Annotated in this window: 48 protein-coding genes and 8 pseudogenes (1 of these 56 running past the window's edge); 40 read left to right on the top strand and 16 right to left on the bottom strand. The window is 58.5% G+C overall.

Annotated features, from left to right (window positions below; translation table 11 throughout):
• The first annotated feature begins 123 nt into the window (after positions 1 to 123).
• From AYM40_RS30235 to AYM40_RS43885, 7 genes are all read left to right on the top strand, one after another.
• Positions 124 to 1,113: an LLM class oxidoreductase gene (locus AYM40_RS30235; protein WP_063499710.1), complete on the top strand. Its 990-nt coding sequence runs from the start codon at positions 124 to 126 to the stop codon at positions 1,111 to 1,113.
• A 142-nt stretch (positions 1,114 to 1,255) separates the two neighbouring features.
• Positions 1,256 to 2,167 (top strand): LysR family transcriptional regulator, encoded by a 912-nt coding sequence (locus tag AYM40_RS30230; RefSeq protein ID WP_063499709.1) that lies wholly within the window; start codon positions 1,256 to 1,258, stop codon positions 2,165 to 2,167.
• 265 nt (positions 2,168 to 2,432) lie between these two features.
• Entirely contained in the window at positions 2,433 to 4,358 is a 1,926-nt protein-coding gene (rpoD, locus tag AYM40_RS30225; RefSeq protein ID WP_236720997.1) for an RNA polymerase sigma factor RpoD, read from the top strand.
• 287 nt (positions 4,359 to 4,645) lie between these two features.
• Positions 4,646 to 4,924: a hypothetical protein gene (locus tag AYM40_RS30220; protein ID WP_063499708.1), complete on the top strand. Its 279-nt coding sequence runs from the start codon at positions 4,646 to 4,648 to the stop codon at positions 4,922 to 4,924.
• A 356-nt stretch (positions 4,925 to 5,280) separates the two neighbouring features.
• Positions 5,281 to 5,643, top strand: a complete 363-nt coding sequence (locus AYM40_RS39310; protein WP_236720996.1) for a BON domain-containing protein — start codon at positions 5,281 to 5,283, stop codon at positions 5,641 to 5,643.
• Positions 5,644 to 6,189: 546 nt separating this feature from the next.
• The gene (locus tag AYM40_RS30215; RefSeq protein WP_063499707.1) at positions 6,190 to 6,468 is read left to right on the top strand and encodes a hypothetical protein; all 279 of its coding nucleotides are present in this window, start codon (positions 6,190 to 6,192) and stop codon (positions 6,466 to 6,468) included.
• Positions 6,469 to 6,539: 71 nt separating this feature from the next.
• The gene (locus tag AYM40_RS43885; RefSeq protein WP_082855394.1) at positions 6,540 to 6,773 is read left to right on the top strand and encodes a superinfection immunity protein; all 234 of its coding nucleotides are present in this window, start codon (positions 6,540 to 6,542) and stop codon (positions 6,771 to 6,773) included.
• A 107-nt stretch (positions 6,774 to 6,880) separates the two neighbouring features.
• Here AYM40_RS43885 and AYM40_RS42135 read toward each other — a convergent pair.
• Positions 6,881 to 7,115 (bottom strand): annotated as a pseudogene (locus AYM40_RS42135) (catalase-peroxidase); the annotation flags it as partial.
• A 126-nt stretch (positions 7,116 to 7,241) separates the two neighbouring features.
• On the opposite strand from AYM40_RS42135, the gene AYM40_RS30205 reads away from it, so the two are divergent.
• Positions 7,242 to 7,529: a DUF1330 domain-containing protein gene (locus AYM40_RS30205; protein WP_063499705.1), complete on the top strand. Its 288-nt coding sequence runs from the start codon at positions 7,242 to 7,244 to the stop codon at positions 7,527 to 7,529.
• Positions 7,530 to 7,603: 74 nt separating this feature from the next.
• On the opposite strand, the gene AYM40_RS43530 is transcribed toward AYM40_RS30205, so the two are convergent.
• A complete protein-coding gene (locus AYM40_RS43530; RefSeq protein WP_335341241.1) occupies positions 7,604 to 8,245 on the bottom strand; it encodes an ureidoglycolate lyase in 642 nt (213 codons plus the stop codon).
• 19 nt (positions 8,246 to 8,264) lie between these two features.
• Here AYM40_RS43530 and AYM40_RS30195 point away from each other — a divergent pair, with 19 nt between their 5' ends.
• The 3 genes and pseudogenes from AYM40_RS30195 to tnpC form a co-directional block, all read left to right on the top strand.
• Positions 8,265 to 8,816: a transposase gene (locus AYM40_RS30195; RefSeq protein WP_063499703.1), complete on the top strand. Its 552-nt coding sequence runs from the start codon at positions 8,265 to 8,267 to the stop codon at positions 8,814 to 8,816.
• Positions 8,792 to 9,145, top strand: coding sequence for an IS66 family insertion sequence element accessory protein TnpB (gene tnpB, locus AYM40_RS30190; protein WP_063499702.1), 354 nt, complete (start codon positions 8,792 to 8,794; stop codon positions 9,143 to 9,145). Before AYM40_RS30195 ends, tnpB begins: the two co-directional genes overlap by 25 nt.
• Positions 9,146 to 9,175: 30 nt before the next feature.
• A pseudogene (tnpC, locus tag AYM40_RS30185) lies at positions 9,176 to 10,555 on the top strand (IS66 family transposase); the annotation flags it as partial.
• Here tnpC and AYM40_RS43880 read toward each other — a convergent pair.
• Positions 10,556 to 12,634: a recombinase family protein gene (locus tag AYM40_RS43880; RefSeq protein WP_063499701.1), complete on the bottom strand. Its 2,079-nt coding sequence runs from the start codon at positions 12,632 to 12,634 to the stop codon at positions 10,556 to 10,558.
• Positions 12,635 to 13,014: 380 nt separating this feature from the next.
• Between AYM40_RS43880 and AYM40_RS43310 the strand changes: the two genes are divergently transcribed.
• The 5 genes and pseudogenes from AYM40_RS43310 (at position 13,015) to AYM40_RS30160 (ending at position 19,289) form a co-directional block, all read left to right on the top strand.
• Positions 13,015 to 13,140, top strand: coding sequence for a hypothetical protein (locus tag AYM40_RS43310; protein ID WP_256390506.1), 126 nt, complete (start codon positions 13,015 to 13,017; stop codon positions 13,138 to 13,140).
• Positions 13,131 to 13,349, top strand: a pseudogene (locus AYM40_RS30175) (transposase domain-containing protein); the annotation flags it as partial. The gene AYM40_RS43310 and the pseudogene AYM40_RS30175, both read left to right, overlap by 10 nt.
• 996 nt (positions 13,350 to 14,345) lie before the next feature.
• The gene (locus AYM40_RS30170; RefSeq protein WP_063499700.1) at positions 14,346 to 15,572 is read left to right on the top strand and encodes a porin; all 1,227 of its coding nucleotides are present in this window, start codon (positions 14,346 to 14,348) and stop codon (positions 15,570 to 15,572) included.
• Between the two features lie 99 nt (positions 15,573 to 15,671).
• Positions 15,672 to 16,613 (top strand): DUF3892 domain-containing protein, encoded by a 942-nt coding sequence (locus AYM40_RS40830; protein ID WP_148662354.1) that lies wholly within the window; start codon positions 15,672 to 15,674, stop codon positions 16,611 to 16,613.
• An 846-nt stretch (positions 16,614 to 17,459) separates the two neighbouring features.
• Positions 17,460 to 19,289, top strand: coding sequence for an ATP-binding protein (locus tag AYM40_RS30160; protein WP_063499699.1), 1,830 nt, complete (start codon positions 17,460 to 17,462; stop codon positions 19,287 to 19,289).
• Between the two features lie 10 nt (positions 19,290 to 19,299).
• Here the strand turns inward: AYM40_RS30160 and AYM40_RS30155 are convergent, their stop codons facing one another.
• Positions 19,300 to 19,737 (bottom strand): MFS transporter, encoded by a 438-nt coding sequence (locus AYM40_RS30155; RefSeq protein ID WP_063499698.1) that lies wholly within the window; start codon positions 19,735 to 19,737, stop codon positions 19,300 to 19,302.
• Positions 19,738 to 20,103: 366 nt separating this feature from the next.
• Here AYM40_RS30155 and AYM40_RS30150 point away from each other — a divergent pair, with 366 nt between their 5' ends.
• A complete protein-coding gene (locus tag AYM40_RS30150; protein ID WP_158515356.1) occupies positions 20,104 to 20,601 on the top strand; it encodes a hypothetical protein in 498 nt (165 codons plus the stop codon).
• A gap of 121 nt (positions 20,602 to 20,722) precedes the next feature.
• On the opposite strand, the gene AYM40_RS30145 is transcribed toward AYM40_RS30150, so the two are convergent.
• From AYM40_RS30145 to AYM40_RS41590, 4 genes are all read right to left on the bottom strand, one after another.
• Positions 20,723 to 21,382, bottom strand: a complete 660-nt coding sequence (locus tag AYM40_RS30145) for a formate dehydrogenase subunit gamma (protein WP_063499696.1) — start codon at positions 21,380 to 21,382, stop codon at positions 20,723 to 20,725.
• Positions 21,369 to 22,292, bottom strand: a complete 924-nt coding sequence (gene fdxH / locus AYM40_RS30140) for a formate dehydrogenase subunit beta (RefSeq protein ID WP_063499695.1) — start codon at positions 22,290 to 22,292, stop codon at positions 21,369 to 21,371. Before fdxH ends, AYM40_RS30145 begins: the two co-directional genes overlap by 14 nt.
• 217 nt (positions 22,293 to 22,509) lie before the next feature.
• Positions 22,510 to 25,578, bottom strand: a complete 3,069-nt coding sequence (gene fdnG / locus AYM40_RS30135; RefSeq protein ID WP_148662351.1) for a formate dehydrogenase-N subunit alpha — start codon at positions 25,576 to 25,578, stop codon at positions 22,510 to 22,512.
• Between the two features lie 548 nt (positions 25,579 to 26,126).
• The gene (locus AYM40_RS41590) at positions 26,127 to 26,297 is read right to left on the bottom strand and encodes a hypothetical protein (RefSeq protein ID WP_158515355.1); all 171 of its coding nucleotides are present in this window, start codon (positions 26,295 to 26,297) and stop codon (positions 26,127 to 26,129) included.
• Between the two features lie 30 nt (positions 26,298 to 26,327).
• On the opposite strand from AYM40_RS41590, the pseudogene AYM40_RS42850 reads away from it, so the two are divergent.
• A pseudogene (locus AYM40_RS42850) lies at positions 26,328 to 26,453 on the top strand (IS110 family transposase); the annotation flags it as partial.
• 851 nt (positions 26,454 to 27,304) lie between these two features.
• On the opposite strand, the gene AYM40_RS30120 reads toward AYM40_RS42850, so the two are convergent.
• Positions 27,305 to 28,243 carry a LysR family transcriptional regulator gene (locus AYM40_RS30120; RefSeq protein WP_063499691.1) on the bottom strand — a complete coding sequence of 313 codons (939 nt, stop codon included), beginning with the start codon at positions 28,241 to 28,243 and terminating at the stop codon, positions 27,305 to 27,307.
• 196 nt (positions 28,244 to 28,439) lie between these two features.
• On the opposite strand from AYM40_RS30120, the gene AYM40_RS30115 reads away from it, so the two are divergent.
• The 9 genes and pseudogenes from AYM40_RS30115 to AYM40_RS42840 all read left to right on the top strand — a co-directional run.
• Positions 28,440 to 28,625: a hypothetical protein gene (locus AYM40_RS30115; protein ID WP_063499690.1), complete on the top strand. Its 186-nt coding sequence runs from the start codon at positions 28,440 to 28,442 to the stop codon at positions 28,623 to 28,625.
• Between the two features lie 12 nt (positions 28,626 to 28,637).
• Complete coding sequence (locus AYM40_RS30110) at positions 28,638 to 29,579, top strand: nuclear transport factor 2 family protein (RefSeq protein WP_063499689.1); 942 nt, start codon at positions 28,638 to 28,640, stop codon at positions 29,577 to 29,579.
• 227 nt (positions 29,580 to 29,806) lie between these two features.
• A complete protein-coding gene (locus AYM40_RS30105; protein ID WP_063499688.1) occupies positions 29,807 to 30,913 on the top strand; it encodes an alkene reductase in 1,107 nt (368 codons plus the stop codon).
• A gap of 414 nt (positions 30,914 to 31,327) precedes the next feature.
• On the top strand, positions 31,328 to 32,503 hold the full coding sequence (locus AYM40_RS30100; RefSeq protein WP_063499687.1) for a porin: 1,176 nt from the start codon (positions 31,328 to 31,330) through the stop codon (positions 32,501 to 32,503).
• A gap of 313 nt (positions 32,504 to 32,816) precedes the next feature.
• Positions 32,817 to 33,335: pseudogene (locus tag AYM40_RS30095) on the top strand (transposase); the annotation flags it as partial.
• A 1,103-nt stretch (positions 33,336 to 34,438) separates the two neighbouring features.
• Entirely contained in the window at positions 34,439 to 34,723 is a 285-nt protein-coding gene (locus AYM40_RS42845; protein ID WP_236720994.1) for a hypothetical protein, read from the top strand.
• 190 nt (positions 34,724 to 34,913) lie between these two features.
• Positions 34,914 to 35,135 (top strand): annotated as a pseudogene (locus AYM40_RS40820) (P-loop NTPase); the annotation flags it as partial.
• A gap of 82 nt (positions 35,136 to 35,217) precedes the next feature.
• Positions 35,218 to 36,173 (top strand): IS5 family transposase gene (locus AYM40_RS30085; protein ID WP_063494433.1). Its coding sequence is split into 2 segments (ribosomal slippage): positions 35,218 to 35,802 and positions 35,805 to 36,173, totalling 954 coding nucleotides; the frame shifts between segments, so codons are not numbered across the junction.
• 148 nt (positions 36,174 to 36,321) lie between these two features.
• Positions 36,322 to 36,772 (top strand): annotated as a pseudogene (locus AYM40_RS42840) (protein mobD); the annotation flags it as partial.
• Between the two features lie 124 nt (positions 36,773 to 36,896).
• Here the strand turns inward: AYM40_RS42840 and AYM40_RS30075 are convergent.
• The 4 genes from AYM40_RS30075 to AYM40_RS30060 all read right to left on the bottom strand — a co-directional run bounded on the left by AYM40_RS30075 (position 36,897) and on the right by AYM40_RS30060 (position 40,039).
• Positions 36,897 to 37,259, bottom strand: a complete 363-nt coding sequence (locus AYM40_RS30075; RefSeq protein ID WP_063499685.1) for a DUF485 domain-containing protein — start codon at positions 37,257 to 37,259, stop codon at positions 36,897 to 36,899.
• 79 nt (positions 37,260 to 37,338) lie between these two features.
• Positions 37,339 to 38,559, bottom strand: coding sequence for an FAD binding domain-containing protein (locus tag AYM40_RS30070; RefSeq protein WP_181448441.1), 1,221 nt, complete (start codon positions 38,557 to 38,559; stop codon positions 37,339 to 37,341).
• Positions 38,560 to 38,561: 2 nt separating this feature from the next.
• Positions 38,562 to 39,047, bottom strand: coding sequence for a VOC family protein (locus AYM40_RS30065; protein ID WP_063499683.1), 486 nt, complete (start codon positions 39,045 to 39,047; stop codon positions 38,562 to 38,564).
• Positions 39,048 to 39,400: 353 nt separating this feature from the next.
• Positions 39,401 to 40,039 carry a TetR/AcrR family transcriptional regulator gene (locus AYM40_RS30060; RefSeq protein ID WP_236721119.1) on the bottom strand — a complete coding sequence of 213 codons (639 nt, stop codon included), beginning with the start codon at positions 40,037 to 40,039 and terminating at the stop codon, positions 39,401 to 39,403.
• Positions 40,040 to 40,434: 395 nt separating this feature from the next.
• Here AYM40_RS30060 and AYM40_RS30055 point away from each other — a divergent pair, with 395 nt between their 5' ends.
• From AYM40_RS30055 to AYM40_RS30010, 10 genes and pseudogenes are all read left to right on the top strand, one after another.
• Positions 40,435 to 41,313, top strand: a complete 879-nt coding sequence (locus AYM40_RS30055; protein WP_063499681.1) for a tyrosine-type recombinase/integrase — start codon at positions 40,435 to 40,437, stop codon at positions 41,311 to 41,313.
• An 8-nt stretch (positions 41,314 to 41,321) separates the two neighbouring features.
• Positions 41,322 to 42,527 (top strand): IS91 family transposase, encoded by a 1,206-nt coding sequence (locus tag AYM40_RS30050; protein WP_063499680.1) that lies wholly within the window; start codon positions 41,322 to 41,324, stop codon positions 42,525 to 42,527.
• 531 nt (positions 42,528 to 43,058) lie between these two features.
• Entirely contained in the window at positions 43,059 to 44,018 is a 960-nt protein-coding gene (locus AYM40_RS30045) for a tyrosine-type recombinase/integrase (protein ID WP_063499679.1), read from the top strand.
• Entirely contained in the window at positions 44,015 to 44,989 is a 975-nt protein-coding gene (locus tag AYM40_RS30040; RefSeq protein ID WP_063499678.1) for a tyrosine-type recombinase/integrase, read from the top strand. Before AYM40_RS30045 ends, AYM40_RS30040 begins: the two co-directional genes overlap by 4 nt.
• On the top strand, positions 44,949 to 45,860 hold the full coding sequence (locus AYM40_RS30035) for a tyrosine-type recombinase/integrase (protein WP_236720993.1): 912 nt from the start codon (positions 44,949 to 44,951) through the stop codon (positions 45,858 to 45,860). Before AYM40_RS30040 ends, AYM40_RS30035 begins: the two co-directional genes overlap by 41 nt.
• 52 nt (positions 45,861 to 45,912) lie before the next feature.
• Positions 45,913 to 47,151 (top strand): site-specific integrase, encoded by a 1,239-nt coding sequence (locus tag AYM40_RS30030; RefSeq protein WP_063500806.1) that lies wholly within the window; start codon positions 45,913 to 45,915, stop codon positions 47,149 to 47,151.
• A complete protein-coding gene (locus AYM40_RS30025; RefSeq protein WP_063499596.1) occupies positions 47,148 to 48,092 on the top strand; it encodes a tyrosine-type recombinase/integrase in 945 nt (314 codons plus the stop codon). Before AYM40_RS30030 ends, AYM40_RS30025 begins: the two co-directional genes overlap by 4 nt.
• Positions 48,089 to 49,087: a site-specific integrase gene (locus AYM40_RS30020; protein WP_063499677.1), complete on the top strand. Its 999-nt coding sequence runs from the start codon at positions 48,089 to 48,091 to the stop codon at positions 49,085 to 49,087. The genes AYM40_RS30025 and AYM40_RS30020 overlap by 4 nt, the downstream gene beginning before the upstream one ends.
• 151 nt (positions 49,088 to 49,238) lie before the next feature.
• Positions 49,239 to 49,454 (top strand): annotated as a pseudogene (locus tag AYM40_RS30015) (tyrosine-type recombinase/integrase); the annotation flags it as partial.
• Between the two features lie 145 nt (positions 49,455 to 49,599).
• On the top strand, positions 49,600 to 50,670 hold the full coding sequence (locus tag AYM40_RS30010) for an IS30 family transposase (RefSeq protein WP_063499675.1): 1,071 nt from the start codon (positions 49,600 to 49,602) through the stop codon (positions 50,668 to 50,670).
• Positions 50,671 to 50,845: 175 nt separating this feature from the next.
• Here AYM40_RS30010 and AYM40_RS30005 read toward each other — a convergent pair whose 3' ends face one another.
• Together AYM40_RS30005 and AYM40_RS30000 are read right to left on the bottom strand one after the other, a co-directional pair.
• Positions 50,846 to 51,958 (bottom strand): alkene reductase, encoded by a 1,113-nt coding sequence (locus AYM40_RS30005; RefSeq protein WP_063499674.1) that lies wholly within the window; start codon positions 51,956 to 51,958, stop codon positions 50,846 to 50,848.
• A gap of 347 nt (positions 51,959 to 52,305) precedes the next feature.
• Complete coding sequence (locus AYM40_RS30000; RefSeq protein WP_063500805.1) at positions 52,306 to 53,211, bottom strand: LysR family transcriptional regulator; 906 nt, start codon at positions 53,209 to 53,211, stop codon at positions 52,306 to 52,308.
• Positions 53,212 to 53,271: 60 nt separating this feature from the next.
• On the opposite strand from AYM40_RS30000, the gene AYM40_RS29995 reads away from it, so the two are divergent.
• Positions 53,272 to 54,072, top strand: a complete 801-nt coding sequence (locus tag AYM40_RS29995) for a porin (RefSeq protein WP_063499673.1) — start codon at positions 53,272 to 53,274, stop codon at positions 54,070 to 54,072.
• A gap of 86 nt (positions 54,073 to 54,158) precedes the next feature.
• On the opposite strand, the gene AYM40_RS29990 is transcribed toward AYM40_RS29995, so the two are convergent.
• The gene (locus AYM40_RS29990) at positions 54,159 to 55,187 is read right to left on the bottom strand and encodes an FAD binding domain-containing protein (RefSeq protein WP_335341240.1); all 1,029 of its coding nucleotides are present in this window, start codon (positions 55,185 to 55,187) and stop codon (positions 54,159 to 54,161) included.
• Between the two features lie 90 nt (positions 55,188 to 55,277).
• On the opposite strand from AYM40_RS29990, the gene AYM40_RS29985 reads away from it, so the two are divergent.
• A complete protein-coding gene (locus AYM40_RS29985) occupies positions 55,278 to 56,387 on the top strand; it encodes an IS110 family transposase (RefSeq protein ID WP_063499671.1) in 1,110 nt (369 codons plus the stop codon).
• Positions 56,388 to 56,879: 492 nt separating this feature from the next.
• Positions 56,880 to 57,671: the 5' portion of an IS630 family transposase gene (locus AYM40_RS29980; RefSeq protein WP_063499670.1), read on the top strand. It continues 303 nt past the right edge of the window; the window shows 792 of its 1,095 coding nt (coding positions 1–792); it begins with the start codon at positions 56,880 to 56,882; its stop codon lies beyond the right edge, outside the window.

The raw sequence follows: 57,671 nt of genomic DNA, 5'->3' as shown, positions 1-57,671 counted from the left end.
GCCAGGCCTGGCGCTGACTGTTGACGAATTCGTTAACAGTCAGTTAGTGGGTCGCGCCTTTAAAGAAGACTGAATCACACTTATATTTCTGGTTCAAATCTGTTCAAGGAGTTAATCGTGTTGATGGCGGAAAGCGTGGAAAATGGGCCGTTTGTTGGCCTCAGTGGGTATTCCCGTGTGTTTGCACCGGGTCACCTGACGCTCGGATTCATTCTTCCGCTTGAGACATACCCGGACGGTCCCTCGCCGACGATGAAGGAACACGCAAAGGTCACACGGCTGGCCGACGAACTTGGATTCGGTGCGCTCTGGGCGCGCGATGTGCCGACCTACGATCCAGCCTTCGGCGATGTGGGCCAGGTCTTTGATCCCTTCACGTATCTGGCGTTCCTTGCTGCGAACACCAGCCGGATTGCACTTGGAACCGGTAGCGCAGTGATCACGTTGCGCCACCCGCTGCTTCTGGCAAAGCAGGCGGCTTCGGTAGACCGCCTATCGGACGGCCGTCTGCTCCTCGGTATTGCATCAGGGGACCGCGCGGTTGAGTATCCGGCCTTCGGAATCGGAGACGATTTTGAGTCGCGAGGCGACCGGTTTCGGGAAGCTTTTGACATGTTCCGAACCGCAACGGAAGTCGATTTTCCCAGCGGCAGGTTCCCACGGTTTGGTGAACTGACCGGCGGCGTAGACACGATCCCGAAACCTACGGTTCGGAAGATTCCGACGTTCGTGACTGGCCGTAGTCGGCAGGACTTGGAGTGGATTGCAAAGCACGCTGACGGCTGGTTCTTCTACAACGTCGGAATGGAGCGCGTCAAACTGATTACCCAGTCATGGATTGATGCTGTGAGCCGAGTAAATGGGGAAGGTGTGTTCAAGCCGTTCTTCGAAGGGCTCTTTCTTCAACTTGAGGAGAATCCGAATTTTCCTCTCACGCCGATTCCCGCAGGGCTTCGTGTCGGTCGGAATGGATTGATTTTCTACCTCGAGACCTTGCAGCGAGCGGGAGTCAACCACGTCGCATTTAACCCGAAGCCATCGCGACGTCCGTTCATCGAAATCCTGCATGAGTTGGCGGAGCACGTCCTGCCGCAATTTCCCTCATTAAATTGACCGGGCCTGAAAAAGCTCCTCCCGCGTTGACCGTGAACCGCCTATCGAGCCGTCAGCCGTCCCCCTGCGGCCCTTCCATGGCAAAACAGAGCCTCTCAGGAGAGCGAGGGGGCTTCCGGGATACCAAACACGGAGCGACGCGATGGACAAGTTTCAATCGATGGAGGTCTTCGTCCGCGTTGTTGACCTGAATGGATTCGCGAGGGCAGCGGATACGCTGAATATGGCCAGACCCGTGGTGACACGGGTGATCAAAGACCTCGAGGCCTTTCTCGGGGTCCGGTTGATGAATCGGACGACGCGGCGCCTGCATCTAACGGACGAGGGGCGCCTCTATTACGAGTCCGCAGTCGAGATCCTCAAAGCCGTCGAGGATAGTGAGTCGACCTACCGCCTAGGGGCATCGACGCCGAAAGGCACGTTGAAAATCGACGTTCAGACTTCGGTCGCGAAGTGTCTTATTGTCCCGAGGATCAAAGACTTCCACGAGCGCTTTCCAAAAATTGATTTGATATTGGGTACGGGCGATCGAATCATCGATTTAATCGAGGAAGGCGTGGATTGCGCAATCAGAGTGGGAGCGCTAGAGGACTCGTCGATGATTGCCCGACAGGTCGGCATTTTCAACCGCGTCACCGTTGCGTCTCCGGATTACATCAGGCGCGTTGGCGCGCCGGTCGCTCTGGACGATCTGCACGCTCATCGCGTCGTGCATTACACCGCGACTAAGGTAGTAAAGCAGCCTTCGTTTGATTTCCTTAGCGATTCGACACCGACAACGGTGAGGATGATTAGCAGTGTTCAGGTCAACGACTCAGACACCTACATCGAGCTTGCGAAGGCTGGGTTTGGGCTGATTCAACCGGCGCGATTCGCCGTTGAATCGGAGCTGGAAAGCGGGGAGCTGGTTGAAGTGCTGCCGTCGTTTCCCGTGCCAATCAAGCCCATCTCGCTGGTTTTCCCGCAGCGCAGTCAGCGCGCCCCGAAATTGATGGCATTCATCACATGGGTTAGCGAAGCATTTGCAAACTCAAAAGTAGGTTTGAAAGCCTAGCCTAGCTTCGCTTTCTCCCAGCGCCGTGGTTCAAATACGTCGCCGGACTGCAATCCGTTGTTCATGTTTACCATGCCTGACCGGTCTTTGCGGCGCGTGGCGGGCATTGAGAATCCCACCGGGATCCCCATATATGACAGGTCGGACAAGGCGTCCAGACTGTGCCTCCATGCCTGGAAGCTAGGGGGCTTTCAATGAATGCTAGCGATAGGTCTGTCTGGTAGATGAGCGGCCACGGCGCATAGTCAAGCAAGGAGTCCAGATAATGAAGCTTAACAGCACAAGCGCTGCGACGAAGTCACAGCGGATGCTGGCTGGGACAATCCGTGAAGCCGGTGCGGAGAGTCCTTGCGTTGACGATGGCACGGCGGGTGTTTCTCTCAATCTGGAGAACGACATCGATGAAACGCAAGGTCGACTGCGGGAGCTAATTATGCTGGGTCGGGAACGTGGGTACGTAACTCACGGGGAGATCACAGACCATGCGACTGGATTCTTCATCGGCAGCGTCGCAATGGAAAGTATCGTCGCGACGTTCAGCGAAATGGGCATACAGGTATTTGAGCAGACGCCCGATCGCGACTCACTCCTGCTCACCGAAGGGGTGGCGAGCGGCGACGTTGACAGCGTGGCAAGCGAAGAAGTCGCAGTAACCTTGCTCTCAGCCGACTCGGAATGGGGCCGCACTACCGATCCTGCGCGCATGTATATGCGGGAAATGGGAGCGACAGAGCTTCTGACACGCAAGCAGGAAGTGGATATTGCGAAGCGAATAGAAGCCGGACGCAATGAGATGCTCGATGCCATTCTCACATTCCCGCCGACTGTGGAGATGATTCTCCATGCTGCCGGCCGCGTAATAGGTGAAGAGTTGAACCTTAACGAGGTCATAGATACGCTTGCCATTGAGGATGAGTTAGCGCTGTCTACGGCAACTTGCGATGTTGGGATGGACGCCCCTGTCGGGCCCCAAGATGAATCGAAAGAGGGGACGTCAGCCGTAACCGTGGAACGATGCGCGATTCGATTCGAACGGATCAGAAAACTGTCTGAGCCGGTGCTGGATCGCGAGGTGGACGCACAATCCGTCTTGAGCGCCAAAGCGGCAATTCGGGAAGAATTTGACGACCTGCCGCTTGCCGGAAAACTGATTGAGAAACTTGTCGTCGGCTTCAAGGCAGTTGTGTCAGAGATGCGTGGAATTGAGAGAAAAATATATGAGATTGCCGTAGAGACGTGTCAAATGCCCAGGGATGAGTTCCTGCGAAGTTTCGCGGGGAACGAGACAAACCTCTCGTGGGCGGACAGTCTGACCAGACAGGTGACGCCCTACGGTGATCGCCTGCGGCGCAGCATTCCGGATATCGAGAATCAGCAGCGGCAATTGGTTGATGTCGAGACTCGGATGTGCGCATCGCTTTCGGAAATCAAGGAAGCAAGCCGGTGCCTGTCCAAGGCTGAGAGCCGGGTTCGCAGCGCAAAGAACGAAATGACGAAAGCGAACCTGCGACTCGTCATTTCGGTCGCGAAGAAGTATGTAAATCGTGGGCTGCAGTTTCTCGATCTGGTGCAGGAGGGGAATATCGGATTGATGAAGGCTGTCGACAAATTTGAATATCGGCGGGGTTGGAAGTTTTCTACCTATGCGACGTGGTGGGTACGGCAAGCTGTTTCCCGTGGAGTGGCCGATCAGGCTCGAACTATCCGTGTTCCGGTTCACCTGCTCGAAGCAGTCAATAAATTGAACCGGATAGCCCGAGAAATCCGTCAGAAGACAGGCGCTGAGCCAGCTGTCGAGGCATTGGCAAGCCGGATGAATTTGTCCGAGACGAAGATCCGGGAGATGATGAATATCACAGGTGAGCCAGTATCGATGGAGGTCCTGGTAGGTGAGGGTAGCGATACAAGCCTGGGTGACTTGATCCCGGACGCCGAAGGAACTTCGCCTGAAGATAATGCGATGCTCGCGGGAATGCGATCGGCAATCGGCGCAGCCTTGGAGCAGCTCACTCCTCGCGAAGCCAAGGTGCTACGGATGAAATACGGGATCGACACCTCCGGAGAATTGTCGTTGGAAGAGATAGGAAGGCAACTCGACCTCACTCGCGAAAGAATCCGGCAAATCGAAATACAGGCTATCGGGAAATTGAGGCTTCTACGGTCGGCCGACGCTTTGAAGGGACTTCTATGACACGTGGTCGCCGGGCTGGCCTTAGCAGGCATTGAATGAACCGCAAGCTCATTCAATCTGCTGACCATCGCGTGACCTGCGACTATCCGCTACAGGTGATGTGGCGGCCAATTCGGCTGGCGCGTGGTCAACCGACAGGCGAATCATTCCGGAATTTGCTAATAGTTAATTGGAATTAATCGGTCTAGATATCCAATAACATCGGCCTAAAATTCATCCTTGATGTGAGGCTGCGCTGACCTCTATTTGCTGCGCAACCGCCACTCAACAACCTATTGGAGTGTTACGTGAAACTTAAGAATATCGCCCTGGCAATCGTTTCAGCATCCGCGTTGCTCGCTGGTTCTGCTTTCGCAAGCGGCTATGGGCCGGCACCGTTCTATCGCCCGTCGGTGGGTGCACCTGCTTCCGAGCGCGGTCAGAGTGAACAGACGGTATCAGCTGAGCGTCAGGCGTCAGGCAATGATGGCGCGATCTCGTCGTACGGCGGCGTGGCCCCTGCATCGTCCGCATCGGATTCTGGTCGGCATGTGGCAGCGCCCGACAATCTCTACAAAGGTCGTTAAGCGCAGATTTCCGGCACGCGAGTCTGACCGACTATCGGCACGGGCACCGCACAGCGCCTTTACGGTGAAGCGGTTGCCTGGCAACCGAAACGTCGGAAACGTTGCGTGTACTCTTCCCCGTGTTCTGTATTTGATTCCGCGTCACATAACGTCGCTAGTTTTCATGCGCTCCAGCAGCTGAAAAAATTGAACCATAGAAGACGGATTTTGTTAGAGCGCGTGGAGGGCCTGTAGCGTAAATGAGGCGACTGACGCACGAAAAAAGCGCGCTATCTCCGATCGTGATAGTGTTGACCGTGACAATTCCCAGACGTCAACGCTAATGTTTCGACGTCGTTTCGACTGACGAGGGCGACGTGAAATACGGAAAATGTTTGGGGTCAGCTTGCTTTGTTCTCTCCCTGATGGCGGACTTCACAGCGAACGCGCAACCGGTGGTGGAAAACACGGCCGCTATCTCCGATACCGGAAGCGCGGATCGGAAACTCGTGAAAAAGAGCGACCGGGCACTCGAGAGACAAGTTCGCCGAGCGCTCAGTAAGGCGCAAGGAATTAATCCATCAAATGTCTACGTTCGAGCGCGCAGTGGCGCCGTCACCCTGAGTGGAACCGTTCGTAACAGCGATCAGATCGCTCGGGCCGAACAGATAGCAGCTAATGTCCCCGGCGTTGCCTCTGTCTCCAACAGACTTTCGCTTTTTTCTCACGGACACGGCTGAGCGCGTGGCGATGCCATGTCGACCAGGGGCGGCGACGTACCTTCGTGGCTAACCGTATGGAGTTTTTTTAGGGAAGTGCTTTCCTCGAAGACTCCCACGTGAAGCAACAGCATCGTTGATCACTGAAAGCGATGCTGCGAATCCCTAGCTTGCAGCGGCCTCGATGTGCAGATTGACATCCGCCGAACAGATTGGCATTTCTACGACACGCTGCGCAGTCAGCGTGTGCCGTTCCGAATGGAGTGAAGGGTAGCGCCTTGCGTGAAAGCAGTAGGCACCCGACCAGTTCCCGTGACGGTCACGTTTAGCCACTATGCCGTGCATGCCGATACACGGTTTCTGCATTCCACTTTGGATCGCGCGGCCAAACCGAAATCGCACGCGGTCGTCGTCTTTCTGACGGCGAGATTGGTGGAGCGGCCCGCAATTCAGACTTCGACCTATCGCTATATATCGATCGATAGATTAAGACTAAAATTTACTTCAATGTGGTGGCGCGATGACTTCCAGCGCGCCTCGTCACACGACACCAGTTGGAGTTTTCTCATGAACCACAAACCCATCGCCGCTCTGCTGATTGCAGCCTCGACACTGCTTTCAGTGCCCGCATTTGCAAGCGGATACGGCCCGGCACCGTTCTACCGTCCGTCAGTCGGCGCACCGGCTTCGCAACGTGGCCAAAGTGCACAGACAGTAGCGGCAGAACGTCAGACCGCCGGCAACGCTACAGCTGCTTCTTCCTACGGCGGTGCCGCGCCGTTTTCGTCTGAATCTGGCGAACGTGATGCCGTAGCCACGCCGCACGGCATCTACGAAGGTCATTGATTCGTCGCGTGTGTTACTCCGCAAAGCGCGTCTTTGACGCGCTGCCGAGAACAGAGTCCCGGAGTGAAGTGATGAAGCAGTTTCTTGAAGGTGTTGGCCTCTTAGCCGCAATGACTTTGTATCTGGTATGTGCGGTGGGAGCGCACGCTCGGAATCATCCTGACGCATTCGCAATTACCGTCGTAAGCATGTTGATCGGCTGGACGGTGATAGGTTGGGGCGCCACTTCTATGTGGCGCATAAGTGAAGCGCGTGTGTCATCGGGGGTGGGGAGCCACTCGGTCGGCTCAACGCGTAAATATTAGCAAGCTGCTCGCGCAGCGGTCAACTGCCAGACCGCTGCGGCGATGCATGAGCTTGCTGCGATCTGGGCTGGCCGGTCCGTGTCGAATCTTGAACTCCCCGCATCGAATTAGGCGAGGTCAAAGCGATCCAGGTTCATGACTTTGCACCATGCTGCTGCGAAGTCATGGACAAACTTCTCCTTAGCGTCCAAGCTCCCATAGACTTCGGCCAACGCACGAAGCTGAGAATTCGCCCCGAAGGGCAGATCTACACGGGTACCAGATCCACTTGATCTCACCCGTTGCGCGGTCGCAGCCTTCGTAAATTTCCGAGGCATCGGATGCGGCTTTCCACTCGGTGCCGAAGCTGCTCTTGAGCCGTCACGGTTGTCATGTGAAGGACGGGCGACAAAGGTGCTGGCAATCCGACTCGTTTTGCGATTGCGTGGCATGATCGGGACTAATTCCACATTACCGAGGAGGCATGTCATGGCGACGTATATCGTTTTCACGCGGGAATGCACGCAGGATCAAGCCGAACTGGATATCTACCAGACGGAGGTCGGCGAGAGCTTCAAGGGGCATCCCATCAAAATTCTTGCGGCCTATGGGCCTCAGCAGGTACTCGAAGGCGATGCGCCGGAGGGTGTGGTGATCGCGGAGTTCCCGTCCACCGAGGCGGCGCGCGCGTGGTACGACAGTCCGGCGTATCAGGATGTCGTGCAGCACCGCTTCAAAGGGGCTCGCTATCGAGCGGTTCTCGTCGAAGGCGTGTGACAGAAGTCAACCGGGCGAGTCCAGGACCCCGTGACTTCGGTCTGTTGGTAACGAAGTCGATTGCTAAATGTAACTCAGATGCATAGAGACCAAAGGAAAGTTTGTGCGCGTGGACTCTCTTGTCGCGAGCCATTGGGCAAGTGTGTACGGGAGGGTCCACGTCGTCGGTTGGATAGGGCAGAACGCGCGCTGCCTGAGTCCAGGCGAGCTAAGGAGTGGTTGCGATGCGGTCGATTATTCCGAGCACTTTGCTTCTTGGAAATGTGTCCTCGGACTTCAGGTCGTCGCCCAAAGCAAGGAAGTCGGAAGGCATCGGCAAGTGGTGCCTCGAGAAGACAATCAAATTCACGGGCAAAGTCGACAGATACGCGTGCGTGGACGGCGCCCTGCTTGTCGAGGAATCGCTGAGTCCCGTTCAGCGCGAAGACACCTTCATGCCAGATATTCAGATGAATGTAGAGACCCTCGTGTCCGTCGAAACAAAAACACACGAATTTCTCCGGCGTGATGTCATCGCCAGGCAGAGCCAACGGAACGTAGAAAGGCCGATGGTCGAGAGGAAAGAACAGCTGTCCGCCGTCAGGGTGGTAGTTCGCGTGACATAACAGCGTGCGTTGCGGAGCATTGGCATGGTCTTCGCGGGCTACTTCAGGCGTATGCGGTCCATCTATAACGTCTGGCAGTGATTGCCAGGAGCGAGGAGCATAGGTGTCCACCAATTCGAGGTGGACACCTATGGCTGACAAAGACTCAGAGTTAAGAGTAGTTCGACAGAGCCGTGATGGTCGGCGCCGCTACGACGAGACAGGTAAGCGTGCTCTGGTGGAGGCGGCGCTGCAGCCCGGCGTTTCCGTTGCCCGCATGGCGCAGGAGCACGGGATAAATGCCAATTTGCTGCGCAAATGGATCACGAAATACCTGTTGGACCGGGAGAAAGGCATTGCGCCAGGACCGCAGGAGCTTGCCGCTGATCACCACGAGTCGCCGCCTGCGGAAGGAGTGATCGACGGCGCGGCCATTGACCTTCGCGGTCCGCGCAAGGCGGCGCCTCCCACAAGTACGTCATCTGCATTCGTCTCAGTCGTTTCGGCGCCGCCGGCGTTGCTCCCCGAAGGAAGTGCCTCGGTAAGAACGTCTTCACCCTCGTCGCTGTCAATGACGCTCGCCTTGCACGTGCGTCTGTCGAACGGCGTCGAGTTCGACATCGAGGACGCGACCATCGACGAACTGGCTACTGTGATTCAGATGCTTGGGAGAATGCCGTGTTCCGGTTCGACGAGAATCTGAAGGTGTACCTGCACCGCGATGCCGTCGATTTCCGGTACGGCATGAACAGCCTGTCGATTCTCGTCGAGCAGTCGATGCGCCTGAACCCGATGGACTCCTCGCTTTATGTGTTTGGAAACCGTCGCCGCGACCGGATCAAGATCCTGGGCTGGGATGGCAGCGGCTTCTGGCTCCTGACGAAACGCCTCGAGAACGATAGATTCATATGGCCCGACCGGAAGACTGAGGTCGTGACGATGACGCCTGATCTGTTACATGCGCTGCTCGACGGCGATGACATCGGCGCAATCCAGCGACATCCGAAGCGCGAGTATCTACGCGTCAGCTGAACGTGTTATTGGCGTGCCGGTCTAATCCGCATGCCGGTCCAGGTCACGATCACCGCCGCCGAATTGAAAGAGCTGCTCGCTGAGCGCGATGCGGCCCGCGCGTTGCGCGAAGAACAAGAGGCCTTGCGCGGCGCCCTGCGGCTCGTGACAGCGGAACGTGATCTCGCCGAGGAACGGCTGCGTGCTTACCGTCGTGAACTGTTCGGTGCGAAAAGCGAAGCACGGGGTTCGGATCAACCCGGGTTATTCAACGAAGCCGAAGCACTCGGCGCGAACAGCGCGCCCGCCCAGGAAGACACACCGGAAACGAAGGTTGCCGCGCACGCGCGCAAGAAGCGTGGTCACCGCAAGCCGCTCGATCCCGACCTGCCGCGCGAGGTCGTGCGCCACGAACTGCCAGAAGCCGAACGCTTCTGCACTAACGACGGTCACGCGCTTGTCGAGATCGGCGTTGAAACCAGCGAGCAGCTCGACGTGATTCCGGAACAGCTCCGGGTCATCCAGCACCAGCGCATCAAATATGCTTGTCCCTGCTGCGATCTCGGCATCAAGGTTACGCCGGCTCCGCTGCGCATCATTCCGCGTGGACTCCTTACCGAATCGGCGCTCGCGTGGATCGCCACCGGCAAGTACCAGTTCGGAATGCCCCTGTACCGTCAGGCAGGCCTGCTGCGGCGCTTCGGTGGCGATATCTCGTCCAATACAATCGCCGCGAGCATGGTTCGTGTCGGCGTCGCGACCCAACCGGTGATCAACCTGATGCGCGATGCACTGCTCGATGCGGATCTCATCTACTGCGACGAGACGACGTTCCAAGTGCTGAAGGAGAAGGGGCGCAAGCCTCAAACGAAGAGCTATCTCTGGTCGCAGATGACGGATTCGGGAAATCCGGTCCGCTGCTTCACATATACGCCAGGACGCGGCGCGCAGCTGGTCGACAAACTGTTCACGGGCATCCGCCGGGGCGCGGTCTTGATGACCGATGGCTACGAGCCCTATAACGGTATCGCCGAGCGATACCAGCTCGTGCATCTTGGATGCTGGGTTCATTGCCGACGTTACTTCGTCAAGGCGGAGGAAAATGTGCCGAAAGCAGCGCGCTCGCCCGATCTGCTCGCGACGCGCTTCATCAAGCTGATCGGGAAGTTGTTCGCCGCCGAGGCCCGCAGTACGACATGGGTGGTCGAGCGACGGCAACGATTGCGACGGCGGTACAGTACACGAGTGCTCGATAACATTCACAATCTGATGGTCGGGCAATCGCCCGGTGTTGTGCCCAACAGCCTGCTCGGCAAGGCGCTGACCTACCTGCGCGCACAGTGGCCGAAGCTGATCCGTTACGTTGAGAATGGCGCGTGGCCGATCAGTAACCCCTGCGAAAACGCGATTCGCCCCTTCTGGACGGGCCGTTCATTGTGCACCTCCTTCCGAAACCTCGGTAAACATTGGGATTTGTCCTTCGACCTCGTTGCGACACGGGCGATGTTTGCGCGTCAACGCCGCCGTAACCGCGTCACTGCGCAGATCGCTCGCACGAATCTGCCACGGCGCATCGGGCATCACCTGCTCGGCAGGCAGGATCCGATCCTTGATCAGGCGACGGATGACATGGCTGGTGACGCCGAGCTGCCTCGCGGCTTCGAACATCGTCAACCACTCCCCATTCTTCTCCGCTGAGCGGTAGGCATGGATATCACGTACGCGCCGTATGGAGCCAACACGATGCGCGGTCCAGGTCTTGCCCTGGCCAGTGCGCATTCCCATCCGGTTTAGCGATGCAGCGATGTCCTGGTCGGACCATCGGGTTGCCATGCTGCGGATGACCGCAAGCGCATCGTCAGATGTGCTGCATTCATGTTCACCCGTTCTGGGCTTGCAGATCCGCAGCTGTGAGTGCTGACCGCCTTGCCAGTGAATCGTAAGAACGACTTCATGCGCCGTTTCATCCACGTCCGCAACAATGTCGACGATCAAGGCCCGAACCAGCTGCTGGCGTATGCGCATGGTGACACCCGGAGCATTCCAGGCCGCATCGAGGTCCTCGGCAAGCTTCGCGAAGTCAGGAGGTGCAACATCTGTCGTTGGCGTGCACACTGCCTCCAGGTGTGTCTGGCAGGTCTGTACGCGACACAACGCCGCTTCCCAGTTCTTCTCCAATTGCGCGGCAATCAGGCGGTTGTCGGGATCGCAAGCGGCATAGCGCCGCTCGGCCAGCGTGGCTTCGTACCGTGCCTGCTGCAGTTCGAGTTCGATGATCCGCTGCTGCTCGTTGAGGGTGTCCATATGCATCTGCCCGGCCCGCACGGCCGCCTCTATCGCCATTGGCTCTACGACACGCATCAGCTCTCTTCCGAGTGCAGCGTCTATGCGAGAGCCGCCGAAGCTTACGCACTTCTGCGGCACATCAAAGCCAAAGCATCGGTAGACGGGTCGTGGTATGCGTCCAGTATAGGCTACTGACAGGCGGCGTCCGCAGCGTGCGCATGCGAGCAGCCCTGCCAGCAGGGCTCGTCCACCACGCCCAGATTTTACGTCGCCTGCCTTGCCATAGGCATTAGCGGCAAGCAGCTTCTGATTGCGCTCAAAGTCAGCCCAGTCGATGTAGCCTGCATGGTGCTCCTTGAGCAGAATCTCCCATTCCTCGAAGGGCTTACTGTGCTTGTAGCTCTTGCGTGCGCGGCCATCAACGATCGTTGTCCGCTTCCCGCTCTTGCCATATGCGTAGGCCCCAGCATAGAACGGATTCCTGAGCACCGAGATCACGTTACGGTAACGTATCAGCGTCCAGTCGAAGTGCGTCAGCGTCCTGCCATCGGTCGGGCGTGGGAAGTGGACCTGTTCGGCACGTAACGACAGGAAAGCCTGTCGCCCACTACCCAGCTCTCCAAAGCGAGCAAAGATCAGGCGTATCACTTCCTGCAGTCGCTGATTGGGATCAAGACCCAAGCCATCATCACGATGCCAGATGTAGCCAATCGGCACGCTGATACGTAATTCACCGCGCGCAGCCTTGGCACGCGCAGCATCGAGCATACGCATTCGAAGCACGTTGAGCTCGAATTCGCTGATGCTGCCCTTCATGCCGAGCAATAGCCGGTCGTTCGGCCGGCAGGGATCGTACACGCCATCGAGATCTATGACCCTTGCCTCTACGAGACCGCAAAGTTCGAGCAGATGGTGCCAGTCGCGACCATTGCGCGCAAGACGTGATGCGTCCAGGCACAGGACAGCTCCGACTTGCCCGGCACACAGCAATGCCACCAGGCGATCGAAGCCAGGCCTTGCCACAGTGCCGCTCGCGGAGCGTCCCATATCGTCATCGACGATCTCGATATCACGAAATCCCCGACGCTTTGCTTCATTCACGAGTTCATATTGGCGGCGTTGGCTTTCCAAGTTGGTTTGAACCTGGGCCTGGGTCGACTGCCGCACGTAGACCACTGCCTTGCGCTTCAACAGGTCCGCTGGCAAACGATCAACATTCGTCATCGTCACACTCCTTTGCGGTGGCGACGCCGGCGGCCTGCCTCAACAGGCTCGCAAGATGGCTGATTGCTTTTACGCGCTGAACTTCGTTCATCCCCTGAAGCTCGACGGTGTCGAACCTCATGCACATCTGGCGTAGCGTTACCGCGAGCGAATACGGTCGCGCTGGAGTGCCCTTTGACAGTTTGTCCACTGCGTTTCTCCCGGACGATGTTGGAATCGTCCGGCGAGTTTGCTCGCAAATGCCGATCAGCAAGTAACCGATGCAGCTCGCTTAACGTCGCTACAGTGACCCTCGGCTCGCCAAGCTCTATGGTTGAGCATATAGCGGCATCGAGCATCCAGCCCGCAATCATCTTGACTACCCCGGCAGCAGCCTCGATGTGAACTACCTGACCTCCGCCGCGCTGCTCAATATCCCGAACCTTGACGTGATGCCCATACAGTGGATGCCAACGATAGTGGACTTCAACTTCCTGCCCGATATGGGCAGAATGAGCGCGAACTGAGCGTAGGGCGCCGCTCATGGTTGTTCTCAGACACCGTCGATGGCGCGAATGCTAGCGCCAATCTCTATGCATTGGTCGAAACCTGCAAGGCCAATCGAATCGATCCGTATCGCTACCTCACCTGGCTGTTCCAGCGGTTGCCTCTGGCAAAGACGGTCGATGACTACGACGCGCTGCTTCCCTGGAAGCTGCCGGCCAATCTCCGCTGATCGCGTTCCTACCACGCGTCACGCGCTCCGCCACCTCAATTGAGCGGCGTCGCTGATGGACCGCATACCTTCAGGCTCTGTTGCATAGGCGAGAATGTAGTTGCCGCCCACAGCCTCGTTCCGCCCGTAGAGAACGTCCCCGCGCCATTCGCTGACGAACGTCCTTAGGTCGTGCCGGCATCGTCACCGGTGCCAGCGTCTATGGCCCGTGAGCCTACCGCCGGCCACTGCACGATTTCGATCGGACAGTCGGCTGGGGCTGCCACAAGCCTTCCAAAACCATCAAGCATTTTTTGGGGGCGTCGATCACGGGCATTACTTTGCGTCGGAAGACCTTCGGCTGATGGGGCGTTCGACTATATGAAGCTGAGGGGATGCAGTGTTGCATTCATTAACCAGCCTCATTTGTGGATATCTCATCCTTCGTGCCGTCCTACGTCAACTTGATGGCTGACAAATTCGCCGGTTAGCCCCATATCGCCGCGCAATCAGCGTTACCAGCTGCGTCTTGCGCTGGACACACAGTTCACTCAAATCAGGTTGCCTGCGCCTGCGCCGGCGACGATCACGGCGCGCGCGCGTGCGGCGGGGCGAAGCGATGCCAATGGCCGTGCAGCGCATCTCGGTGCTTCAACGTCTCATCACGAACCAACGCACTTTGGTTACTGCGGGAAACCCTGGCGCGTATTCCATTGTGATTTATCAATCGATCACTTATAGTTGTTTCCGAGGGTGCCGCCGGGGGGCCGTCTAGCATGCTGCGTGCATGACGGCTTGCTCATCAGCGGCACTGTCTTTGTAGTGGACCGAACTTAAAACCCCGATTTCGAAACTATGACTCCTTTCCATGGGCGACTCTCCCGTGGCGCTTTGTGTCGTCCGTTGAATTGGGGATTCGGTTGACATTTAAAAACAACTGGCACGACGCTGCTTGACCGCAGCCGCGACAGCGGTTGCTTGCAGCAATGGCCAACCAGTCAAAGAGGAGATCTCGCGATGAAGAAGCTTGGGACGTCGGTAGCACTGCTTGCGTTGTCTATGAATGCGGCGTACGCGCAAAGCAGCGTCACTCTGTACGGGGTCATCGATCCCGACATTGTGTTTGTGAACAACGCGCAGACCGGGCGTTCAGGCGGCCAATTGACTGGCAAGCAGCAGTATTCCATGCTGGACGGAACTACCTCGGCATACTTCGGCAGCCGTTTCGGCTTCCGGGGCGTTGAAGACCTGGGTGGCGGAATGTCCGCGATATTCACCCTGGAAAACGGGTTCAACGCGGCTAACGGCACGTTGGGGCAGGGCGGATTGCTTTTCGGACGACAAGCTTTTGTCGGCCTGTCCTCGGCCTCGACCGGTCGCGTGACGCTCGGTCGTCAATATTCTTCGCTGTGGGACTTTGTCTCGCCGCTCGCAATCATCACGCAGTGGGCCGGCTATATCGGATCCCATCCGGACGATCTGGACAACATCGGCGGCACGAACCGGGAAAATAGCTCAGTCAAGTACACGACACCGGTCTGGAATGGCGTTTCCGCCGATGCGATGTATTCGATGGGCGGAGTCTCGGGTAACTTCGCGCAGAACCAAGTCTGGTCAGTCGGGGTAGGTTACACCGGCGGGCCGGTCCGGCTGGGCGTTGCATTTGTCGATGCATTCGATCCGAACATCTCGATGTTCGGTGCAACGGCAACTGCCGGCGGCGTAACCACAAACAATCTTGGTTCGCTGGGCTCAGCCACCACGGCGCAACGTAACCCGGTCATCGCTGGCTACGCGTCCGCTCATCGGCAACAGATTTTTGGCGCTGGTGGCTCATACGCAATCGGGCACGCAACGCTTGGAGTCGTGTACACGAATACCAGGTTCGTCGGGTTGGGCGGCAATTCGGGACCGAATCCGTTCGGGTACTCAGGCAGTTCGACTATCACCAACGTCGAAGCAAACGTCGGCTACCAGGTTGCGCCCGCTGTGACTTTGGGTGCGGCATACACGTTCACCAAGGACGACGGGCCAAACAATCAGGGAGCCCGCTATCAGCAGGTTACTGCCGGCGCTCACTACCTGTTGTCCAAGCGAACGGACATCTACATGGTCGCCGCTTACCAGCGTGCCTCTGGGACAAATTCGCTGGGGCAGGCAGCTGTCGCTTCTGTCGCGGGGCTGACTCCTTCTGCACGTAACCAGCAGGTTGTCGACACGATCGGCATCGCGCATCGGTTTTAATCGGGAAATCAGGGGAGGGGCGGTACCGTCGCATGAGTTGCCAGCAGCCTGAGCTGGGAGCTTGCTTTCGGCCGGGATCGTCTCTCTCGAGATGGAGTGATGGAATTTGGTTTTTTAAGTCGAATCACCCTTTTAAAACGGGGGAAAATGCCGCGATACCAGGTAACCTGCATTACGCTCACTGGCGGCGTTCGAACATATCAGCACATCGCGACCATTGGCTTCTCTAACGGGGTTCGTTGGACGCGGCAACAAGGCGTCGATTTCCTTCGGCTCGCCGGAAATTCGCTCTATGTAGCCGATCGCCAAGGTACAGTTGAAATAAGCTTAGTGAACGATATCCCGCCTTACCTTCGCACGCGTGCAGATGGGCGCTACACCGACAACCTACTTGCGCTGCCGGCCTGTGGATCTGGGCTTTGGTATCGGCCGTCCAGATTTGCTGACGAACGCCCGTCACGCTCGTGCGCGGGCATCCGCAAGGTCGTCTCGTACCCTTCGAATCACTGGAAGCTGCGGACGCTTCGCAACCAGATTACTCGAGATGATGGAGATACTGGAATAGCAATCTGGACGCGCTTCGTGGATTCGTGGAAGCATCAACCGGCTCTTCAGTTCTCAGTTCATGGTGCGCTTGACTGCAGGCGATTCGGTCAATTGGCCTGCGTCGCCAACCAGCTTAAGTGGTACCTGTCCGGCGCCCCTAGCCCGCTCAATGAGAAGGTTGTTTCCATCCTCAGCGACGAGCTGCTGAAGCCGCGAGAATTCGCCGCACCAGATTTTTTCGACATCCTTGTCCCGGTTGACGTCGCGATTTCCGCTCAGGGCAACCGCACGAACCTGCAGGCGACTCGTTTCTGCCTGACCACTGACCTCGACGCCATAGCCAGGCAGCGACGGCTTTCGCAGGACAACCCGTCCATCTTTCGCCCAGGCAGTTGTCATGCCCTCATGGACTTCGTATCCAAGCTTGGCCAACCCCTGAAGGATGACGTCCCGGCGGGACTGGGCGGCCTTGCGCTGCGCCTCAGCACTTACTAGCGCGCGACATTCTTCTACCAACGCTGCTAGCCGGTCCGCCGGGGTGGCGGCGTTCCGCGCGGGTCGCCGACCTACCCGGCCTTCGGCAAAGATGGTCCTGAGCGCGTCGAAGATGGTTTGCACGAACGGTGCCGTGGTTGCGAGCACGGATTGTGCCAAAAAAACGCCACGCGGCGAGACGCGGTGAGTTCCGTAAGCCTCGCCTACATAGTGAAGATTCGCGTGCCGGACCGACTGCCACCGCCCGGCGACTTCAAATGCCTACTCGTGTGGGCCGCTGCGGCGGGGCATCATTGCCGGTCGCGGTCAGAAGTTGACTGAACGTCTGCCACTCTCGCGCCGAGTGCCAGAGGTGCCCTTGGCGGCGGGCGTTCGCGCCGTCCCTTCAGCAGGGCGATCGTTTGCCTTGCGAAGACAATCTGTATGGCCACATTTGTGCATGTTGAGACGACCGGTGTGTGATGACGCCAGTTTCGCATCCTGTTTGCGCCTCTAAGACGTGAGCAGCCATTCCGATAGAGGAAATCAGCGGCGAACAATCCACCAAGCGGCCCGCCAAGTACAACGACTATAGAAGTTGCGAACCTTGGATGCACTGGGAATAGGTGAACTGTCGCTATCAATCCTGGCTAGCCAATTCGATCGCTGGTGATTTCAAACTTCCCAAAAAGATCTGACTTTGTTTCTTTTCACAGATATTAACTTGGGGTTTCGATACCAGCGGGTGATCATTAATTGACCCGGAAACCTAAGGCGAGGCGAGAGGGGTAACGCTCTGGACAAACGTTGGAATTTGTCGAAAACATAGGTCGATGACGGCGAGTATTACTGGTAAGGGAGCACATCATGATGATCATTCGTGACGTCGAGATACTACAGGACGAGCGTCGTGTACTTGTAGGCAAGAAACCGGTCAAGCTTGGTTCCCGAGCCTTTGACATCCTTGAACTGCTGGCAACGGCGGGTGGAGAGCTCGTATCGAAGCACGAAATAATGCGTCGTGTCTGGCCACAAACTGTGGTCGAGGAAAATAATTTACACGTGCATATTTGCGCGATCAGAAGGATGCTTGGCGCGTCGTCCCATCTTCTGATTGCCGTCCCCGGCCGAGGTTATCGACTCGCATTGGGACAATCTAGTTCGTCGTCTGAGGACGCCGGGGTAAGTGTGCATCGGCCGCCGGCTAACACGAACATTCCACTAGCGAGTTCTCTACTTTACGGGCGGGGCGCCGCAATCGCAGAAGTGGTCGAAGCCAGCGAAAGAGCATCGCTCGTTAGCCTCGTTGGACCGGGCGGCATTGGCAAGACGCGTCTCGCAATAGAGGCTGGTCGACAGGTTACGGGCCGGTTTGCGAACGGTGTCTGGGTTGTCGAACTCTCGCGGGTTACCGCATCCCAGTACGTCGCGTGTGCAGTAGCCGACGTGCTAGATCCGGATGGCGCCAGCGACTGCTCGCCACTTGAGCGTGTCGTGGCCTCTTTACTCGACAAGCAGACGCTACTTGTGCTGGACAACTGTGAGCACGTCATTCAGGCTGCGACGGATGTCGTAGCTGCGATCTTGGCAGCAGTTCCGGGCTGCAAGGTGATAGTGACAAGTCGCGAGCCGTTGAAAATCCCTGGCGAACACGTTTACAGAGTCGCGGCATTAGAAGTGCCTTTGCGCGAGCAGGATTGCCTCGATGCATCTGAAAAGAGTGCAGTGCAGCTGTTTCTTGGTCGCGCGCGATCGGTCGATGGCGAGTTTGCGTCCGACGAGGGAAGCATTGCGCTCGCGGCGGTGATCTGCCGCAGGCTCGATGGGATGCCACTCGCAATTGAGCTAGCCGCTTCGCGCGCGGCAACGCTGGGCATACGCGAATTAGCGGCCAGTCTCGACGACCGATTCCATATCTTGACCGGGGGCTATAGAACCGCGTTGCCTCAGCACCAAACGCTCAGGGCGACGTTCGATTGGAGCTACGACCTTCTCTCCGACCAGCAGCGAACGGTATTGCGGCGAGTAAGTGTGTTCCCATCGTTGTTTGAGATTGACGGGGCTATCGCCATCGCAGCAGGAGAAGGCTGCAGCAGAGACGACGTGGTGGACGCGATCTGCGCTTTGTCTGAGAAGTCACTCTTGGTTGCCGAGACACAACTGGGCGCGGTGCAGTACAGGCTCCTTGAAACCTGCCGCGCGTATGCCCTGCAGAGATTGGCGGACAACGGGGAACATCCGGAGATCGAACATCGCTTTCTGTCCTTTGTGAACGCGAAAGTTTACTGCGCGTTGGGAAATTTGAGCGTTGAGTGCGACCGGGGTGCGCTCGAGAATTTTCGTTTGCGTCTCGACGACGTACGTGCTGCGTTTCATCTCATCGAGTCGTCACGTGCCGACCGGCGCGTGGCCGCCGAATTGGTCATCGCGGCCACCCCGTTTTTCTTCGGACTTGGCCTTTGGTCGGAATTGCGGCAATACGCGCGTTTGGTGCTTTCGGCGTGGAACTTGGCCGAGAATCACGCTGAGTCGGTGTCGGACGTGAGCATACGACTGTTGAATGCAATAGCCGGCGGGAAACCGAGGAACCTGCAAGCCGCCACACGGTCGCACCGGCCGCCGATCGGGGCGGGCGTTGTGTCTCATGGAGCGTTGGGCCTCCGGCAGGTTGAGACGCGTTCGTCTTTTGCTGCTTGATTCACGCTGATCAGCGTGGCCGCTCCTTGTAGACCGGCTCGCGGGACCGGCTTCGGGGCGCAAGGGCCAGTAGTAGGACGCTGAGGACAAGTATGTCTGTGAGATAAGCAACGACGAGCGGCCAGAATGCTTCAATGGAGACGTCCGCTAGCACGCGGAACAAGGTTAATGTCGCGATATTCGGCGACATGCCCTCGCAGACCGACAAGGCGGCCAACCGGAATAAAATCAACGTCAGAACGACTTTTCGGCCAAATCGATCGGCGAGAAATCCGCATGCAGGTGCGCCGATAGCCGCGCCAATGTAGAGCGACGACAACAGGAACGACAGTTCGCGAGACGTGGCAGCATGGGGAGGGGCTGAAAAAACCACCGATAGCGCGTTCCCGAGCACAATTTCGAGAAGATCGAAGAAGAGGCCGACGCCACATACAGCGACGGTAAACAAGTGGAGCCGCGTGACGGGGATCCGATCAGTCCCGCGTTTGCAATCGCTTTCAAGATCATATGCTTTCCGGAACGGTTGCGCGCCTGAGTGGCGTGGGTCGAGAATGCTTTGGTCGCCGACAGAAATGCACAGCGACGTGCGATAGTTTTTGAGAAGGCATGCCCTTAATTTTTCTTAAGAACGCTTAATTTGGTGAAAACTAACGCCAACCTCAAGCATGTTGCGAGACACGTCGACTCGCCGATAGGAGGGACGATCAGTTGGCGGCGAACATCCAATGCACGCCATCAGACGCTTCGCGCAGTGTTGGAGTGGAGTTACAGGCTTTTAACCAGCGATGAAAAGATCGCCTTGGAGCGTCTAAGCGTGTTCAGAACGCATTTTTCTCTGGCCGATGCCGTTGCAGTCCGCGAGGGGGGCGAGTTGGAGCACATCTCGGTCATGCAGATCATCGTCGGGCTTTGCGAGAAGTCTTTGCTGACTAATTATCTGCATGGCAATGTGCCACGCTATAGGCTGCTGGATGTAACACGTCTGTTTGCGCGCGAGCGACTCGATGAGATGGATGACCATAACGAGACCTACGCGCGGCATGCAGAACTGATGCGCGAACTGACCAATGCTATGGAGTCCCATTGGAAATTGATGCCGGAGGCCGTCTGGGCCTCGACGTACCACAGCGCCTTAGGCGAGATTCGAGCGGCGATCGAGTGGGCCTTTTCCCCGGGGGGCGACATTGATATCGGGGTCCCGCTTACCGAAGTCGTGACGTGTTCAGCTTATTTTCCGACTCTGGAAGCGCGCTCACTGTACCCGCAGATACTCAAGGCCATATCGGCGAAGGGCAGCGACAGTAACCGTTGAAGCTGTGCAAATCTGGGCACCGCGTTTAAAGACGGGCTCTTCACCCTGTATCAAATGACAGATAATCCGAAGCCCTAGATGCCCAGTGCAGACGTTCTCCTGACGATTTAACAACCGATTTTCAGTCATGTTTTTGATGAACGCGCGCTTTAATTACGTCCCGGAACCAGCGCGGATGATGTTTGCGCGCCCATCCTAACATGACAGTCCCTCGAATCATGGCCCCTATGGCTCCCTTGATCCAGATCCCTGCATATATGTGGACGATGATGCTGGCTACCAGCACAAACGCTGCGGTTGCATGGAGCAGTGCACTGAGACGGATAATGTTGACGGGGAAAAATTCTGAAAAGTAGTGCCGCCAGATCACAATCCCGGTCGGGAGCAGGACGAGCATGCAGGGAACCAGTGTCCAGAAGAGCATCTTTTGGCCTGCGTTATATCGTCCTACCTCCGGCAACCTGTCTTCCCGGTTAATGAGCACATCGCCAATTTTCATAAGCCAGCGTATGTCATCTAGGTCGATCAGATTGTGATGCCAGAAGCGCAGCGCAAGCAATGAGAACGAAAAGAACATGACCAAACCAAAGAGCGGATGCACGATACGCATCCACTGACCACCGCCAAACAACGCTGAAAGCCAGAACATCGCAGGATGAAACATGGCGAGTCCTGAGAGAGCGACGAGTATGAAGCTGATCGCAGTTATCCAGTGATTGGTTCGCTCATTGGCATTGTATCTTTCGATGAGAAGGGGGGCCTTCGATTCAGGATTGCTCATTTTGCTGCTCCCTTTCGCGCTTCAACTCTTCGGCGGCAGCGTCGTTGTCCGCTTCATGAACCTCGTTCGGACCAGTACGCGTGTAGTGGAAAAACCCTGCGACCGCCATGAGCACCAGTGCGACGAGGGCGAGTGGCTTCGCAATCCCTTTCCAGACACGTACCATCGGATTTATCCGTGGGTTGTCCGGCAGACCGTGGTAAAGAGTCGGCTGGTCCGCATGGTGCAATACGTACATGACGTGAGTACCGTTGACTCCAAGGGGGTCATATAGACCGGCGTGCTCGAATCCTCGGTCCTTCAGGTCGACGATACGGGCGGCCGCGTGTTGTGTCATGTCTTCCTTCGTGCCGAACATGATCGCTCCCGTGGGGCAGGTCTTTACACAGGCAGGCTCCTGGCCAACGGCGACGCGGTCAGAGCACAAGGTGCACTTGTAGGCGCGGTTGTCCTTCTTCGATATCCGTGGCACGTTGAAGGGGCAGCCGGCGATGCAGTAGCCGCATCCGATGCAGTTTTCTTCGTGAAAATCCACGATGCCGTTGGTGTACTGGACGATGGCGCCAGGCGACGGGCAAGCCTTCAGGCAACCGGGATCGTCACAATGCATGCACCCATCTTTCCGGATGAGCCACTCGAGGTCGCCCTTTGGATTCTCGTACTCGCTGAACCGCATCACGGTCCATGAGTGCTCGGACAGGTCACGCGGATTGTCGTATATGCCCGTCGTCGTGCCGATTTCATCACGAAGATCGTTCCATTCCATGCAAGCTGTCTGGCATGCCTTGCACCCAATGCACTTGGATACGTCGATCAGCTTTGCGACGGTTCCGGTCACGGGAACACGGTCAGCCGGAGGCTGAACCGTGGTAGCGGAAAGGCGTCGGATGTCTAGTGACTGCAGTGCCATGACTGACTGTATGGACGCCTTCTGGCATTTGTGGGTGATGACCGGCCGGCGGTGGACAGAAGTCGCGCCGTACCTGGATACGCAGTGGGACCTAAGCCCCTGGCTGACATATGTGAACGCATCACCCTTACCTGTAAGCAGGCCATCTCCTTGAGAGGTTCAGATTACACAGCGGGCTATGCAGCGTGGCCCGACCTTTCCTTATCCTTGCGAGCCTTCACACTTTTTCAACCTTCACCAGGAATGACTTGAACTCGGGGGTTTGGGTGTTCCCGTCTCCCACGGATGGAGTCAACGTGTTTGTGAGATACCCTGGTTCCGCCAATCCTTTGAAACCCCAGTGGAGGGGTATGCCGACCGTCTGGACTTTTTTCCCTTCAATGATGAGCGGCTTTATGCGCTTGGTAACCACGGCAACGGCAATGATGTGCCCGCGCTTTGACGACACCTTCACCCGATCGCCTGCGACGACATCAATCGACTTGGCAAGGTCTTCGCCAATCTCAACGAATTGCTGTGGCTGTATGATCGCGTTGAGCCGCGCATGCTTGGTCCAGAAGTGGAAATGCTCGGTCAGGCGATAGGTAGTCGCCGTATGCGGGAATTCGTCCGCCTTGCCGAACTTCTTTCGGTCAGACGGGAATATCCGGGCTACCGGATTGCTCGTGGCTGCCGGATTGTCAGGATGCAGCGGGTTGTATCCTAGCGGCGTCTCGAACGGTTCATAGTGTTCGGGGAATGGGCCTTCATTCATCGCCCCTCGGGCGAAGAATCGGGCAACGCCTTCGGGGTTCATGATGAATGGCCCCATACCGAGCTCAGGCGGTTCATCGGCCTTGAAGTCCGGAACATCATCACCGCTCCAGGCTTTGCCGTCCCACGAGATCAGCTTACGGGACGGATCAAATGGTCTGCCTGAGACGTCGCAGGACGCGCGGTTATAAAGCACGCGCCGATTCTCCGGCCAAGCCCAGGCCCACCCCAGTGTCTGACCGATGCCTGTGGGGTCGCTGTTATCGCGACGCGCCATCTGATTGCCCTGTTCTGTCCATGAGCCGCAGAAAATCCAGCACCCGCTCGCCGTACTTCCGTCAGCTCGTAACTGGCTAAAAGCTGCCAGTTGCTGGCCGGCTTTGACTAACACCTTTTCTTTGTTGGAAGGATCGGTTACAGGCGCGATCGCGCGACCGTTGTACTCACGTGCCAACTCGTCCGGGCGCGGGCTCTCGGGGTTGTCGTAGGGCCATGTCAAATTCAGGATTGGGTCCGGGAAGGCGCCGCCGGACGTGCGATACATCTCTCGCACGCGTGAGAAAATCCCGCTCATGATGTCGATGTCGCTTTTGGCCTCGCCAGGAGGTTCAGCACCTTTCCAGTGCCACTGCAGTACGCGCGACGAACTGACGACCGCACCGTTTTCTTCTGCAAAGCAGCTGGTGGGAAGTCTGAAGACTTCGGTCTGGATGTGGGCCGGATCAACGTCGTTGAACGGTCCGTAGTTTTTCCAGAACTCGGAAGTCTCCGTTGCCAGCGGATCCATGATTATCAGCCACTTGAGCTTACTGAGACCGGCGATAACCTTCGCCTTGTCCGGTGCCGACGCGATGATATTGAAGCCCTGGCATATGTAGCCGTTCATCTTTCCTTCGTTCATCAACTCCACGGCCTGGAGGATGTCGTAGGTTTTGTCGAGCTTGGGCAGGTAAGAGTAAGCCCAGTCATTCTCCGCATTCGCGGCGTCGCCCCACCATGCCTTCATCAGGCTGACGAAAAAGGATGGGAAATTCTTGTAATAGCTCAGCTGGTTCGGCCGCAGTGGCTCGAGCGTTCGCGCAGTGGCGTAATCCTCGTACTTCTGCTCCGATTCCCTGGGCATCGTCATGTAGCCTGGCAGCATGTCGCTTAAGAGACCGAGGTCCGTCAGGCCCTGAATGTTCGAGTGCCCTCGTAGCGCGTTGACGCCGCCGCCAGATATACCGATGTTGCCCAGGAGAAGTTGTACCATCGCTCCGGCACGGATGATCTGTGCGCCGACGGAGTGGTGCGTCCAACCAAGCGCATACAGCAGCGTGCCGGCTTTGTCTGGAGCGGACGTTGTGGCGAGCATTTCGCACACTTCCATGAATTTAGTTCGAGGCGTCCCGCAAATCGACTCCACCATCTCCGCCGTGTAGCGAGAGTAGTGCGCCTTAAGCAAGCGATACACGCAACGAGGATGCGAAAGTGTGGGGTCGGTCTTTACGTATCCGTCAGCACCAATCTCGTATTCCCAGCTGGTTTTATCGTACGTGCGGGCTTCAGCGTCGTACCCGGAGTAAAGCCCATCCGCAAACGCAAAGTCATCCCTGATGACAAAGCTGAAATCGGTGTAATTGCGAACGTACTCGTGCTGAATCTTGTCGTTCTCGATGAGGTAATGGATCACCCCACCCAGGAACGCGATGTCTGTGCCAGTCCGAATCGGGGCATAGAAGTCCGCAACCGAGGCTGTGCGGTTAAAACGTGGATCAACGACGATCAGTCGGGCGCCGCGATGTGCCTTTGCTTCAACGACCCATTTGAATCCGCATGGATGTGCTTCGGCGGCATTGCCGCCCATCACCAGAATAACGTCCGCGTTCTTGATGTCGACCCAATGGTTCGTCATCGCTCCACGGCCAAATGTCGGGGCAAGACCTGCCACCGTCGGACCGTGTCAGACCCGAGCCTGGTTGTCGAAACTAAGTAATCCAAAGCTCCTGGCGACCTTCTGTGTCAGATATCCAACTTCATTGCTCGCCGCCGAAGCCGCCAGCATGCCAGTCGTCAGCCAACGGTTGACCGTCGTACCTTCGGGAGTAGTCGGAACGAAATTCGTGTCGCGGTCGCTCTTCATCAGTTTTGCGATGCGATCAAGCGCGTCGTCCCAGGAGATACGAACCCAGTGGTCAGAGCCCGGCGCTCTATATTCGGGGTAAAGGAGGCGGCTTTCGCTATGCACGATGTCGAGCAGGCTTGCGCCTTTCGGGCATAGCGTGCCACGGTTGACAGGATGGTCTGGATCGCCCTCGATGTGCATGATGCTGGCTTTCGCATTCTTTGCATTATCACCGAGACTGTACATCAGGACCCCGCACCCCACGGAGCAGTATGTGCAGGTATTTCTTGTCTCAGTCATCCTCTGGAGCTTGTACTGTCGAACCTCAGCGAGCGCGGCGTCGGGAGAGAACCCCACCAACGCGAGGCTGGATCCGGCAAGTGTGGATGCTGAAATCTTGAGAAACTGACGGCGAGTCAGGTTGATCATTTTTCCGCCTCCATACAGCTAGCAAACGGCAACTGACGAAGATACCGGCAGGTTTTTTCAATATAGCACCGTGGTGCATATAGCATTCTTTTGTGCGCACAGGCTCGGGTCACAGAAAAAGTATCGGTGACGACTGAGACAAGCCTTCGAGTGAAAGGCACCGAGCGCATTTACTCTATCGAAGTGAATACGTCGTCCCCCGCCGCCGCGCGGCCCCACGGAGCCGGGGACGTACTTCTTGATGTGTCTAGCGGGGACGTGCACCAGGCAAGTATTGTGAGAATTCTGGAGCAGAGGATTTGACCAGATCACGGTTCTTAATTGTTCTGAATAGCCTGAGGCTCTTTGACCTTTTACCTCTTTGCGTGGCGAAAAGCGCAATAAACCTCGGCTCGCGATGAGCGTCCTGCGAGATACGGGTCGTGCGGTTTGACTAGGTCATTCAGAACAATTAAGAAGGCGGCTCCGCCTCGAAAGCGGACAAGAGTGCAATGGAGGCAGAAAAACCGTGTTTCTCGTTCGAGCGTGGACGTGCAATTGGTCTGCGCCTACGCGCTACGGCTGGGCTGTTTCAACATGCCGTGCAACTCAAGGGTTAGCGCCTCAATACGTTCGCTCATTTTTTTCGTCATCGCGGTGAGTTGCGTGTTCTGCTCAAGCAACGCAACGAGCTGCTCCGCCTGTTTTGCTGCCAGGGCTTGTTGCTGCTCGCTCGCCATGGCGAGATCTTCACGATGGCGATGCAGGAGCGACTACCGGCGAATGTCGCGGCCGTGGCCCTCGCCAACAAGATGGCACGAACCGCATGGGCTATCTTGGCCCACGGCAGCACGTACGAGAAGAATCACGTCAGCGTGAGACCTGCTAGCAGATGAGCAACGAAAGACGAACTGGAGTACCGGTAGGTTGCTGAGGTTGATCAACATGTGATGGTGAAACAGGTCGGACCGCAGGAACATAAACCTGAACACAGCCTTGCGCTTAAAAGTGCGTGGCCGAGATGAGGATGTTCCCGGCGAATTCCATCAGGGCCCGCGGGCTTCGGCTTGCACTACAGGCCGGATATAAGACCGCAACCGATACCTCGTTTGAACATCACATGAAGATCAAGCTGGCAAACCGGACGGTGTCCATATAAGGCAGTGTGGAAACCCGATGGAATTACAATGCGGCGCATGACCGCTGTCCCCCGCGGCGCGTTTGGCTGCCTTTGCGGCCATCACCGCGACGACGAGAAGGTGAGACTCTCCGATGCGTTCTAGACGAGTTTAATGTCTTTGTTTCAAGACCTACGGATGACGCTGCGGAGAAGATCGAATCGTGGAACTTGGGACCAGAGAGATTCCTTGGGGCACTCTCGTCACATTTTGGCCGGCCCAATGTCGCAGACTGGGTGCTTCGCATTCGTACAGACTGTCATCGGACGACAGAGGCCAAGAGCGATGACTGCCCATCGAGATCGAACACGATATGCGTAATCGCAAAACAGCATGAACTCGCGAATGGTGGCAGTTTGCCGATACTGTTGAAAAAGTCGCTGTCCGTTTCAATCGCGAGGTTTCCCGGGGTCTTCGTACCCTTGACTGGTGCTCGCGAGCGGTTTGTAGGCCGATCTGAGAGGTCGATTTTCTTGCGAGAGAATTGAAAAAGCCACGCAGCGACTTTTTCAACACAATCTGCCGAAACCGGTTCATGAGCGTTATTGGCGCCCATTGAGATTCCGGTTTCATTTCCCATCTGCTTGCTTGCTCGATAGCGCTTCCCACGGTACGCCAGCCTCCCAGCGCTCCACCAACAGATCGATGAAGGCACGGATGCGTGGTGACAGATGCCGCTTACTCGGGTAAAGCACCCGGATCGGGTCGGGCTGAGGACGATACGCTTCCAGCACCTCTACCAGATCGCCACTCTGCAGGTCGTTGCCGGTGATGTAGGTAGGTTGATGCGCCAAGCCGAAGCCCGCGAGGGCGGCTTCGTGCAAAGCCTCGGAGCTATCGATATTCAGGCGTCCGGGCCCCTCGAACAGATAGAGGCCTTCCGGCGTGTTGAACCGCCACGGGCTCGGCCTCTCGCCGCTGAGAAAAGCAATCGTGTCGTGCCCAATCAGGTCCTGCGGTGTCTTCGGAACTCCGCGCCGGGCCAGGTAGTCAGGCGAGGCACAAGTCACGAACTGTTGGCACCCAATTGTGCGGGTCAGGAGTTGAGAGTCGTGCTTGGGCGCGCCAATGCGCACGCCAATGTCGAAGCCCTCCTCGACCAAGTCGACGAACCGGTCTGTGAACCAGATGTCGGCACGCAGCTCGGGCCACTGCTTCAGATATGCGTCCAGCAGCGGCAGAATGTGACGCTGCCCGAAGGACAACGGCGCTGTCAGCTTGAGCGTGCCAGTCGGCTTGCCACGGCGCAGGGCCATGGTGGCATCCACTTCTTCCAGGTCCTCGAGAATCTGGCGCCAGCGCTCGTACACGACCAGGCCTTCATCGGTCAGGCTTAGCTTGCGGGTCGTTCGGTTGAGCAGCCGCACGTCCATCCTCGCTTCCAGGCGCACGATGCTCTTGCCGACCGCAGAGCGGGTCAGGCCGAGCGAGGCGGCAGCAGCAGTGAAACTGCCGGTCTTCACCGCTGCGACAAAAGCGGTGATGTCGCCGAATCGGTTCGGTTCCATGTTTGGGTCGCGTCGTATATCCAGCGTGCTGCGGGCACGGTCTTTCCCTGATAAGGGAATCCAAATCCCGAATTTTCGGCCTATCCTGTCAATGTGTCCAGAAAGCGGACATATCCAGGTTCCTCTCGCTGACGCGGCAAGTCACGAGCGCCGTAAGCGCGAGACGTGGGCCTGTCGCTCAACCGGAGTTCACACCATGAGTCATCCTCCCATCGGCCCGCTCCCGGCGGAGCTGCAAACACACCCGGGATATCGCCAGGTCTTCAAACCCGGCCAGTTGACGTTCGGTTTCATCATGCCTCTAGAGGGCTATCCGTCGTCGCCATTCCCGACACTGCACGACCACCAGCGCCTCGCCAGGCAGGCCGACGACGCGGAATAACGGAACAGCACCATGTCATCCACAGTTTCACGTCAGCAACTGCTCGATCTACTGGCCAACTTCTGCGACACCTGGGCGGGCACGCCATCGGTGCCGGCCGCAGACCTGTTCGCCCATGACGTCGAGCTATTCAGTAGCCATCGCGGCAATGCGCAAGGTCGCGAGGAAGTTCTGGGTCTGCTGCGCGGCGACTTCGCGGGCCTGGAAGCTGTGCGCATTTCTGCGACCAATCGAGTGCCGCGAGTCAGCAGCGATGACAGCGTGGTCGGTGCCTATGTCTATGGACAGGCTCAGCGGGCCTCTGGCGCGGCCGACGGCGAGGCCGCCTTATTCGGTGGCGTGTTAGTTCTGTCGTTCGAAAGCCGCGAAAGCCGGCTATTCATCCGCACTGTCCGGTTCCAGCTTGGCTGGGCCGAAGGCGTTACGGCCCTGCTAGCCGGGTGGCAGTTGCCGCCGATGAACCGAGCCTGGAGGCCTGGCGATCAGCCTGCTGTAGTCGTGAGCGAAATGGATGCGCCCTGGCACCGCATCCCGGTCTCTGAACTTCCTATCAGCGACGAAGACGCCGTCGCCGAAGCGTGGTTCCGTTACGTCTGGGCATTGGATCAGGCTGACTTCGTGCTGTTCGAGCAAAGCTTCAGCGAGAACATAGAAGCCGAGCTGACTCCAATGGGACGCATGAAGGGGCGTCGCACGCTTATGGGTACGCTCAAGGCGTTCCGTCTGCCCTGGCCCTGGATGCAGCACTATGGCGAACCGGTTCAGGTCGAGATCGAACCTGATGGCAACAGCGCAGCACTGCTGTTGGGCCGGATCACGCCCGGGCAAACACAAACACCCGAGGGCAAGCAACTCTACGGTGCACATTACCGCATCCGCACAGTTCGGAGCGGCGAGGAATCATGGCAAATCAGCCAGATGGAATACATTCCCGGCTGGATTAGCTTCGAATAAGCCGGTGCATGAGGGGGCCCTCTGTCGAAACAGGCGGGCTGGCCTGCCTCCAATATGCGCGCGTCCAGGCAGGCCAGTCTTTTGGGCCCACCTCGCGAGTGCGTACCAAAATAAGTACTGTTTACTGTCGACGAGACATGCCATTAAGTGATCAATCGATCATTTAAGGTGCGTGGTTGAAAAATTTGTCGACTCCCGACTTACCCGACTTCTCAAGGAGAAACTGCATGACCACGTTGTTTGATCCGCTTGATCTGGGCACTATCCGTCTTCCGAACCGCATCGTCATGGCACCGCTCACGCGCTCACGCGCGGATGAGGAGGATGTTCCGACTCCGCTGATGACTGAATACTATGCGCAACGGGCAAGCGCCGGTCTCCTGATTTCGGAAGCCATCAACATTACCCGCCGGTCTCAATCGTTCGAACGTTCGCCAGGCCTTTACAGCGAGGCACAAACGGAAGGGTGGCGATGGGTCGTGAGCGGCGTGCATAACGCGGGTGGCCGTATCGTTGCACAGCTCTGGCACACCGGACGCGCCAGCTCGTTTGCATTGCTCGAGGGCGAGCCGCCTGTGTCGCCGTCCGGCGTGAACGACGATCTGCATGAGCTTCATGTCTGGGGACAACTGCAGAACGGGGTCTACACAAAAATTCACGCGACTCCATCGCGAGCCATGACTGGGGATGAAGTGCGTGAGGCTGTGCTGGAATATCGCCGGGGAGCCGAAAATGCTCGCAAGGCCGGCTTCGACGGTCTCGAGATTCACGCGGCAAACGGCTATCTCATTCATCAGTTTCTGTCGCCAACAACCAATCAGAGACAGGACGAGTATGGCGGATCGATCGAAAACCGTGCGCGGTTCCTGCGTGAAATTGTGGAAGCGGTTGCGCAGGTCATGCCGCTGGATCGTATCGGCGTAAGAATCTCGCCGTTTGCCGCATATAACAACGTTCGAGATCCCCACCCAGTCGAAACATACAAATACGTTGCGGCCATGCTGCAAGAGCTGGGTGTCGGTTACCTGCACCTTGCAGATACCAATGGCTGGTTCGATCGCCCGGATTTGCCGGAACTGCTGAAGATTGTACGTCCCGCGTACGGCGGCACGCTCATCGTGAACGGTGGAATCGATGGCGAGAAGGCTAAGCGGTTACTCAGGGAAGGGCAGGCTGACCTTGTTGCGTTTGGTCGCGCTTTCATCGCTAATCCTGATCTCGTACATCGTTTGGAAAATGGCTTCCCGGTCTCGATGCCAACACCGGCCGACTGGTACGGTGGCTCTGAAAAGGGCTACACGGACTTCCCAACTTATTTGGCCGAGGCCGCGTGAACCGGTTGCTTCGTCATCCGGCTGCGGCAACACGATGCAGACGCGCGTTCATCGCCAATCGCTGTTGTGTCCGGCGGATTCAACCGGTGGACGCAATAGTTTGCTGGAATCGTTCGGCAGTTCGTCGTCCGTCCTAGTAATGCCGCTGTGAAGCGCCGTTCGCGCCTACTATTCTCCATTTGTTAGCCGCCTCGCCATCGACAATGCCCGGCGCTCAAAGCAGCGCCGGGAATCATGATCCAGCTCGTCGGCTGTTTTCCAGCATACGTAATTGCCAGACGATTCATACATATCTGTCCAGCGCAGCGAATAAGCAACACTCCACTGCAGATCGCTATGTTTCAATGAAATGACAGGCTATGCTCCTGTTCACGAATTTGGTCCAGTCGGCTCACTAATCTCTGTGGATCGCTGATGAAAAAAATCGTCATTTCGAGTGCCGTTAGCGTACTTCTCGCTGCTGCGACATCGTCGGCATTCGCGCAAAGCTCGGTCACGCTATACGGCATCGTCGATGAAGCCATCCGATACCAGACGAACGCTGGCGCGGGTGGCAATGACCAGGTCTCCATGACATCCGGCCCGGAAACCCACAGCCGCTGGGGCTTGAAGGGCAGTGAGGATCTGGGGGGCGGCTGGTCCGCAGTCTTCCACCTCGAAAACGGCTTCGAGGCCTTCGATGGCCAACTGCACGTCCCCAACACACTGTTCAGTCGACAGGCTTACGTAGGTCTTTCGAACGACAAGTGGGGCGCGCTGACTTTCGGCCTGCAATATGCACCCGCCTACGACACCTTGGGTGATCTCTTCGACCCGTTGACCATTGGCAACTACTGGCAAAACAGCTGGCCGTATAACGGCATCGGCAGTTACCTGGAGATCAACAACGCGGTCAAGTACAAAGGCACCTTCGATAACCTGGCGATCGATGCCCTTTATGCCTTCGGCAATCAGCCAGGCGCCCTCGGTCTCGGCGCTATCTACGCCGTGGACCTGACATACACGTACGGTCCCGCCATGCTCAACGCTGGCTTCCAGCAGGTTTCCGTACCGACGTCCGCGACGGGCTCTGCGGTCGGCACCAGTGTCGGCAGCGCAATCGATGGCGGCAAGACCAACTTCCTGCACATCAGCGGCGCGTATCAAATCACTCACGACATCCGCCTGCTGGCCGGCTGGCTGCACGGCCAGGACCAGACTGGTTTGACCGACAGAAACATGCAACAGGCTGGCGCGCCGGCACTGAAGGGTGGCAGCCCCAACCGCATCGACGACACCTGGTACGTCGGCGCGAACTGGAAAGCCATCGCTCCACTTCTGTTCACGTTCGCCTACTACTACGGGCACGCGCGCAATGCCGAGCTGCTCGACGGCTCGCTCGGTACGGGCGTGAACCAATCGGCTACGATTCTTGCCGAATATTCGTTCTCGAGGCAGTCGGAAGTCTACGCGATCACGGACTGGGCGCGTGGCACCGGCGCTTTCTCCGCCGACTACCCGGGCGGTGTCAATTCCGTCGGCGTTCCCACCAACACGATTGGCCGAACCAACCAGCTGGGCGTGGCAATAGGTCTTCGCAAGATGTTCTAACGACACGTCATACCCGCGACGTCGACCTCGCGACGGCTGCACGGGCGAGCGCAATCGCGGCGCGCCGTGATTTGCGACCTGTCGACGATGCAATCTCTCCAACGACATAGGCGTCACTATCTGCCGTTCCGGACTATGTCGGGTGATATCGATAAACGTTCTCGAGAGTCTAGAGTTTTCGGCCTCCGACTCAAACTGGCACACCCCATCACCCGACATAGTTCTATGGTTCCCCCATAGCCCGTTCAGGAAGCTGAGGAGCCGGTCTACTGGTCGGTAGCGTCCTGACCTGACCTATGGCGGAGATGTATTCGCGAGTGCCTGCTTCGCCGGGTGGCTTGCGCCGCTGCGTGCCTACGAATGGGGCGTGTATGCCAAGGATCCCTTTGCGGGGCCCGAAGCGGTACTTGCGTATCTCTGACGCAATAGGCATCGCGTGGCGATCTCCAACCAGCGTCTGCTCGCATTCGATGAGCGCGGCGTCACGTTCCGCTGGAAGGACTATCGCGCGAAGGGGCCCACCCGCTACAAGACCATGACCCTCGAAGCCAGCGAGTTCATGCGCCACTTCCTGCTTCATGTGCTGCCCGGCTGCTTCCACCGCATCCGTCACTACGGGCTGCTTGCCAACCCGGTGCCCCGCGCCAATCTTGCGAAGGTGCGTGAACTGCTGCACGTCGCGCTCGAGGTCACCCCACCACCGGACGAAACCATCATCGAAACGCCGCCCGCCTTCATCTGCCGACACTGCGGCGCACCGATGATCGTCATCGATATCCTCGCGCGCACCGCACCGATTCGCGCACGACCCACGCGCAGGGGCGAGAGATGAGCGCAACTGTTCCTGGACGTGCAACCGGACCGTCGGCTTTGCCGCAACGCGGCCCACGAGCGGACGTTTGCGGCTGTCGCTTCGCACGTCCGCTCTCCATCACAATTGCCCCACTGCGCCGCTTCATCGCTGCGTCAGCGCACATCCAGCATCCCGCCTGGCAGCGCATCCATCAACACCGCCAAGCATCCTCGCCCATCAATCGCCATAGCCCCGAAGACTCCCATCGCATCGGGGCACTCGGCGGTTTCCTCCCTTCAGGTTTATTCAACGCCTGCCCGCGCGCGCCGTCGCGCACCCCGATCCCGCGGACATGGGCTGGCGTCGAACAAACCTCAAGAAAGGGAGCCACCGCATGGCGAGCGGACAATGATCGCAATGACCGATGACCCGCTGGCCGCGACGATGCCTCTAACAGCCCGCTGCACTTTGCAAGCAGTCCTTGCCGCGACGTTCTCGTCGACCGGCTGAAGTACTGCGCGTTCAGCCTCTCAACGCCGCTGCAGCCGACGAGCTATTTCGGCGGCCACGAATACAGTTCGCGATGCTCGCGTTGATCTTTGATCACACTACCAAAAAATACGCACCATCCCGGTCGACGCGAGAGCGCTTGTTGAAAAGCGCAAGGTGACTGAGGCCGCGACCATTTTTTTCTAGTGGAAGTGCGTTGCACATGACGCCAAAAACCGGCAGTAGCCTATCCTGCCATCACTTTTTCAATGTCGTTTTTCGGCGGTGGAATTCGACGTTTTCCGGGAGGTTGGCAGGTTGAGTTTGCGAGGTTGCCAGTCTGATTCCGTCGGTTCTGTGCCAAACGTCTGTCAGCACGCAGAGGGGATTGAGATCATTGCGTCTGTCGAGTCGGCGGAATCGACGATGTCGGTATGTCGACCCCGATCCCGAAGCTATTGAGGTCATCCGGGGCGAATTCGAGGGAACCTATTCTGCTGGTCGCACACGGCGTGTAGCCTCAGTCTGACAAGTTCCCGCCATATGCGTATTCCGAACCATTCCGGTCGTGCAGTTCTATCGTCGGAAGGGGTATTGACGAGCGGTTTTTCGATTCGCATGATGGTCCCGAAAGCGATGCATGGCAGCGAATCGTGCCGGGTGCAAAGAGCTACACACGGGCGCAGTGGGATGAGTTTGTCCATGCCCTCGAGGCGCTGCCGGAGAAAGTCCGGAACGAACAACGCGTCACGGTCAGCGATGCGATGAAAGAGATCCGGGCGCATATCACTGCCACGCAGGCGAAAGGCTATACGCTCGAAGAGATCGTCCAGGAGGCCGGGCGCAACGGGCTCGATGTCAGCATCGGTGCGGTCAAGTATGCGCTGTATCGTCCAGCATCTTCCGACGCGGCTTCCAGAACGGCCAATCCACACTGAAAGAGCGAGGCGGGACTATCGTCCCGTTCCACGCATGCTGTAAAGCGAAAGGGTGCGCGTGTGGGTAACGCGCACGACGATGCACGACAACAACGTGGGAGGGCCGCAAACCAGCCAGGATCAATGGAGATTCGCGATGCGTTCTCGTTTGAGATCCGGCCTTATATTGAAAACCTGTAGGAGATTGGTCATGGATACGACTCACCCCATTTATCTGGTTGGCGGAAGCAAGGGCGGTGTTGGAAAAGGCATGGTGACGCTCGCCCTGGCGGACTACTTGCAGCGACAGAATATCCACGCGGTACTTCTGGAAATAGATACATCGAATCCTGATGTCATGAAAGCGCTCAGGGACGAAATCAAATGCGCCGCCTATGATCTCGACGATGCAGATGGCTGGATCGGATTCGTTAAGGAAGGTCTGCAAAAGTCCTGGCATTGCGTTGCTGCTGAGCTATCCTGGAAGCAGAGCCAATTAGGTGGGGAGCAGTGTAATGACGCAACTTGGTCTTGGTCTGGATCTGTCAACGAAGCGCACGCGCAAGCGGGAATTTCTCGATGAGATGCGACGCGTTGTGCCCTGGTTGAAGCTGATTGCGCTGATCGAGCCGCACTATCCCACGGGCAAAACCGGTCGGCCGCCGTTCCCGATTGCGACGATGCTGCAGATTCATTTCATGCAGCAATGGTTCGGTCTGTCAGACCCTGCCATGGAAGAGGCACTCTATGACGTGCCGCTGTATCGCGAGTTCGCGGGTCTCGACGGCGGGATGGTCCGCTTGCCGGATGAAAGCACGATTCTCCGGTTCCGCCATCTGCTGGAAACGCACGGTCTGGCGGTGCAAATGCTGGCGCTGGTCAATGAAATCCTGACGGAGAAAGGCCTGATGCTTAAGGCTGGGTCGGCAGTCGACGCCACCCTGATCGCCGCGCCCAGTTCGACAAAGAATGGCTCCGGCACGCGCGATCCTGAAATGCAATCAACGCAGAAAGGTGGCAACTGGTACTTCGGGATGAAAATGCATATCGGCGTGGACGCCGATTCGGGCCTGGTCCATACGGTCATTGGAACGGCGGCCACAATGTTCACGACATTACCGTAGCCCAGACGTTGCTGCATGGTGAAGAAACGGATGTGTACGCGGACGCCGGATATCAGGGTATCGAAAAGCGTTGTGAGCCTGAGGCGGTGCGTTGGCATGTTGCAATGCGACCGGCAAAGCGCAGGAAACTGGATCTGAGTGATTCGTTGGACGCGATATACGATCAGATCGAACGCCTGAAGGCGGGTATTCGGGCCAAGGTCGAACACCCGTTTCGCATCCTCAAGCGGCAGTTCGGTTACATGAAGACGCGCTATCGTGGTTTGCCGAAGAACATCGCCCAGATCACCACGCTGTTTGCTTTGGGCAATTTATGGATGGCTCGCAGAGCTTTGCGCAAAGCTTGAAACACCGGGCCGATGAAGGCCATATGTCTGGTTGGAGCGCTCCGGAGCGCGGAAAACCCCTCGCAATCAGCTCACCAACAAAGATCTGAACGCCGAGGTTGCGCTCGATGTGAAAGGTAACGCTTCAAAGCTAGTTGTGCAGAGCTTCCTTAACACCGCAGCACGCAATCAGACAGGGGTTACCCGATACGGCGGGACACTGGCCCGAACGCTGAATGAACTGGATCGGCAACTTGTCGTGCTATGGGTGATCAACTGGCAGCGCGATAGCCTTGAGTTGCTGCATATTTTCGGGAAGACGTTTCCGGATACCCATGACGCATGTTGTTCGCAACGGCTACTTCGGTGCACCGGACAAATTCACGCTGTATCAGGAAACGTAGGTTCGCAGGTCCATCGAGACGAAGGGGCGGTCGCTCGACTTCCCCGATCTGGCGGATCGCGTTGCGGACGAACTGCGCAGTCAACGCATTTCCATCCGCAAGGCGGCGGAAATGATGCTCATCGGGGAGCGGGCGGAACTGTTGCGTTGGCGGGCGCTGTGCAATGCCATGTTCTCGAAGGTGATCAGCACCGACGGGGCGACACGTGACCAATAGGCGGTCGCAGTCGGTCGATCCGTGCCGATCGCAATCGGATTGTGTCCCTGTGCGACGCCCGACGGACCCGCGGCCCATGCGGGAAGGGTTGTGAGCAGCAGGCTTACTAAAGCAGACAGGCGCTTCATAGTTGGGCTCCGTTTCTGATCTCGCTGATGGCGCGATCGTAAAACGAGTTTGCACGTACGACATACACGGCTACGAGGACGAAAGTGAAAGCGAACATCCCAAAACCGATCGGGATACCCCAGGTTGTCGGATAACCTCGGGTGATGGGATGGCCGAGCAGCGTTGGCCGGAAGGCGAGCGTCAGGATGAAGGCGAAGTAGACGATCAGCATGAGGATCGTAAGCGTCCACGAGAACGCCCGGCGTGTACGCACCAGCGCTTTAAAGCGTGGATCGTTCAGCAAAGGATTGGCCGTAACGGCGCGATCGGTGGCGCCATGCCGGTCGGTGGCCTGATAGGTTGGGACGGTGTGCTCCATCAAGTCTCCTTTCGAATCGCCCCTTCGTCTGCGTGGGCGAATGAGCCGGCTAGAGAACCGGACTGTTTAGTGCAAAAGGTCAGAAGCGCGCGGGTACGGCTGTCTCACGCATGACGGCCTCCGGAGTGCGATAGCGCTCGGCCATCAAACGATCCGTGTCGTTCTTGAGCTGTGCCTGCATGTAAGCACCGAGGTGGCGGGCATGCTGGACGATGGCGGCGCCGACCTTGGTGCGCACGCGGCTGTATTCGGCCAGCGCGCGGGGCACGTCGGTGGTGGCGGTAAGGGCCGCAACCAGCGCCATGGCATCGCTCGCCGCCTTGGTTACGCCCATACCGCAATGCGGGCGAGCGACGAATGCCGCGTCGCCCAGCAATGCGACTCGGCCGAACGCCATCTGCGGCACCTCGAGGTCGAAGATGGGTTGGAAGAGCGGCTGAGTGGCACGCGTCACAACCTCGGCAAACTGAGGTGCGAGCAGCGTAGCAGCGGCTTTCTCCATGTCCGAGAGGACATCCGGGCGGATCAGCGTAGGGGGAATCCCTCCGGTCCAGCGCTTTCCGGTCGCGTCGGTCAGCAGGTTCGGCAGGTCGACGTCTTCGCTGGTGGCCCGGTACCAGACGAAGTTATAGCGGCGTTCACCGGGCACGGTGCTGTTTCCTTGACCGGCCACGGGATAGCCAAGAATCTGCTCGCGTGGTGGCAAACAAAACGCGAACTTCTCGAACAAGGCGTCGCGGGTTTGCTGCGACAACGACATCTCGTCGACCAGTCCGCGCCATGCCACGTAGCCGGCGTATTCCAACTTTACTTCGGGCAGAAACTGCTCCCGGATTGCAGATTTGAATCCATCGGCGGCGATAACGATGTCGGCCCGATGAACGGTGCCGTCATTCAGGGAAACCGTTGCATGATCGGGTCCGTCCTCGACGGACATTACGGTCCCGCCGGAGTGGTAATGAACGTCAGGAAGGGCTGAGCGCAGGACGTGATACATCTTGCCCCACGCGGTGAGCGTCTGCGGCAGGTCCCGTTCAGAAAGCACATTGCCGTTCTGGTCGAACGTCACGCGCGACTGCACCTTTACGCCGATGGAGTCGTCAATCTGAACGCCAGCGGCGTTGAGTGCCTCAAATAATTCCGGATGCGTCACGATCCCGGCTCCGCGACCGGCGAGTTCCTCGGGAACCCGTTCGAATACGTCGACGTCCCAGCCGTTACGCGTCAGCAGATTCGCGGCAAAGAGTCCACCGAGAGAGCCACCCACGATTATCGCTTTGGGTTTGGCATAAGCGGTCATGTTCAATCTCCTGTTTTTGCTGCTTCTTTAGCGGCGGCCGGATGCGGGATCTCGAGATGCGCCACTTCTGCAGCAGGAAAGTTCAGCTCGATCGTGACGCCCGACGGGTCTTCGATGAAAATCTGATGCAATCCGAGGCTTGGAACGGTGCGGTCGCGCCACGCGATGTTTTCCGTGTCCAGTGTTTTCCACATCTCCTCGACACCGGTTGCAAGGAAGGCGATGTGATCGACAGTGCCGGTGCCGCTGGCCGGCAGTTCCTTGTTGCCCAGGTACGCTGTCAGGCCGTCCGGATTGTCCGGATCGATGCCAATGATATGAACCGTGCCGAAATCGGCTTCGTCTCCGCCCTTGTAGAGCCAGGCGCCCGGAAAATCGAAGGGTGGCCGGTATCCCTGTTTGAAGCCGAGAACCCGTTCATAGAACCGGCAAGATTTTTCGAGATCGGGTGTACGGATTGAGTAATGGGCTAACTTTGTGACTGCCATGAGAGCCTCCTGCAATTTATCAATCGATTAGTGATCGGTTGATAAATTGTAGGTCAACGCCTCTTTGGGAGAAAGCGGCAATCCGCCGGTGTTTACCCTATTGCTTTGCAGCCGCAACGGCAGTCTTTACGCAACCGAAAATTAAATGTAATCAGATTGGGCCGCATCCCGCTGACGGGCCGTTGCAGTTTCCATGCAGGTGGCTATGGTGCCGGGACCCGCCATCGTCGCAGCGCCGACAGTTGTCGGCGCCGTCACGTCACTTGAGATGTGCAGTGAGCGGCGTGCCCTTCGGCGACGCCGTTGTGCCGCTTCACGCCGCGCAGGGGTTACGACGAAAGCGACAATAAAAGCTATGAGGCTGAACGTACGCGGCTGGCGCCAGCGGGCGTCATCTTCTTCAACACGGCCGGCGTACCGTTCAAAAAGACGTCAATCATGCGCTCGACGTGCGCGTCGAGATCCTTGGGGACGGGCAGGCCGTACACCCACCGGCGCATGCCGATATAGAAGATGCTCGCATGCAGGCTCCAGATCAGTTCGAGTTCTGCTTCCTGCGCGGCACGCGTGCGTGGAGATGGAATGTCATAGGCAACGCGCAACTCCCGCATCACTGGCCCGAACACGCGTTCGCGAAGCTTGTCGAGATAGCGGGTGTTAATACCCTCCCGAGTCAGGCCGGCGAAAATGAAGGTGCGGATCCATTCGCGCTGCAGAATCACGTGTGAATACGCTTTGTAGAGCGTGCACAAGCGCTCCTGAAGGGGGATGGAACGGTCGGCGATCAGGCTTTCCCACTGCGAATCCCAGCGGTAGATCTCGTTGTAGACACGGTCGATCAGCGCTTCCTTGCTAGGAAAATAACGATAGAGCAGGGGTTGTGTCACGCCAATCTGCTTGGCCAGTTCGCGGGTACTGCCGGAAAAGCCGTGGATGGCGAAATGCTCGATCGCTTTTTCGACGATCTGCTGCTCCCGGTCTTCCGGCAGCATGCGCCGTGCGGCGGTTACCGGCGCCACCGCCAGATCTCGCGAAGCGTGGGCGACCCCTTCTGCGACTTGCCCTTTGGGGTTGTTAGCTGAGCGCTTCGGCTTTGGCATCCTCTTCCCTCGTTCCCTTATCGGATGATCACTGGAAAGGGAAATATAGCAGGTTCGAAGATACTATCTCAAACCGATGGGCGCGACAGACGGTCCCGTTAGACCGGCTGAGTATCGGCCTAGTACTAAACCGCTGACGCGGTAGGGGGAGGATAGCGAGAGCCCACGGCTGGCGTTCACCGGCAGCGGGGAGCTGACGCAGGCTCCGGGCGACGAGACGCAGACATCTCCGGGAGCAGTATGTGGATGCCCAACCGGGCTTCACCGCTGTTTCCAGGAGGTTTCCCATGACACCACTGCGTCAACGCATGTTGCACGACATGCAGATCCGCAATCTCGCCGAGAACACCCAGAAATCGTATCTGCAGCAGGTATCCAGCTTCGCCCGGCACTTCCGTCGCTCGCCCGAACTTCTTTGCCCCGACGAGGTTCGCGCGTGGCTCATCTATCTCCGGGAAGAGCGCAAGCTCGCGCCCAGCAGCCTCGGCCCAACGATCGGCGCTCTGCGATTTCTCTACCGCGTGACGCTCAAGCGCGACTGGAGCGACGAGGACTTTCCCTTGCCGAAGAAGCCGGCGAGGCTGCCCGTCATCCTGAGCTTCGACGAGGTTACAGCCTTCTTCGATGCCATTCCCAGCCTGAAGCACCGGGCCATGCTGATGACCGCGTATGCCGCCGGTCTGCGAATTTCAGAAGTTGCGCACCTGAAGGCCATCGACATCGACAGTCAGCGCATGGTCATCCGCGTGAACCAGGGCAAGAACCGTAAGGATCGCTATGTAATGCTATCCCCACGCCTGCTCGAGATCCTGCGAGCGTACTGGCACGACGCTCATCCTCGCGACTGGCTTTTCCCCGGCGACATTCCCGGACGCCCGATCACCCCTTCCGCGATCAGGCTGGCATGCAACATGGCACGGGAGCGCAGCGGCATCAAGAAGCCAATAACGCCGCATTCCTTGAGGCACGCGTTCGCCACGCACCTGCTGGAGACCGGCACCGATGTACGCAGGATCCAGCTGCTGATGGGCCATAGGTCCCTTTCGACCACCTCGCGCTACTTACGAATCGCGACCAGCACCGTGTGCGCCACCACCAGTCCCTTCGACCTGCTCCCGCATCCCGAACCCATTCCATCTCCGCCTGCTGCGCCCGAGTACTTCTGAGCGCAACCATGCGTCCGGCGCTTGAGGTGGCGGACATCTTCCGCCGCTGCGGCCCTAACTACCGGCAGACCCATGCCGACGCCCTCAGTCGTGCCCAGCGCCGCGCGATGAGCGCCATCGAGCTGTGCCGCACCGCCGCGCTCGGCGGTCATGTCGAGCAGTGCGATGCCTGCGGCCATCAGCGCATTGCCTACGACTCGTGCCGCCATCGCTGCTGTCCGAAGTGCCAGTCGCTTGCCCGCGCGCAGTGGCTGGAACGCCGACGCGCAGAGCTGCTCCCCGAAGTGGAGTACTTCCATGTCGTCTTCACGCTGCCCGAACCCGTTGCGGCACTCGCGTACCAGAACAAGCGCGTGCTCTACGACATGCTGTTCCGCACCAGCGCCGCGACGTTGCGCGCGATCGCCGCCGATCCGAAACACCTCGGCGCGGAGATCGGATTCCTCTCGGTTCTGCACACGTGGGGGCAGAATCTGCTGCACCATCCGCACGTGCACTGCGTCGTGCCGGGCGGCGGCATCGCCCCGGACGGCGAACGCTGGATCGCCTGCCGGCCGGGCTTCTTCCTGCCCGTGCGGGTGCTCTCGCGCCTGTTTCGCCGCCTGTTCGTCGAGCAACTGCGCCGCGCATTCGATGACGGCGGGCTGCGTTTCCATGGCCAGCTCGAGCCGCTGCGTGATGCCCGCGCATTCGCCGCCTGGCTCGCGCCCGTCGCTCACACGGAGTGGGTCGTCTACGCGAAGCCACCGTTTGGCGGTGCTGCACAGGTGCTCGATTACCTGGGCCGCTATACCCATCGCGTCGCCATCTCCAATAACCGGCTGCTGAGCTTCGACGGACACGCCGTGCAGTTCCGCTGGAAGGACTACCGGCACGACGCCCGGCACAGCACCATGACGCTCACGGCCGAGGAGTTCATGCGCCGCTTCCTGCTGCATGTGCTGCCCGACGGGTTCAAGCGCATCCGCAGCTACGGGTGGCTCGCCAACTGTCACCGGACGCAGCGCCTGGCCACCTGCCGGCAACTGCTCGGCGTCGAGCCTCCCGCCGCTGCGTCGGCCGAACCCGGCGAAGACTACCGTGAACGCTACCAGCGGCTCACCGGCAGGTCACTGCGGGACTGCCCCGTGTGCGGCAAGGGCCACATGCTTCGCATTGAAGATACGCCCGGCAGCCTCCCACGAGCCCCGCCTGGTCCTGCCCATGCGCGCTAGTTGCCACTGCACCAGTTTCCGCACACGTTCACCTTTCCCGATGAGGCTAACGCAGCCGGACTCGTGCCATCGATCCGCGATCGCGTCAGAATATGCCAAAACTGCGGGTTACTGGCCTGCCGACGCCTGCTTTCCTGAGTCTTTCGCCTGCGAGGCTTCTCCTCATCGCTGGAAATCTGTTTGCACTCGCCCGTGCTGGACATCAGAAATTACCGCGGTGGTCATTCAACGCCCATAGCAGTCACCGCCTGCGGAGCGGCTTAGCACAAATGGTTTTTTAGTTACCGCTCGCGGACTGATCCCGATCGGCTCCGTTATGCCTCTGTGGCCGCGATCGCTAACCAAAAAGTCCTCTGCCTTATGCGAAGCTTTCCATAAGCAGATTATGCCAAGTCGTTGATTATGGAAAGTAGTTGGGCTGGTCGGCGGCACGATCCGGTAATCACAGGGTGTGGCAGCAGGTGACGCCCCACGAACTCGACATAATCTCAGCGATGATCTGGAGTAACGGTTCCACCTGAGGGGACCGTTATGAAGCCAACCTGTTTGCACACGGGCAAGTCCAACGCGCCGTCTTTTGCATCATTCCCGGCGCACATTACTGACGAATTGCATCGCTACGATGCCTATCTGCGCGATGTGCGAGGACTGGCGGCCGAGACCCGTAAGAACCGACTTCGCGTTGTCGGCCTGCTCTTGCGAGACAGATTCGAGCGGTGCGCTATCGACTTCAGAAAGGTGCGCCCCGACGATGTTCGCCAGTTTCTTTCGGCGCAGTTGAGAGCCGGTGGCTCGGCCTCTTATGCCTCCCATCTGGCAGCAACGTTACGTAGTTATCTGCGTTACCGGATCGTTTGCGGAGACCAGCCCGGCAAGCTCTCCACCGTCATTCTGAGTCCGGTCCACTGGAAGCTGGCATCCCTGCCACGTGCGCTCAAGCCAGAAGAAGTTATCCGCCTCCTGGACGCCGTTGCAGGCGCTCGGCGCTGGCCGAAGCGTAGCTATGTGATTGTCCGGCTGGCACTGGACATGGGGTTGCGTTCTAGCGAGATCGCACATCTCATGATCCGCGACATCGACTGGCGCGCAGGCACAGTGACGCTGAGAGGTACGAAGTCGCTGCGCCAGGACGTCATGCCGTTGCCGATGGCATGCGGGCAGGCGCTGGCTGACTATCTGCAACACGAACGTCCGGCGACCAGCCACCCGGCCGTCTTTGTCCGGCGGGTAGCAGGGCGAGACCAGCCCGTTACCTCGACGGCGATCCAGAAGGTGATCAAGCGGGCCTGCCGTCGTAGCGGTCTGCCGCACGCCAGTGCTCACGCACTTCGGCATACCCTGGCCTGTCGTCTCGTCGAGAACGGCAGTTCACTCAAGGAAGTGGCTGACCTGCTGCGTCACCGGTCGCTCAATACCACCCTGATCTACGCCAAGCTCGACACGCCGAAGCTGTCGGCAGTCGCTCTGCCGTGGCCGGGGAGGCCATCATGAGCGCGCGCATCAGCTTGCAGCAGCGGATCGACGACTACCTCGCCGAGAGACGCTCCTTGGGATTTGAGTTGCGCTCGCGGGACACGCTCCTGGCCAGTTTCGCCCGTTACGTCGCCGAGCGGCATCACCGTGGCCCACTTACGGCCGACCTCATGACGGATTGGGCCCGACAGGATAAATGGCACCGTGACACGCCGGCAACCTGGGCGGCCCGGTTGGCGATAGTTCGCCACTTCGCCCGCTACCTGAAGCAGTTCGAACCGGATATCGAAATCCCCGAGGAGCCGGTCTTCGGTCCTGAGCGCGGACGTGTTGCCCCACATATCTTCCACGAGGACGAAATCGTTGCGTTGCTGGCGGCGGCCTGCCGGCTCGATCCAAAGGGAAGTCTCCGGCCAGTTACCTACGAGACCTTGTTCGGCCTGATGGCCTCGACTGGCCTGCGGGTCTCCGAGGCCATTCATTTGCGCGATGCCGACGTCGATCTCAAGCATGGGATGCTGACCATCCGACAGACCAAGTTCGCCAAGTCGCGACAGTTGCCGATCCATCCGGGCACCGTTGCTGCGTTAAAGCGCTACCGACGGCAGCGCATGCAGCAGGTTGCCACTAGCCCTGACATGTCGTTTCTGATCAGCAGTCGTGGTCGGCGACTGGGACAGCCCCTTGGGGAGCGACAGGCTCATCGTGTCTTCAACTCGCTACGTGACAGCCTTGGCTGGGTGAACCGCGGCGCGCATACGGCGCCACGGCTTCATGATCTGCGGCATACCTTCGCCGTGCGACGCATGATGCTCTGGCATGCCGAGGGCACCGACATCGATCAGATGATGCTGGCGCTGTCGACCTACATGGGCCATGCCGAGATCTTCTACACGTACTGGTATCTGACAGCTGTTCCGGAATTGATGGCCTTGGCCGGCGGCAAGTTTGAGCGTTTCGCCGATCTCGCCGGAGACGGCAATGAATAGGCAAACTAAGGCTGCGCCTTCGTTTGCCGCGCTCGTGCAAGCCTGGTTCGCCGAATACCTGACCCAGCAGCGGGCACTCAGCGAGCAAACCGTTGCAGCCTATCGCGATAGCTTCGTACTCTTCCTTGACTTCGTCGAGGCGAGCCTGGGCAAGCCGCCAGCCAGGATGGCACTCGCCGATATGACGCCGGAACTGATCATGGCCTTCCTCGATCATCTTGAACGCCAAAGGCACAATTGTGTGCGCACTCGCAATGCACGTCTGGCAGCGCTGCGCTCGTTCCTGAAGTTTGCCGCGCACCGCGATGTCGCGTCGCTACAGGTGATTGAGCGCGCCCTGGGCGTTCCGGTCAAGCGCTTCGAGCGCCCGATGTTTAGTTATCTGTCGCGCGAGGAGATGCTAACGGTGATCGGTACGCCCAGCGGTTCCTGGCTGAGCCAACGGGATCACCTTCTGTTCCTGCTGATGTACAACACCGGAGCGCGCGTCTCGGAGATTACCGGGGTGAAAGTCGCGGACGTGGTCCTTGATGACAGTTCTGCCTGCATTCATTTGCGCGGTAAAGGACGCAAGCAGCGCAGTGTGCCGCTTTGGCGCTCTACCGTGAAGGCGGTACGGGCATGGTTACGGATCAATCCGGAATTCCAGCCGACATCGTCACTGCTTCCGAATCGGAACGGTCACGCAATGACGAGAGCCAATGTCGCGTTGAGGCTGACATTGGCTGCCAGGAACGCAGCCCATTCCTCTCCCGGTCTGGCAGAGCGGCACGTATCGCCCCATACCATCCGCCACTATATGCCCTTCCGAATTATGTCTTGTAATCGCGTGACGGCGCGCTTTTTAGGCCAAATGGCCGATGCCGGATAGAGATAATCTTTACTCCTTCCAGCCGCTCCCCACGCCGGGGAAGGAGGTCATCGTGAAGTACGCCATTCATGATCAGGTCACGCTCTCTCAGGCGCCAGAAGGGCCGCTTGCAGCCCATTTGGTATCGTTTGCGGATGCGATCAGCTCCCAGGGATACAGCGCACAGTCCATGAAGCAGCAGGTACGTATCGCCGCATGCTTTAGTCGATGGCTTAAGAAGACAGGCGTCAGCGTACAGGACATCTGCTACGACCACGCGACACGGTATTTGCGCTATCGCGCCCGACATGTGCAACCTTACCTTGGAGATCGGGCTGCACTCCGTCATCTCATCGATTTTATGCGCAGTGAGGGCGTGATTCCCGTCGAGAAGACAGCAACACGTCGGGCGCCACCTGCGGAGATCTGTGCACAGGCATACGCAGAGTACTTGCGCGACGCTAAGGCTCTTGCCGCAACGACGGTCATTAATTACGTGCCATTCATCCGCGATTTTCTCCACCATTGCTTCGGTGACGGGAGGGTCAACTTATCGCGCCTACGTGCCGTGGATGTCGTGAGCTTCGTGCAGTTCCATGCACCAAGTTTGCATTTGAAGCGAGCCAAGCTAATGACCACTGCACTGCGCTCCTTTCTACGCTATGCGCGCTATCGCGGCGACGTTACGCTGGATCTGGCTGCCGCCGTTCCGGTCGTCGCCAACTGGTCGATGCCGTCAATTCCTCGAGCGATTTCTGCTGAGCAGACGCGGCAGCTGCTGGCTAGCATCGATAGACAGACCTCGGTTGGGCGTCGTGACTACGCCATCCTGCTCCTGCTCGCGCGATTGGGGTTACGCGCTGGTGAGGTGGCTTTTCTCGAACTCGACGACATCAACTGGAGCGCGGGCCAGGTGAGCGTCCGCGGCAAGGGCGGCCAACGCTGCGAGCTACCCTTACCCGCCGACGTCGGCAAGGCGATTGCCGCATATTTGCGGTACGGGCGTCCTCATAGCGCCAGTCGCCGCGTATTTTTGCGTGCAAAGGCGCCCATCACAGGTTTTCGTGGGCAAAGTGGCGTCGGCTCCCTCGTCCGGAATTCGCTTCAGCGCGCTGGCATCGACGCACCCACGATGGGTGCCCATCAGTTCCGCCACGGACTGGCCACCCAGATGTTGAGCCGTGGGGCCTCGCTCAGCGAGATCGGCGAGGTATTGGGACATCATCATCCACAAACAACGAAGATCTATACGTCGGTAGACATCAAGGCATTGCGCACACTTGCTTTGCCCTGGCCGGGAGGTGTGCGATGAACACACTTCGACAAGCCGTTAAGGAGTACATCGATCTGAGGCGAAGCCTGGGATTCAAGCTGAGAGAGGCAGGCAATGCGCTACCAGATTTCGTCGCGTTTATGGAACGGCATCGTGCTCCCTACGTTACCCAGGCATTGGCTCTCGCGTGGGCTCAACAGCCATCGGATGTCCGGCCCGCGCAATGGGCGCAACGTCTGAGCTATGTACGACAGTTTGCGCGCCATCGCAGTGCTACCGATCTTCGCACCGAGATACCAGCGCCAGGCTTGTTACCGTTTCAACCGAAGCGGGCTAGACCGTACTTATATTCGACCAGCGAGATCTGCGCATTATTGCAGGCTGCACTCCAAATGCCATATCGTTATGAACGGGGTGCCCTGCTGCCGTGGACCTATCATTGCCTGTTCGGATTGCTGAGCGTATCAGGAATGCGTCTGGGTGAAGCGCGCAATCTCGAGCTACAGGACGTGGATCTGACCGCGGGGATATTGACTGTCCGCGGAGCGAAACTAGGCAAGACGAGATTGGTTCCTTTGCATGCCTCGACCTGCGAGGTGCTCGCAAACTATATCGCAAAACGCCAACGTCATTGGGCGGGGCGACCGGTATCCTCGTACCTGTTCGTGTCGAGCTGGGGCAACCGGCTGGACAGCGGTCAGATTCATCGCGCTTTCTATGCGTTGTCGCGGCAGATCGGCTTGCGCGGTGAGTCAGACCGTCACGGGCCGCGTCTGCACGATATGAGGCACGTGTTCGCAACCAACACACTTGTACGCTGGTACCGGTCCGATCAGGATCCCGAGCGTCGCCTACCAATCCTGTCGGCCTACCTCGGTCATGTCCACGTTGAGGATACGCAGTGGTATTTAAGCGCCTCGCCCGAACTGATGCGTGAGGCGATGCGTCGACTCGAACAACGCTGGGAGGACGTGCAATGACTACTTCAGCGACGTTCGCTCCACTACTGGAACTCTTCTTCACGCAGCGCCTGATGCAGCAGCGTCAGGCGAGCCCTTACACCATCACCTCCTATCGCGATACCTTTCGGCAACTTCTGAAGTTCGTGCAGCAGCGTTTGCATAAACCGCCGTCCCGGCTTAACTTCGAAGACATCGATGCGCCTTTGATTGTCGCGTTCCTCGATGAACTCGAGAAGCACCAGGGTGTCAGCGTTCGCACTCGCAATCTACGCCTCGCGGCAATTCATTCCTTCTTTCACTACGCAGCCCTCGAAACTCCGACTCATTCGGCGCAGATCCAGCGGGTGCTTGCTATCCCTAGCAAACGCTTCACGCGTACACTGGTCCACTTTTTGACGCGCCCTGAAGTCGACGCCTTGCTAGCCGCGCCTGATCAAGGCACCTGGTCTGGTCGGCGCGATCACGCCTTTATGTTGGTCGCCGTACAGACCGGCCTTCGCCTGTCCGAGATGACCGGTCTCAAACGTGAGGACCTGATCCTTGGCGCAGGCGCTCACGTGCGGGTGATCGGGAAAGGTCGGAGAGAGCGCTGTACACCCATCGCGAGATCCACACGCGCCGTACTGAAAGCGTGGTTGCGAGAACCACAACGTGGTGATGGCACGGTTCTGTTTCCCAGCGCGCGGGGTGAACGCCTCAGCGTCCATGGTGTGCAGTACCTGCTAAACAAGCACCGCAAGACCGCCTGTGAAGTCTGCCCGTCGTTGAAGCAAAAGCGGGTCACCGTCCACTGTTTGAGACACACCATGGCCATGGACCTTCTGCAACAAGGCGTTCGTCGCTCGGTCATCGCGTTGTGGCTCGGGCATGAATCGGTTGCGACAACGGAGATCTATATCGAAGCGACCCTTGCGATGAAAGAACAGGCCCTTGAGAAGGCAACTCCGCGACACGGCAAGCCTGGACGCTTCAAGCCGACAGACGAGCTTCTCGACTTTCTGAGCAGTCTTTAGCGGCCTGAAATTATGTCGGGTAATAACTTGGGCACGTCTGGCACATCTGCTTTCGACACGCACCGTTCGGGTAGATCGTCGAAGTTCAATCGTGCCGCCCGACATAATTCGGAAGGGCATATAGTGGCGGCTATTTCTATCAAGAGATAGTCGGCACACCACGGCCATGCACCTACTACAGGCTGGCGTCGACATCAGCGTAATCGCATTGTGGCTCGGACATGAGAGCCCCGTCACGACGCACCATTACGTCGAAGCCGACCTGACCATGAAGGAACGTGCACTTGCCAGGCTTCACGAACCAGGAAGCAAGGTCCCGCGCTATCAGGCACCTGACTCGCTGCTCAACTTCCTGAAGGCGCTGTGATTATGCAAAGGCCGGAATTCGTGCTTGCCGCTTTCCATCAGCTCTCGACGCGACTTCCGACCTGCTACTTTCCATAATCAACGACTTGGCATAATCGGGGCGGTTTCAAAATACAAGTGCAACAGCCTCAGTTAGGATGCGTTGCATGGGAAAAATATACGAACATCTGAGCGCCGAAGAGCGCGGCGTGATCTTCGCAATGAAGCTCGAGGACCGTACCTTAAGCGCAATTGCACTGGCTTTGCAGCGCTCGCGGAGCACGATCAGTCGGGAGTTGAGGCGCAATAACTGGAAGCCGAAGCACGAACGCGGCGCACTGGGCAGGCCGCCAGTTGCGGGTGGATACAATGCAACATCCGCTGGGCGCCGGGCAACGCAGCTTCGCCATAAGCCGCGTCGCGAGCGGAAGCTTCAGCCTGAAGGAGCCCTTTGGGCTGAAGTGCGTGAGCACCTGGATGAGTGTCATTCACCTGAACAGATTTCCGCCGAACTCAAACGCAATCATCCGGACAAACCTGCCTTGAACGCGTCGCACGAGACCATCTACAACGCCATCTACGCCATGCCGCGCGGCGAGCTCAAGCGCGAGCTGGTGGGCCTGTTAAGACAGGGACGTAGCGCGCGCAAGCCGCGCACGCGAGGCGAAGACCGACGGGGCAAGCTGGTCGATATGGCAAGCATTCATATCCGGCCTCCGGAGGCCAATGAGCGGCAGATTGCCGGACACTGGGAAGGTGATCTGATCAAGGGGGCGGGCAACGGTTCAGCAGTGGGCACACTGATCGATCGAAGCACACTGTTCGTGATGCTGGTGAAGATGGAGGACAGTACTGCCGAAGCGGCGCTGAAGGCGTATAGCGCTGCGTTTGCGCCTCTAGATCCGGAACTGCTCAAGACCCTGACTTACGATCAGGGCAAGGAAATGGCGCTACACAAGAAGCTGGCCGAGACAACCGGCATCAAGGTGTATTTCTGTGATCCGCATAGCCCCTGGCAACGAGGTATCTGCGAGAACACCAACGGGCTGTTGCGCCAGTTCCTGCCGAAGGGAACAGACCTGTCAAAGTTCTCGCAGCGCGAGCTTGATGCGATTGCACTGAACCTGAATCGACGCCCTCGAAAAACACTTGGATGGCGCAGGCCAGGCGAAGTCTTCATTGATAACTGTGCAAAGCAAGGTATTGTCATCGATCCAGCTGTTGAACTTGGTATTTGAAACCGCCCGGCTATTACAGTCAATCCGGGCCGGCGCGTAGCAAGCCGCGGTATGGTCAAGCACAGCGCTTCACGGCCTTTCTTCGTATGCCCTTAAGCGACGCAATCCGCGGAGCAGGCAGCCTCGCTTTGGATTGCGTCACCCTGTCAAAGCAACCTCGTGCGATAGTTCACGCTCAGTTCATGGCCGGGTAATCTGTATAGCCGGCAACATCACCGCCGAAGAAGCTGCTGCTGTCGGCGGCATTCAGCGGGTGTCCGTCGCGCAGGCGGGCCGGCAAATCCGGGTTTGCGATAAAAGGGCGTCCAAACGCGACGATATCAGCTCGGCCGCTGGCGATCGCTTTTTCGGCGGTTTCACGGTCATAGCCGCCAGCGATCATCAACACGCCCTTATATTCGTCTCGCAGCAATTTGATGATGGCGTCCCAGCGCGGGTCGAAATTCTCGTCCTTCACCGTACCAACCATAGCTGGCTCGACGAGATGCAAATAGGCGAGGCCGTAGTCATTGAGCTTTCGCACAATATAGCCGAACGTTGCCTCAGGCGTTTCGTCACCCATACCCATGAAACGGCCCATCGGGGTCAGGCGAACAGCGACGTTTTGCGGACCCACTTCGTCGCTGACCGCAGCCACGACTTCAAGCAGGAGTCGCGCGCGATTTTCGATGCTGCCGCCGTAGCTATCCTGCCGATGGTTGCTACTGCTGTTGATGAACTGGTCCAGCAAATAGCCGTTCCCAGCATGAATTTCGACACCATCCATGCCGGCCGCGATCGCATTGGTTGCGGCACGCCGGTAGTCGGCGACGATGTCACGAATGCCTTCGACGGTCAGTTCCTGCGGTACCGGTACGTCGCTCCATACACCGTTGCCGGCTTCGTCAAGAATGAACGTCTTCCCGGGAACCGGCATGGCGGTAGGTGCAACAGGCAGGCCGCCATTGGGCTGGAACACCGGATGCGATACACGGCCGACGTGCCACAACTGGAGGAACATGTGACCGCCTTCTTCATGCACAGCCTTGCTGACAGCACGCCAGCCTTCAATCTGCTCTTCCGTGTGGATACCCGGTGTCCACGCATAACCCTGGCCTTGCTGTGAGATCTGCGTTGCTTCACTCACGATCAGCGCCGCGCTGGCGCGTTGCCGATAGTATTCGACGTTCAGGTCCGTCGGCACATTGTCCGGTCGGCCAGCACGCGAGCGCGTCAGGGGCGCCATCGCGACGCGATGGCCAAGGGCGAGCCGGCCGAGTTTGATCGGGTTAAAGAGGTGCTTCGTCATGGTGTATCTCCGTCAAAGATGTGAAGTGCGCGTTGCAGGCCCGCCGTTTGCATTTCAAGGCACTTCGCATCGCTGCGTGCCTCACGTGAGTCTTCCGCTACCAATCGATTCCGTGGCCTATGAGAAGTCGTATTCGTCGTTGACTGTCATGCGTCGGTGCTGCGTGTCCATGCGGTGGTCGATGCATGTAAGGGTAGGTGAGACCAGGCCTGGGCGGAATCCCAACGGCGCGCCACACACCATTGCGTGGTGTGCAAAGCTCAAGGAAGGCATTGCGGGTGTTGCGGCGTTTGCGGGCAGTCGCCAGCAGTGGCCGAATGCCAGCTGCTATTGATTGACGCGAGCGGTCACTGAGGTCCGCTCGCCAGTTCGGATACAAAATCGATAAACGCATTCACTCTTCGCGACCCGCGTTCGTTGGGAAGATAGAGCGCGCTTACAACAGCCCGTGCGTCGTTCGGGCCCGCCTCGAACTCGGCGAACAGCCGCGTGAGTGCCCCCGACTGGACGTCCGATTCCACCAGCCAGTCAGGAAGTAACGCGATACCCATACCGTCCAACGTCGCCTCGCGTAATACTTCGGAGCTGTTTGCCTTGAGCCGCCCTGTCACAGGCACGCGCCTTTCTTCCTTCTCACGCGAAAATGTCCAGACTTGAGGTTCTGTCGTGTAGGTGAATCGAAGGCATTCATGGTCTGCCAATTCGTCAGGAGACGCGGGATAGCCTGCTCGATCGAGGTATTCGCTGCTCGCGACAAGATAACGAGCGAAGATCCCGACGCGCTTGCTGACGACGTCAGCAATGGACGCTACCTCGCCGAGGCGAATAGCGACGTCTATTCGCTCGCTGACCAGATCGACAAATGCATCGCTAAGTTTGACGTCCAGTTCGAGCTTTGGGTATTTTTTCAGAAACGCCGCGAGAGCAGGTGCGATCCGTCGGGCGCCGAATGCGACTGGCACGGAAACGCGTAACGGGCCCGATGGCTCACCGCCTCTATCCGAAACAGACGCGTCCGCGTCGGCCATATCTTCGAGTAGTTTTTTCGCCTTGGCATAGTAGGAGGTTCCCGCCTCGGAGAGGGTGACCTGGCGAGTGCTTCGATTCAGCAGTACCGCGCCAAGCTGCTTCTCAAGCGAATAGACAGAGCGCATGACCGAGGATGTCGCCAGATCGAGGCGCCGTGCCGCACTCGAAAAACCGCCCGCCTCGGCGACTTCCACGAACGCCCGGAGCGCCAATAGCTTGTCCATGATCTGGTTCCGTTCGGTTTGCAACTTTTGCGATGGCCGCGCCGGCGGACCAGCGGGGCCATGCATTCTCAACGAAATACTATCAAACGACACGATCTTTCAGGTACGAAGGCGCCTGTCGACAACATCGGCGGTACGAATCGACAAAACAATTCGCTCAAATACACCTCGCCCACGTGGAACGGCATTACTGCCAACGCACTGTACTCTGCCGGTGGCGTCGCGGGTAGTTTCTCGGAGAATCAGATCTGGTCCGTCGGGATGGGCTATATGGGAGGCCCTGTGCGTCTCGGCATCGCGTTTGTGGACGCGTTTGACCCAAATGTCTCGATGTTTGGAGCAACGCCGGCAGCGGGCGGCGCTACAACGAACAATTTCGGGTCCTTAGGTTCGGCGACAACCGCACAACGAAACCCGGTCATCGCGGGCTATGCATCGGCGCACCGGGAGCAGATCTTCGGTATGGGCGGCTCATATGTGGCTGGCCCGGCGACGCTGGGCCTCGTTTATACCAACACGCGATTTGCCGGTTTGGGTTCGTCTTCGGGACCGAATCCGCTGTCATACTCGGGTAGCTCGACCTTCAACACGGTTGAAGCGAACCTGCAATATCAGGTTTCGGCACCCGTGACACTAGGACTGTCGTATTCGTTCACCAAGGACGATGGTCCCAATGATCAAAGTGCGCGCTATCAGCAGGTGACGGTCGGTGCCCATTACTTTCTCTCCAAACGCACGGACGTCTATATGGTCGCCGCCTATCAGCGCGCCTCCGGAACGAACTCGCCAGGACAAAGCGCGGTTGCTTCGATCGCAGGACTGACGCCGTCAGCGAGAAACCAGAGGTTGTGGATACGATAGGATTGGCCCACCGTTTCTAAGCCTCGATCACCAGCGGCAGCGCCGCTGGGTTACGTGCTGGTGACCTTCATCATTCCGATCGGGCGCTAGTGGCTAAGCTTCATAATGCGGTCACCCAGAGCAATGCCGAGTTCCGACATGCTGATACCGAGCCGTCTTTGCGATAGTTCCCAACGTGACAGCGCGGATTGTAGGTGCTTGCCGCCAACCGAGAGAGCCTGAGCCAGCGCAACCGCGTTCGCGGCCGCCTTGGCAGTGCTGCCAGCGGTGTGCGGACGCGGGACGTATGCGGAATCTCCGAGCAGGACTGCCCGGCCGAACATCATCTTTTCGACCCGAAGGTCCTGAATCGCCTGAACGAACGGCTCGACAGTCGCTTTCACCAGCAACTGAAGCGTTGGGGCAAGCAACTGGCTGGCGGCCGCGCGTAACTCGGCGATATCGTCATCCCTGGTAGTGCCGGGCGGCAAAGAGGTACTGCGTTGCTTGCCGTGCCGGTCGAGCATCAGTGTCCTTAGGTTGTCGGGCGACAATGGCCGATACCAAACCCAGTTCCAGCGGCGCCTGCCAGGTTCGGTCGCACCATCTTCCCCCGGTACGAGATAGACCAGGATCAGATGCGCTTCGCCCTGCTGGAAGGTTAATCGGTCACGCAGAATGTCCGCGGCTTCAGTAGGCAGATCGCTTTCTTCGACGAGGCCACGCCATGCGATATAGCCTGCATAGGTGGGCTCGAGGCCAGGTAGCAGCTGTGCGCGGACCGTAGAGCGCGCGCCGTCGGCGCCAATCAATAGATCTGCGTGCTCCACGCGACCGCTTTCGAAATGGGCTGTGACCGTTTCCCCGATTTGCTCGAGACGGGTGAAGCGTTCGCCCGGGTGAATGACTTCGGGCGGCAAAGCACGTCTCATTGCGCTGTAAATCAGGTTCCACGAGGTCTGCGTCTGCGGCATGTTGAACCGCTCGATAATACGGTCGGACCGGTCAAGATAGATGCGCTCGCCGGAGTCCACGCCGGGAGGGGTGGGTAACGCGACCCCGCCGAAGCGGAAGGCTTCCATGACATCAGGCTGCAGTACGATTCCGCCGCCCCGGCTGTCGAGTTCACTAGACATCATGTATGGACCTGCCGCACCTCAAGGTACGCGGATTAAGCTTGAGGTGGGTTACGCCGCGGCTCAGAGCCGCCATTGAGGGGGCAGGTCATGAACAAGTTTAGCAAGTACGTGGGCCTGGATGTACATCAGGAAACGATTGCCGTGGCGGTCGCCGACACGGCCGGCGAGGTGCGGTATATGGGCGAGATCGTGAACACGCCGGAGGCCATCACGAAGCTGGTCGCACAGCTCAAGCGGAGCACGGGACGGCTGGCGTTCTGCTATGAAGCCGGCCCGTGCGGCTACACAATCTGCCGGCAACTGCGTGAGCTGAAGCAGGACTGTCAGGTCATCGCGCCGTCACTGATTCCGAAGAAGCCGGGCGAGCGCGTGAAGACCGACCGGCGCGATGCCCTAAGCCTGGCGCGCCTGCATCGCGCCGACGAGTTGAGCCCCGTGTGGATTCCAGATGAGGCCCAGGAGGCACTGCGCGATCTGACCCGTGCGCGTGAGGACATGAAGCATCTGCAGCGCCAGGCCAAGCAACGGCTGTTGTCGTTCCTGTCGCGCCATGGCCATCGCTACAACGGCCGCTCCAGGTGGACGCAAGCGCACTGGCGCTGGCTGGAAGGCATCAAGTTCGCCCGGCCTGAGCAACAGATCGTGCTGCAGGAATATATCGACACGGTGCAGGCCTGTAGCCGGCGCGTGGCCAGCCTCGACCGCGAAGTCGAGACAGCCGCGCACGCCAGCCCGGTTTGGCCGGTAATCGAGGCGTTGATGGCGCTGCGCGGCATCAGTCTGCTCGCGGCTGTGACGGTGGTCGCGGAACTCGGTGATCTCGCACGGTTTGCCAACGCGCCCCAACTGATGGCTTATCTGGGCCTGGTGCCCAGCGAACACTCCAGCGGCAAGCGCGAGCGCCGCGGTGGCATCACCAAGACCGGCAACGGCCATGTCCGGCGGGTACTCATCGAAGCAGCGTGGACCTATCGTCATGCCGCACGAAAGACCGCGATCCTGCAGCGGCGCGCCGAGCGTACACCGCCGGAGGTCCAGGAGATCGCCTGGCCGGCGCAAAAGCGGCTGTGTCAACGCTTTCGAAACCTGATGGCACGCGGCAAGCTCAAGAACCAGGTCTGTACCGCCATTGCGCGCGAGCTCGTCGGCTTTATCTGGGCTATCGGGCAATACGTCATCCCCCTCAGTCGAGCTTAGCCGGCATGAGAGGATCGAGTATGCAACAGGATGTTTGGGCCAGGACCAGGCAACGGTGGGAGAACCCTCGTGGTAACACTAGGAGGCAACTGGAAACAGCACAACCCTCGAAACTAGATTGAGGCAGCTCCCCGACGCTTCGTTTGTCATGCGGTAACCAACCCGCGCATATCAGAATGATCAACCGTCGGATAACCGCCTCGTCCTGGCCCAAACACCCTGTTGGTAACGACCGTCAGAGAGACGGTCTCGCATGGTCGTGAGCGCGCAAGCGCCGCCCTCACGACCAATGCTTAGCATGGAAAACCGACGTCGCGTCAAGGGTCCGCTACGCCGGGCTGAAGCCCGCCCTTGACCCGTCAACCTTCGGGAAACCGCGCTTTGGCACTTGACACGGTCCATACATATCAGTGTCATGAGTTAAAAATTCATTGAATGATGCCGATCACGTATTAAAGTGTTCTGTGTAGCACTTGATACGCGGAGGCAACGATGAGTGGACGGCCCAAAGGGGAGCTCGTGCTGAGCGAAGCGGAGCGCGAAGACCTGCAAGCGCTGACGATGCGACGCAAGACTGCGCAGGCCCTGGCATTGCGGGCGCGCATCGTGTTGGCCTGTGCCGGTGGCATGGACAACAAGACAGTTGCGGCGAAACATCGGGTCACTCAGCAAACGGTTTCGAAGTGGCGGGCGAGGTTCGTGATTCACCGTCTGGACGGACTGCTCGATGCACCACGGCCCGGCGCGCCGAGGACGATTGATGACACGCGGGTCGATGCGGTCATCGCGAAGACGCTTGAGTCCGTTCCTGTCGGAGCGACTCACTGGAGCACGCGCACGATGGCTCGCGAGATGAAACTGTCGCAGACGGCGGTTACGCGGATCTGGCGTGCTTTTGGTTTGCAGCCGCATCGGCAGGAAACGTTCAAACTCTCCAGCGATCCGATGTTCGTCGACAAGGTGCGAGATATCGTCGGGCTTTACCTGGACCCGCCGCTCAAGGCTATGGTGCTGTGCGTGGACGAGAAGAGCCAGATTCAGGCGCTCGATCGCACGCAACCCATGTTGCCGTTGGCACCCGGCATCGCTGAGCGACGCACCCACGATTACATGCGCCACGGCACGACCACCCTGTTCGCGGCACTGGACATCGCTACTGGAGAAGTGATCGGCGAGGTACATCGGCGACATCGCAGCAGCGAATTCGTGCGCTTTCTGCGCACCATCGAAGCCAGCGTGCCGTCTTACCTGGATGTGCATCTGGTGATGGACAACTATGGCACG

The organism is Paraburkholderia phytofirmans OLGA172 (genome assembly GCF_001634365.1).
GTDB lineage: Bacteria > Pseudomonadota > Gammaproteobacteria > Burkholderiales > Burkholderiaceae > Paraburkholderia.
This window is presented reverse-complemented; position numbering and strand designations above follow the sequence as displayed.

Coding starts and splice junctions, on each gene's coding strand:
- AYM40_RS30235 (WP_063499710.1), top strand. CDS start 124: ATGGCGGAAAGCGTGGAAAATGGGCCGTTTGTTGGCCTCAGTGGGTAT.
- AYM40_RS30230 (WP_063499709.1), top strand. CDS start 1,256: ATGGACAAGTTTCAATCGATGGAGGTCTTCGTCCGCGTTGTTGACCTG.
- rpoD (WP_236720997.1), top strand. CDS start 2,433: ATGAAGCTTAACAGCACAAGCGCTGCGACGAAGTCACAGCGGATGCTG.
- AYM40_RS30215 (WP_063499707.1), top strand. CDS start 6,190: ATGAACCACAAACCCATCGCCGCTCTGCTGATTGCAGCCTCGACACTG.
- AYM40_RS43885 (WP_082855394.1), top strand. CDS start 6,540: ATGAAGCAGTTTCTTGAAGGTGTTGGCCTCTTAGCCGCAATGACTTTG.
- AYM40_RS30205 (WP_063499705.1), top strand. CDS start 7,242: ATGGCGACGTATATCGTTTTCACGCGGGAATGCACGCAGGATCAAGCC.
- AYM40_RS30195 (WP_063499703.1), top strand. CDS start 8,265: ATGGCTGACAAAGACTCAGAGTTAAGAGTAGTTCGACAGAGCCGTGAT.
- AYM40_RS43880 (WP_063499701.1), bottom strand. CDS start 12,634: ATGACGAATGTTGATCGTTTGCCAGCGGACCTGTTGAAGCGCAAGGCA.
- AYM40_RS30170 (WP_063499700.1), top strand. CDS start 14,346: ATGAAGAAGCTTGGGACGTCGGTAGCACTGCTTGCGTTGTCTATGAAT.
- AYM40_RS40830 (WP_148662354.1), top strand. CDS start 15,672: ATGGAATTTGGTTTTTTAAGTCGAATCACCCTTTTAAAACGGGGGAAA.
- AYM40_RS30160 (WP_063499699.1), top strand. CDS start 17,460: ATGATGATCATTCGTGACGTCGAGATACTACAGGACGAGCGTCGTGTA.
- AYM40_RS30145 (WP_063499696.1), bottom strand. CDS start 21,382: ATGAGCAATCCTGAATCGAAGGCCCCCCTTCTCATCGAAAGATACAAT.
- fdxH (WP_063499695.1), bottom strand. CDS start 22,292: ATGGCACTGCAGTCACTAGACATCCGACGCCTTTCCGCTACCACGGTT.
- AYM40_RS41590 (WP_158515355.1), bottom strand. CDS start 26,297: ATGGCGAGCGAGCAGCAACAAGCCCTGGCAGCAAAACAGGCGGAGCAG.
- AYM40_RS30120 (WP_063499691.1), bottom strand. CDS start 28,243: ATGGAACCGAACCGATTCGGCGACATCACCGCTTTTGTCGCAGCGGTG.
- AYM40_RS30115 (WP_063499690.1), top strand. CDS start 28,440: ATGAGTCATCCTCCCATCGGCCCGCTCCCGGCGGAGCTGCAAACACAC.
- AYM40_RS30110 (WP_063499689.1), top strand. CDS start 28,638: ATGTCATCCACAGTTTCACGTCAGCAACTGCTCGATCTACTGGCCAAC.
- AYM40_RS30105 (WP_063499688.1), top strand. CDS start 29,807: ATGACCACGTTGTTTGATCCGCTTGATCTGGGCACTATCCGTCTTCCG.
- AYM40_RS30100 (WP_063499687.1), top strand. CDS start 31,328: ATGAAAAAAATCGTCATTTCGAGTGCCGTTAGCGTACTTCTCGCTGCT.
- AYM40_RS30075 (WP_063499685.1), bottom strand. CDS start 37,259: ATGGAGCACACCGTCCCAACCTATCAGGCCACCGACCGGCATGGCGCC.
- AYM40_RS30070 (WP_181448441.1), bottom strand. CDS start 38,559: ATGACCGCTTATGCCAAACCCAAAGCGATAATCGTGGGTGGCTCTCTC.
- AYM40_RS30065 (WP_063499683.1), bottom strand. CDS start 39,047: ATGGCAGTCACAAAGTTAGCCCATTACTCAATCCGTACACCCGATCTC.
- AYM40_RS30060 (WP_236721119.1), bottom strand. CDS start 40,039: ATGCTGCCGGAAGACCGGGAGCAGCAGATCGTCGAAAAAGCGATCGAG.
- AYM40_RS30055 (WP_063499681.1), top strand. CDS start 40,435: ATGACACCACTGCGTCAACGCATGTTGCACGACATGCAGATCCGCAAT.
- AYM40_RS30050 (WP_063499680.1), top strand. CDS start 41,322: ATGCGTCCGGCGCTTGAGGTGGCGGACATCTTCCGCCGCTGCGGCCCT.
- AYM40_RS30045 (WP_063499679.1), top strand. CDS start 43,059: ATGAAGCCAACCTGTTTGCACACGGGCAAGTCCAACGCGCCGTCTTTT.
- AYM40_RS30040 (WP_063499678.1), top strand. CDS start 44,015: ATGAGCGCGCGCATCAGCTTGCAGCAGCGGATCGACGACTACCTCGCC.
- AYM40_RS30025 (WP_063499596.1), top strand. CDS start 47,148: ATGAACACACTTCGACAAGCCGTTAAGGAGTACATCGATCTGAGGCGA.
- AYM40_RS30020 (WP_063499677.1), top strand. CDS start 48,089: ATGACTACTTCAGCGACGTTCGCTCCACTACTGGAACTCTTCTTCACG.
- AYM40_RS30010 (WP_063499675.1), top strand. CDS start 49,600: ATGGGAAAAATATACGAACATCTGAGCGCCGAAGAGCGCGGCGTGATC.
- AYM40_RS30005 (WP_063499674.1), bottom strand. CDS start 51,958: ATGACGAAGCACCTCTTTAACCCGATCAAACTCGGCCGGCTCGCCCTT.
- AYM40_RS30000 (WP_063500805.1), bottom strand. CDS start 53,211: ATGGACAAGCTATTGGCGCTCCGGGCGTTCGTGGAAGTCGCCGAGGCG.
- AYM40_RS29995 (WP_063499673.1), top strand. CDS start 53,272: ATGCATTCTCAACGAAATACTATCAAACGACACGATCTTTCAGGTACG.
- AYM40_RS29990 (WP_335341240.1), bottom strand. CDS start 55,187: ATGTCTAGTGAACTCGACAGCCGGGGCGGCGGAATCGTACTGCAGCCT.
- AYM40_RS29985 (WP_063499671.1), top strand. CDS start 55,278: ATGAACAAGTTTAGCAAGTACGTGGGCCTGGATGTACATCAGGAAACG.